The sequence below is a fragment of the Kribbella sp. NPDC020701 genome, from assembly GCF_055562215.1.
Genome location: NZ_JBVHFT010000018.1, coordinates 57,154 through 111,337, shown reverse-complemented (window position 1 = coordinate 111,337; position 54,184 = coordinate 57,154). Strand labels below are relative to the sequence as shown.

58 protein-coding genes and 1 pseudogene (2 of these 59 running past the window's edge) are annotated in these 54,184 nt (G+C 68.8%); 28 read left to right on the top strand and 31 right to left on the bottom strand.

What is annotated here, in order from left to right:
* The 5 genes from ACZ3HV_RS35310 to ACZ3HV_RS35290 all read left to right on the top strand — a co-directional run.
* Window positions 1-435: the 3' portion of an alpha/beta fold hydrolase gene (locus ACZ3HV_RS35310; RefSeq protein WP_465690883.1), read on the top strand. The gene continues 348 nt to the left of window position 1, outside the view; 435 of the gene's 783 nt are visible here — the last part of the coding sequence; its start codon lies beyond the left edge, outside the window; it ends in the stop codon at window positions 433-435.
* Window positions 436-1,251: 816 nt separating this feature from the next.
* A complete protein-coding gene (locus ACZ3HV_RS35305; RefSeq protein ID WP_465690881.1) occupies window positions 1,252-1,815 on the top strand; it encodes a hypothetical protein in 564 nt (187 codons plus the stop codon).
* Between the two features lie 110 nt (window positions 1,816-1,925).
* Window positions 1,926-2,732 (top strand): NPP1 family protein, encoded by an 807-nt coding sequence (locus ACZ3HV_RS35300; protein ID WP_465690879.1) that lies wholly within the window; start codon window positions 1,926-1,928, stop codon window positions 2,730-2,732.
* Window positions 2,733-2,993: 261 nt separating this feature from the next.
* On the top strand, window positions 2,994-3,656 hold the full coding sequence (locus ACZ3HV_RS35295) for a fasciclin domain-containing protein (protein ID WP_465690877.1): 663 nt from the start codon (window positions 2,994-2,996) through the stop codon (window positions 3,654-3,656).
* A gap of 103 nt (window positions 3,657-3,759) precedes the next feature.
* A complete protein-coding gene (locus tag ACZ3HV_RS35290; protein WP_465690875.1) occupies window positions 3,760-5,340 on the top strand; it encodes a molybdopterin-dependent oxidoreductase in 1,581 nt (526 codons plus the stop codon).
* A gap of 14 nt (window positions 5,341-5,354) precedes the next feature.
* Here ACZ3HV_RS35290 and ACZ3HV_RS35285 read toward each other — a convergent pair whose 3' ends face one another.
* Window positions 5,355-6,128, bottom strand: a complete 774-nt coding sequence (locus ACZ3HV_RS35285; protein ID WP_360371310.1) for an SDR family oxidoreductase — start codon at window positions 6,126-6,128, stop codon at window positions 5,355-5,357.
* 34 nt (window positions 6,129-6,162) lie between these two features.
* Window positions 6,163-6,855: a TetR/AcrR family transcriptional regulator gene (locus tag ACZ3HV_RS35280; protein WP_465690873.1), complete on the bottom strand. Its 693-nt coding sequence runs from the start codon at window positions 6,853-6,855 to the stop codon at window positions 6,163-6,165.
* A gap of 132 nt (window positions 6,856-6,987) precedes the next feature.
* Here ACZ3HV_RS35280 and ACZ3HV_RS35275 point away from each other — a divergent pair, with 132 nt between their 5' ends.
* The gene (locus ACZ3HV_RS35275; RefSeq protein WP_465690871.1) at window positions 6,988-7,368 is read left to right on the top strand and encodes a YrdB family protein; all 381 of its coding nucleotides are present in this window, start codon (window positions 6,988-6,990) and stop codon (window positions 7,366-7,368) included.
* Here ACZ3HV_RS35275 and ACZ3HV_RS35270 read toward each other — a convergent pair.
* From ACZ3HV_RS35270 to ACZ3HV_RS35255, 4 genes and pseudogenes are all read right to left on the bottom strand, one after another.
* A pseudogene (locus tag ACZ3HV_RS35270) lies at window positions 7,358-7,980 on the bottom strand (3-oxoacid CoA-transferase subunit B). The gene ACZ3HV_RS35275 and the pseudogene ACZ3HV_RS35270 sit on opposite strands and share 11 nt — an antisense overlap.
* Before the next feature lie 23 nt (window positions 7,981-8,003).
* Entirely contained in the window at window positions 8,004-8,777 is a 774-nt protein-coding gene (locus tag ACZ3HV_RS35265) for a CoA transferase subunit A (protein WP_465690870.1), read from the bottom strand.
* Entirely contained in the window at window positions 8,774-9,544 is a 771-nt protein-coding gene (gene pcaD, locus ACZ3HV_RS35260) for a 3-oxoadipate enol-lactonase (protein ID WP_465690868.1), read from the bottom strand. Before pcaD ends, ACZ3HV_RS35265 begins: the two co-directional genes overlap by 4 nt.
* Window positions 9,541-10,746, bottom strand: a complete 1,206-nt coding sequence (locus ACZ3HV_RS35255; protein ID WP_465690866.1) for an acetyl-CoA C-acetyltransferase — start codon at window positions 10,744-10,746, stop codon at window positions 9,541-9,543. Before ACZ3HV_RS35255 ends, pcaD begins: the two co-directional genes overlap by 4 nt.
* A 78-nt stretch (window positions 10,747-10,824) precedes the next feature.
* On the opposite strand from ACZ3HV_RS35255, the gene ACZ3HV_RS35250 reads away from it, so the two are divergent.
* Window positions 10,825-11,703: a LysR substrate-binding domain-containing protein gene (locus ACZ3HV_RS35250; RefSeq protein ID WP_465690865.1), complete on the top strand. Its 879-nt coding sequence runs from the start codon at window positions 10,825-10,827 to the stop codon at window positions 11,701-11,703.
* Here the strand turns inward: ACZ3HV_RS35250 and ACZ3HV_RS35245 are convergent.
* Window positions 11,700-12,515: an IclR family transcriptional regulator domain-containing protein gene (locus ACZ3HV_RS35245; protein WP_465690864.1), complete on the bottom strand. Its 816-nt coding sequence runs from the start codon at window positions 12,513-12,515 to the stop codon at window positions 11,700-11,702. The two genes, ACZ3HV_RS35250 and ACZ3HV_RS35245, sit on opposite strands and share 4 nt — an antisense overlap.
* Before the next feature lie 140 nt (window positions 12,516-12,655).
* On the opposite strand from ACZ3HV_RS35245, the gene ACZ3HV_RS35240 reads away from it, so the two are divergent.
* The 6 genes from ACZ3HV_RS35240 (at window position 12,656) to catC (ending at window position 17,251) form a co-directional block, all read left to right on the top strand.
* Window positions 12,656-13,030, top strand: a complete 375-nt coding sequence (locus tag ACZ3HV_RS35240; RefSeq protein WP_465690863.1) for a flavin reductase family protein — start codon at window positions 12,656-12,658, stop codon at window positions 13,028-13,030.
* Complete coding sequence (locus ACZ3HV_RS35235) at window positions 13,027-13,287, top strand: hypothetical protein (RefSeq protein ID WP_465690861.1); 261 nt, start codon at window positions 13,027-13,029, stop codon at window positions 13,285-13,287. The genes ACZ3HV_RS35240 and ACZ3HV_RS35235 overlap by 4 nt, the downstream gene beginning before the upstream one ends.
* A gap of 115 nt (window positions 13,288-13,402) precedes the next feature.
* The gene (locus tag ACZ3HV_RS35230; protein WP_465690860.1) at window positions 13,403-14,971 is read left to right on the top strand and encodes a 4-hydroxyphenylacetate 3-hydroxylase family protein; all 1,569 of its coding nucleotides are present in this window, start codon (window positions 13,403-13,405) and stop codon (window positions 14,969-14,971) included.
* A 23-nt stretch (window positions 14,972-14,994) separates the two neighbouring features.
* A complete protein-coding gene (catA, locus tag ACZ3HV_RS35225) occupies window positions 14,995-15,840 on the top strand; it encodes a catechol 1,2-dioxygenase (RefSeq protein WP_465690859.1) in 846 nt (281 codons plus the stop codon).
* A complete protein-coding gene (locus ACZ3HV_RS35220; RefSeq protein ID WP_465690857.1) occupies window positions 15,840-16,976 on the top strand; it encodes a muconate/chloromuconate family cycloisomerase in 1,137 nt (378 codons plus the stop codon). Before catA ends, ACZ3HV_RS35220 begins: the two co-directional genes overlap by 1 nt.
* A complete protein-coding gene (gene catC / locus ACZ3HV_RS35215) occupies window positions 16,976-17,251 on the top strand; it encodes a muconolactone Delta-isomerase (protein ID WP_465690856.1) in 276 nt (91 codons plus the stop codon). The genes ACZ3HV_RS35220 and catC overlap by 1 nt, the downstream gene beginning before the upstream one ends.
* Here the strand turns inward: catC and ACZ3HV_RS35210 are convergent.
* The 4 genes from ACZ3HV_RS35210 to ACZ3HV_RS35195 all read right to left on the bottom strand — a co-directional run bounded on the left by ACZ3HV_RS35210 (window position 17,229) and on the right by ACZ3HV_RS35195 (window position 20,958).
* Window positions 17,229-18,545: a sensor histidine kinase gene (locus tag ACZ3HV_RS35210; protein ID WP_465690855.1), complete on the bottom strand. Its 1,317-nt coding sequence runs from the start codon at window positions 18,543-18,545 to the stop codon at window positions 17,229-17,231. The two genes, catC and ACZ3HV_RS35210, sit on opposite strands and share 23 nt — an antisense overlap.
* Before the next feature lie 2 nt (window positions 18,546-18,547).
* A complete protein-coding gene (locus ACZ3HV_RS35205) occupies window positions 18,548-19,237 on the bottom strand; it encodes a response regulator transcription factor (protein WP_465690853.1) in 690 nt (229 codons plus the stop codon).
* A 95-nt stretch (window positions 19,238-19,332) separates the two neighbouring features.
* Window positions 19,333-19,938, bottom strand: a complete 606-nt coding sequence (locus ACZ3HV_RS35200; protein WP_465690851.1) for a hypothetical protein — start codon at window positions 19,936-19,938, stop codon at window positions 19,333-19,335.
* 198 nt (window positions 19,939-20,136) lie between these two features.
* On the bottom strand, window positions 20,137-20,958 hold the full coding sequence (locus ACZ3HV_RS35195; RefSeq protein ID WP_465690849.1) for a tryptophan 2,3-dioxygenase: 822 nt from the start codon (window positions 20,956-20,958) through the stop codon (window positions 20,137-20,139).
* 77 nt (window positions 20,959-21,035) lie between these two features.
* Here ACZ3HV_RS35195 and ACZ3HV_RS35190 point away from each other — a divergent pair, with 77 nt between their 5' ends.
* The 3 genes from ACZ3HV_RS35190 to ACZ3HV_RS35180 all read left to right on the top strand — a co-directional run bounded on the left by ACZ3HV_RS35190 (window position 21,036) and on the right by ACZ3HV_RS35180 (window position 24,460).
* Entirely contained in the window at window positions 21,036-21,488 is a 453-nt protein-coding gene (locus ACZ3HV_RS35190; RefSeq protein WP_465690847.1) for a hypothetical protein, read from the top strand.
* Window positions 21,489-21,556: 68 nt separating this feature from the next.
* A complete protein-coding gene (locus ACZ3HV_RS35185) occupies window positions 21,557-23,014 on the top strand; it encodes a glycoside hydrolase family 76 protein (protein WP_465690846.1) in 1,458 nt (485 codons plus the stop codon).
* Window positions 23,015-23,032: 18 nt separating this feature from the next.
* Window positions 23,033-24,460, top strand: a complete 1,428-nt coding sequence (locus ACZ3HV_RS35180) for a hypothetical protein (protein WP_465690844.1) — start codon at window positions 23,033-23,035, stop codon at window positions 24,458-24,460.
* On the opposite strand, the gene ACZ3HV_RS35175 is transcribed toward ACZ3HV_RS35180, so the two are convergent.
* A complete protein-coding gene (locus ACZ3HV_RS35175) occupies window positions 24,447-26,267 on the bottom strand; it encodes a heparinase (RefSeq protein ID WP_465690842.1) in 1,821 nt (606 codons plus the stop codon). The genes ACZ3HV_RS35180 and ACZ3HV_RS35175 overlap by 14 nt on opposite strands.
* Before the next feature lie 105 nt (window positions 26,268-26,372).
* Between ACZ3HV_RS35175 and ACZ3HV_RS35170 the strand changes: the two genes are divergently transcribed.
* Entirely contained in the window at window positions 26,373-26,861 is a 489-nt protein-coding gene (locus tag ACZ3HV_RS35170) for a DUF2505 domain-containing protein (RefSeq protein ID WP_465690840.1), read from the top strand.
* Window positions 26,862-26,933: 72 nt separating this feature from the next.
* Window positions 26,934-27,125, top strand: a complete 192-nt coding sequence (locus ACZ3HV_RS35165) for a hypothetical protein (RefSeq protein ID WP_465690838.1) — start codon at window positions 26,934-26,936, stop codon at window positions 27,123-27,125.
* A gap of 1 nt (window position 27,126) precedes the next feature.
* Here the strand turns inward: ACZ3HV_RS35165 and ACZ3HV_RS35160 are convergent, their stop codons facing one another.
* The gene (locus tag ACZ3HV_RS35160) at window positions 27,127-27,993 is read right to left on the bottom strand and encodes an esterase/lipase family protein (protein ID WP_465690836.1); all 867 of its coding nucleotides are present in this window, start codon (window positions 27,991-27,993) and stop codon (window positions 27,127-27,129) included.
* 139 nt (window positions 27,994-28,132) lie between these two features.
* Between ACZ3HV_RS35160 and ACZ3HV_RS35155 the strand changes: the two genes are divergently transcribed.
* Complete coding sequence (locus ACZ3HV_RS35155; protein WP_465690834.1) at window positions 28,133-28,765, top strand: TetR/AcrR family transcriptional regulator; 633 nt, start codon at window positions 28,133-28,135, stop codon at window positions 28,763-28,765.
* On the opposite strand, the gene ACZ3HV_RS35150 is transcribed toward ACZ3HV_RS35155, so the two are convergent.
* The 6 genes from ACZ3HV_RS35150 to ACZ3HV_RS35125 form a co-directional block, all read right to left on the bottom strand.
* Complete coding sequence (locus ACZ3HV_RS35150; RefSeq protein ID WP_465690832.1) at window positions 28,762-29,823, bottom strand: hypothetical protein; 1,062 nt, start codon at window positions 29,821-29,823, stop codon at window positions 28,762-28,764. The genes ACZ3HV_RS35155 and ACZ3HV_RS35150 overlap by 4 nt on opposite strands.
* Window positions 29,824-29,901: 78 nt before the next feature.
* The gene (pruA, locus tag ACZ3HV_RS35145; RefSeq protein WP_465690830.1) at window positions 29,902-31,530 is read right to left on the bottom strand and encodes an L-glutamate gamma-semialdehyde dehydrogenase; all 1,629 of its coding nucleotides are present in this window, start codon (window positions 31,528-31,530) and stop codon (window positions 29,902-29,904) included.
* A gap of 166 nt (window positions 31,531-31,696) precedes the next feature.
* Window positions 31,697-32,161: a VOC family protein gene (locus tag ACZ3HV_RS35140; protein WP_360371391.1), complete on the bottom strand. Its 465-nt coding sequence runs from the start codon at window positions 32,159-32,161 to the stop codon at window positions 31,697-31,699.
* The gene (ku, locus tag ACZ3HV_RS35135) at window positions 32,158-33,090 is read right to left on the bottom strand and encodes a non-homologous end joining protein Ku (protein WP_465690828.1); all 933 of its coding nucleotides are present in this window, start codon (window positions 33,088-33,090) and stop codon (window positions 32,158-32,160) included. The genes ACZ3HV_RS35140 and ku overlap by 4 nt, the downstream gene beginning before the upstream one ends.
* 10 nt (window positions 33,091-33,100) lie before the next feature.
* Window positions 33,101-33,628, bottom strand: coding sequence for a DUF6912 family protein (locus tag ACZ3HV_RS35130; RefSeq protein ID WP_465690826.1), 528 nt, complete (start codon window positions 33,626-33,628; stop codon window positions 33,101-33,103).
* A complete protein-coding gene (locus tag ACZ3HV_RS35125) occupies window positions 33,625-35,091 on the bottom strand; it encodes a WS/DGAT/MGAT family O-acyltransferase (protein ID WP_360371400.1) in 1,467 nt (488 codons plus the stop codon). The genes ACZ3HV_RS35130 and ACZ3HV_RS35125 overlap by 4 nt, the downstream gene beginning before the upstream one ends.
* Before the next feature lie 182 nt (window positions 35,092-35,273).
* Here ACZ3HV_RS35125 and ACZ3HV_RS35120 point away from each other — a divergent pair, with 182 nt between their 5' ends.
* The 3 genes from ACZ3HV_RS35120 to ACZ3HV_RS35110 are packed head-to-tail and all read left to right on the top strand — an operon-like array spanning window position 35,274 to window position 37,827.
* The gene (locus tag ACZ3HV_RS35120; protein ID WP_465690824.1) at window positions 35,274-35,759 is read left to right on the top strand and encodes a cupredoxin domain-containing protein; all 486 of its coding nucleotides are present in this window, start codon (window positions 35,274-35,276) and stop codon (window positions 35,757-35,759) included.
* Complete coding sequence (locus tag ACZ3HV_RS35115) at window positions 35,756-37,084, top strand: hypothetical protein (RefSeq protein ID WP_465690823.1); 1,329 nt, start codon at window positions 35,756-35,758, stop codon at window positions 37,082-37,084. The genes ACZ3HV_RS35120 and ACZ3HV_RS35115 overlap by 4 nt, the downstream gene beginning before the upstream one ends.
* Window positions 37,084-37,827 carry a nucleotidyltransferase domain-containing protein gene (locus tag ACZ3HV_RS35110; RefSeq protein WP_465691046.1) on the top strand — a complete coding sequence of 248 codons (744 nt, stop codon included), beginning with the start codon at window positions 37,084-37,086 and terminating at the stop codon, window positions 37,825-37,827. Before ACZ3HV_RS35115 ends, ACZ3HV_RS35110 begins: the two co-directional genes overlap by 1 nt.
* On the opposite strand, the gene ACZ3HV_RS35105 is transcribed toward ACZ3HV_RS35110, so the two are convergent.
* The 5 genes from ACZ3HV_RS35105 to ACZ3HV_RS35085 all read right to left on the bottom strand — a co-directional run bounded on the left by ACZ3HV_RS35105 (window position 37,784) and on the right by ACZ3HV_RS35085 (window position 42,716).
* Entirely contained in the window at window positions 37,784-39,022 is a 1,239-nt protein-coding gene (locus ACZ3HV_RS35105; protein WP_465690821.1) for a glycosyltransferase 87 family protein, read from the bottom strand. The two genes, ACZ3HV_RS35110 and ACZ3HV_RS35105, sit on opposite strands and share 44 nt — an antisense overlap.
* A complete protein-coding gene (locus ACZ3HV_RS35100) occupies window positions 39,019-39,690 on the bottom strand; it encodes an HAD family hydrolase (RefSeq protein ID WP_465690819.1) in 672 nt (223 codons plus the stop codon). The genes ACZ3HV_RS35105 and ACZ3HV_RS35100 overlap by 4 nt, the downstream gene beginning before the upstream one ends.
* A gap of 149 nt (window positions 39,691-39,839) precedes the next feature.
* Window positions 39,840-40,628 (bottom strand): DUF4097 family beta strand repeat-containing protein, encoded by a 789-nt coding sequence (locus ACZ3HV_RS35095; protein ID WP_465690817.1) that lies wholly within the window; start codon window positions 40,626-40,628, stop codon window positions 39,840-39,842.
* A gap of 163 nt (window positions 40,629-40,791) precedes the next feature.
* A complete protein-coding gene (locus ACZ3HV_RS35090) occupies window positions 40,792-42,057 on the bottom strand; it encodes an AAA family ATPase (RefSeq protein WP_465690815.1) in 1,266 nt (421 codons plus the stop codon).
* Window positions 42,057-42,716 (bottom strand): SAF domain-containing protein, encoded by a 660-nt coding sequence (locus ACZ3HV_RS35085; protein ID WP_465690814.1) that lies wholly within the window; start codon window positions 42,714-42,716, stop codon window positions 42,057-42,059. Before ACZ3HV_RS35085 ends, ACZ3HV_RS35090 begins: the two co-directional genes overlap by 1 nt.
* Before the next feature lie 179 nt (window positions 42,717-42,895).
* On the opposite strand from ACZ3HV_RS35085, the gene ACZ3HV_RS35080 reads away from it, so the two are divergent.
* Window positions 42,896-43,144, top strand: coding sequence for a helix-turn-helix domain-containing protein (locus ACZ3HV_RS35080; RefSeq protein ID WP_360363633.1), 249 nt, complete (start codon window positions 42,896-42,898; stop codon window positions 43,142-43,144).
* A gap of 290 nt (window positions 43,145-43,434) precedes the next feature.
* Here the strand turns inward: ACZ3HV_RS35080 and ACZ3HV_RS35075 are convergent, their stop codons facing one another.
* Complete coding sequence (locus ACZ3HV_RS35075) at window positions 43,435-43,983, bottom strand: hypothetical protein (protein ID WP_360363635.1); 549 nt, start codon at window positions 43,981-43,983, stop codon at window positions 43,435-43,437.
* Between the two features lie 194 nt (window positions 43,984-44,177).
* On the opposite strand from ACZ3HV_RS35075, the gene ACZ3HV_RS35070 reads away from it, so the two are divergent.
* The 3 genes from ACZ3HV_RS35070 (at window position 44,178) to ACZ3HV_RS35060 (ending at window position 47,941) form a co-directional block, all read left to right on the top strand.
* Window positions 44,178-45,401 carry a LysM peptidoglycan-binding domain-containing protein gene (locus ACZ3HV_RS35070; protein WP_465690811.1) on the top strand — a complete coding sequence of 408 codons (1,224 nt, stop codon included), beginning with the start codon at window positions 44,178-44,180 and terminating at the stop codon, window positions 45,399-45,401.
* Window position 45,402: 1 nt separating this feature from the next.
* Entirely contained in the window at window positions 45,403-46,686 is a 1,284-nt protein-coding gene (locus ACZ3HV_RS35065) for an Rv3235 family protein (protein ID WP_465690809.1), read from the top strand.
* Between the two features lie 271 nt (window positions 46,687-46,957).
* Window positions 46,958-47,941, top strand: coding sequence for a VanW family protein (locus tag ACZ3HV_RS35060; protein WP_465690807.1), 984 nt, complete (start codon window positions 46,958-46,960; stop codon window positions 47,939-47,941).
* Window positions 47,942-47,978: 37 nt separating this feature from the next.
* Here ACZ3HV_RS35060 and ACZ3HV_RS35055 read toward each other — a convergent pair whose 3' ends face one another.
* Window positions 47,979-48,386, bottom strand: coding sequence for a cupin domain-containing protein (locus tag ACZ3HV_RS35055; protein WP_465690805.1), 408 nt, complete (start codon window positions 48,384-48,386; stop codon window positions 47,979-47,981).
* A gap of 117 nt (window positions 48,387-48,503) precedes the next feature.
* On the opposite strand from ACZ3HV_RS35055, the gene ACZ3HV_RS35050 reads away from it, so the two are divergent.
* Both ACZ3HV_RS35050 and ACZ3HV_RS35045 read left to right on the top strand, forming a co-directional pair.
* Entirely contained in the window at window positions 48,504-49,205 is a 702-nt protein-coding gene (locus tag ACZ3HV_RS35050; protein WP_465690803.1) for a helix-turn-helix domain-containing protein, read from the top strand.
* 29 nt (window positions 49,206-49,234) lie between these two features.
* The gene (locus ACZ3HV_RS35045; RefSeq protein WP_465690801.1) at window positions 49,235-50,263 is read left to right on the top strand and encodes an aminoglycoside phosphotransferase family protein; all 1,029 of its coding nucleotides are present in this window, start codon (window positions 49,235-49,237) and stop codon (window positions 50,261-50,263) included.
* Here the strand turns inward: ACZ3HV_RS35045 and ACZ3HV_RS35040 are convergent.
* From ACZ3HV_RS35040 to ACZ3HV_RS35020, 5 genes are all read right to left on the bottom strand, one after another.
* The gene (locus ACZ3HV_RS35040; protein WP_465690799.1) at window positions 50,244-51,344 is read right to left on the bottom strand and encodes a hypothetical protein; all 1,101 of its coding nucleotides are present in this window, start codon (window positions 51,342-51,344) and stop codon (window positions 50,244-50,246) included. The two genes, ACZ3HV_RS35045 and ACZ3HV_RS35040, sit on opposite strands and share 20 nt — an antisense overlap.
* A gap of 264 nt (window positions 51,345-51,608) precedes the next feature.
* Complete coding sequence (locus tag ACZ3HV_RS35035; protein WP_465690797.1) at window positions 51,609-52,154, bottom strand: hypothetical protein; 546 nt, start codon at window positions 52,152-52,154, stop codon at window positions 51,609-51,611.
* Window positions 52,151-53,209 carry a glycoside hydrolase family 130 protein gene (locus ACZ3HV_RS35030; RefSeq protein ID WP_360363650.1) on the bottom strand — a complete coding sequence of 353 codons (1,059 nt, stop codon included), beginning with the start codon at window positions 53,207-53,209 and terminating at the stop codon, window positions 52,151-52,153. Before ACZ3HV_RS35030 ends, ACZ3HV_RS35035 begins: the two co-directional genes overlap by 4 nt.
* A gap of 19 nt (window positions 53,210-53,228) precedes the next feature.
* Window positions 53,229-54,044 carry a carbohydrate ABC transporter permease gene (locus ACZ3HV_RS35025; protein ID WP_465690795.1) on the bottom strand — a complete coding sequence of 272 codons (816 nt, stop codon included), beginning with the start codon at window positions 54,042-54,044 and terminating at the stop codon, window positions 53,229-53,231.
* Window positions 54,044-54,184 carry the end of a carbohydrate ABC transporter permease gene (locus ACZ3HV_RS35020; RefSeq protein WP_360363654.1) on the bottom strand. 753 nt of this gene lie beyond the right edge of the window, so 141 of the gene's 894 nt are visible here — the last part of the coding sequence; its start codon lies beyond the right edge, outside the window; it ends in the stop codon at window positions 54,044-54,046. Before ACZ3HV_RS35020 ends, ACZ3HV_RS35025 begins: the two co-directional genes overlap by 1 nt.

The window sequence follows — 54,184 nt, the reverse complement described above, 5'->3', positions numbered from 1 at the left end:
CCGACTGGAGAGCCGCCGGCCGACCAACAGGACGAACCGGTGTCCGAACCGCCTTGGCTCGCGGACCTCCGAGCACTCGATCTGCCGTCGCGGATTGCACGCGGCCGATCCGAGGACCCCAGCTGGCCCGATGACGAGCTCGAGCCCTGGGCCGTTTCGAAGGCGCAAGTCAACCCGCATCTGTTCGATCAGCCGTTTCAGAACTCGGCCCCGCTGACCGACCTGCTGGCCGCGACAACGTGCCCAGTACTACTGATCCACGGAGACACCGCACGCGGCTCGCTGATCTCCACCCAGTACGCAGAGCGCTGCGCCCGAGCAGCGGCCGGCGAGTTCCAGGCGGTACACATCCCCAACGCCGGCCATTCGGTACGCCGCGACAACCGCCCGCAATACCTAACGGCACTCATCCCATTCCTCGACCGGCACCGCTGAGCGCCGGCGCATCGGGTCTCTACACACCTCGATCAGCCCGAAAGTTCCGCCAACAATGACAACGTCTGAGCATGCCACGACCGCTGAATCCATTACATACAAGAGATTCCGGTGAGTCCCGACCGCTGACCATCCTCGTCCACAGGTTTGCCATCAGCAAAACACCAGGTCCCTCGCGCGTTGACCACGGTTGGTGATGTCGGTCGACTGGGAGGTCGCTGGGTGGCGTTTGCGAAGGGATTTGTGGACGACGGCTGTCAAGCAGGCTGTTCGGACGGTCGTGCGGGAGCGGAACGAGAGGCGGGGGGCCGGGCAAGCGCTGGAGCGTGATCCGAGTGGGAAGGAGCATCCTCAGGCCTTCGAGTCGAAGGTTAGGGCGAGTCGGTAGGCCGCCGCGATGGAGACGGATGCGGCTCGTGGGGACTACGTCGATCCGAAGGCCGGCATGGTTCGGTTCGAGGTTGTCATGGGCAGCTGGCTGAGGTCGCGGGTTGTGGATCCGACGACATTGATCCGGTACGAGACCGCCTTCGGCTACATGTGCAACCACAGTTCGGGAAGCGACAGGTCAAGAGCATCAAGCCGTCGGAGATCGCGAAGTGGCTTGCGGACCTGGATGAGCGGATTGGGGCCGCGACGGCACGAACGGCGCGTTCGTCGTGTTGCACGGCAGCCTGGAACTTGCGGTCGAGGACGGCACGATCAAGCGCAACCCCGCCAAAGCACGGGTGGTGACGGTGCCTTCGCCGAAGGGTCAGAAGGTCGTTGCCTGGGCTGACGAGATCGTCGAGCGGATCGTCGCGTGCCATTCGGACGGTGAACGCCGGGGCGTCCACGACGTACAGCGTGTCGGTCGCTCCCACCAACGGCTTCGCCGCAGATGTGGCGCTGACCGCCACCGGACTCCCGGCGACCGTGGGCTCAGCCGCGATGAGCCCGACAGTCATCCACGGCAGCGGTACGGCGCAGCTCGCCGTCACCACATCGGCGACAGCACCCGCTGGGACCTACCCCATCACCGTGTCAGGCGTGAGCGGCCCCCTCAGTCACTCGGTCGTGGTGAGTCTGGTCGTCAACCAGCCGGACTTCGCGCTAGCGATAAGCCCGTCCTCGGTCACGATCACGCGATTCCAGACCGCGACCTACTCCATCGGGGTGACCTCGACAGGAGGCTTCACGGGCTCGGTGGCACTCAAGGTGTCAGGCCTACCGCCGAACACATCCGCGAGCTGGATCGGCACACCGGTAGTCCCGCCAGGAACCGCGACCCTGAAGGTGAAGGCCACGGTAAGCACACCCCGGGGCACCTTCACCCTGAAGGTCACCGCCACCAGCGGATCCCTGACCCACCAGACAACAGCAACCTTGCTGGTGCGCTGAGCCCGGAGTTCACTCAGCGTCAATCTGTAGACACGTGACGTATATGCCGTAGAGCGGTCTGGATGTCATGGTCGTGATCGTTCGTTCCCGCCCCCTTGAAAGAGCGACACATGAGCGATCTCGCTTCCGCCCCATCCCCCAGACCCCGACGTACGCGCCGCCGGCTCGGCGTGCTGCTCGGCACTGCCCTGCTGACGGTCACCTCCGCGGCAGCGGCGTACGCGGCTCCGCCGCCATCCCTGCCCCAGAACGCCGGTGGCTACGAGCAGTCGTTCTCGCCGGCCTACGACTACGACGGCGACGGGTGCTACGCCACCCCCGCCATCGGAGCGGACGGCACCCTCAACCCTGGGCTCAACCCGACCGGCGCCGTCAATGGCAACTGCCGGGACCAGTCCGACCTCGACAACAGCCAGACCTACGCCCGCTCCAAGTGCAACAACGGCTGGTGTGCGGTCGTCTACGCCAGCTACTTCGAGAAGGACCAGGCCGTGGCCGGCAGCGGCCTCGGCGGGCACCGCCACGACTTCGAGCACGTCATCTCCTGGATCAACCAGGCGTCCAACCAGGTCGAGTACGTGACCACGACGCAGCACAGCAGCCAGGTGACCTACGCGAGGTCGCAGGTGCGCTTCGACGGGTCACACCCGAAGGTCGTCTACCACAAGGACGGCGCGAGTACGCACTTCTTCCGGCTGGCCAACAGCAATGACGAACCGCCGGAGAACCACTACCACAACTGGCGCTACCCGCCGATCGTCGATTGGACCGGCTGGCCCAGCACTGGGCTCCGGGACATCCTGATGAATGCCGACTTCGGCTCCGCCACGATCAAGATCACCGACAAGGACGACCGGTTCCGCAACCTCCTGAACGCCTCCAGGCCCAGCGGCATCCCCTTCGACCCCTGGGCCTGACGCAGCAGGACCAGCCGGCGGCCTATCCGGGCCGCCGGCTGGTCCGAAGCTCTGGAGTGGTGCCAGGCGTGCTGACAGCCCGGCGGCACCAGTGCGGCGGCGGCGTCTTTGGTCAGGAGACGCAGCCGCCGCAGCTGCATCGGTTGCTCGCAGCAAATATTTGTTTCCCGATCCGACCCATCCGCCGGTACGACGACCCCGAATCCCTGGTTGTCAGCCGTGAGCGATGCCGCTCACGCCCTCACCAGGAAAGAGATCGTCATGTCACGAAAGATCGTCCGCGCCGGCCTCGCCGCGTCTGCTCTGGCCCTCGTCCTCGCGTCGGCGGCGTGTGGCAGCAGCGATGACAACAGCTCATCCAGCTCCAGTTCGTCCTCGACGACCACGAGCAGCACGCCCTCGGCGTCCGCGTCGATGGACGATGCGGCCGCCGGCCTCGTCGGGCCCGGCTGCGCCGACTACGCCAAGGCGAACCCCAACGGCGCCGGCTCCATCGACGGCATGGCCGCCGCCCCGGTGGCCACCGCCGCCTCCGGCAACCCGCTGCTGACCACCCTGGTCGCCGCGGTCTCCGGCAAGCTGAACCCGAAGGTCGACCTGGTGTCGACGCTGAACGGCGGCGAGTTCACCGTCTTCGCCCCGGTCGACACGGCGTTCGCGAAGATCCCGGCCGCCACGATCAACACACTGAAGACGAACGACGCGCTGCTCTCGAAGATCCTCACCTACCACGTGGTCGCCGGTCAGCTCGACCCGATGGCCGTGGTCGGCAAGCACGCGACCGTGGAGAAGCAGGAGGTCACCGTGACCGGCTCCGGCGACAGCCTCAAGGTGAACGGCGCGAACGTCATCTGCGGCGGCGTCAAGACCGCCAACGCGACCGTCTACCTGATCGACTCCGTCCTGATGCCGCCGGCCGCCTGACCAGCAGCACCGGACGACCGCAGTCCCGGGCCGGTGTCATCGACCGACAGTTGCCGATGGCACCGACCCGTCTCCAGGTCCTCGACGATGCAGGAGCAGGGTCATGTCACTGATGTCGCACCGGCGGATCCGCGCCATGGGAGGACGCCGGCGGATCCGGGCCGCCGCGGGTGGGCTTGCCGCCGCCGTCGCCGGACTGGGTCTGGGCGAGCTGACCGCGGCGCTGGCCGGTGGCACGTCACCGGTGGTCGGGGTCGGGACGCAACTGATCGACCTCGCGCCCGGGCCGGCCAAGGACTGGGCGGTGAAGAACCTCGGCACCGCCGACAAACCCATTCTCGTCGGCGGTGTCCTGTTCGCCGTGGTGGTGTTCGCGCTGGTGGCCGGTACCGTCGGCGCATCACGGCCACGCGTCGCCGTGGGCCTCACGGTCGGCTTCGGTGCGCTGGCAATCCTCGCGGCCGCCACGGGACGTACGCTGGCGGCCGATCCGTTCACCCGGCTGCTGCCCGGCGTGGTGACTCTGATCGTCGCCACGGGCGGCATGATCCTCATCCTCAAGGCCCTTGGCCCGAACGATCCCGAGATGAGCACGACAGGGCCGGCGTCCGCCGTACCAGGCTTCGATCGGCGGCGGTTCCTGACGACGGCGATGGCGCTCGGCGTCGCGGGCGCGGCCGGAGTGGTGAGTTCGCGGCTCGTGCCGGGTGGCGTCGACGAGGCGACCCGCAGGGCGGTCAGGATTCCGGCGCCGGGCAGTCCTGCTCGCGCGCTCCCGAGCGGAGTGTCCGCGGATGTGGCCGGGGTGAGCCGGTTCATGACGCCGAACAAGTCGTTCTACCGGGTCGACACGCTGCTCACGGTCCCGAAGGTCGACCCGCGGAACTGGGAGTTGCGTATCCACGGCATGGTCGACCGTGGGCTGCGGCTGAGCCTGGCGGACCTGCTCGACCGGCGCCTGGTCGAGCGCGACATCACGCTCACCTGTGTCTCCAACGAGGTCGGCGGTCCGTACGTCGGGAACGCTCGCTGGATCGGCGTACCGATCGCGGAGATCCTCCGCGAAGCCGGCGTCCGCACGGGTGCGGACGCGGTGAAGTCGACGAGTGTCGACGGTCTCACCATCGGTACGCCGCTGGCGGCCCTGACCGACGGGCGGGACGCGATGTTCGCGGTCGCGATGAACGGTGAGCCGTTGCCGTTCGAGCACGGCTTCCCGGTGCGGATGGTGGTGCCGGGGCTGTACGGGTACGTCTCGGCGACCAAGTGGATCGTCGACTTCGAGGTCACCCGGTTCGCCGACTTCAGCGCGTACTGGACCGACCGCGGCTGGGCCGTCGAGGCGCCGATCAAGACCGCGTCGCGGATCGACGTGCCGAAAGGGTTCGCCACGATCAAGGCCGGGCCGGCGGTCGCGGCCGGCGTGGCCTGGGCCCAGCACCGCGGCATCGCGAAGGTCGAGGTCCAGGTCGACAACGGCCCCTGGCAGCCGGCGACGCTCGCGGACGAGGCCTCGATCGACACCTGGCGGCAGTGGACGTTCCGCTGGACCGCGACGCCGGGCAATCACAAACTCACCGTCCGGGCGACCGACGGCGAGGGGAAACTGCAGACCGCCGATCGCGCGGCGCCGCGTCCGAACGGATCCAGCGGCCTGCACAACACCGTGGTGATGGTCGAGTAGCCCCGGGGGTTGGGTCAGATAGTGGGGGTCAGGCCGCCGTCGATGACAATGTCGGCGCCGACGAGGTTGCCGGCCCGGTCGCTGGCCAGGAACACCACCAGGTCGGCGACCTCCTCAGGACGGGTGAAGCGGCCCGAGGGAGATGCCGCGGCGGCCTGGGCTGCGACATCGCCCGGTTGGGCACCGACAGCTCCACCGACCGTTTCCGCGACACCGCCGGCCCCCAGCCACAGATCGGTCGCCACCGGCCCAGGGCTGACCGTGTTCACCCGGACACCGCGGGGCGCCAGTTCCTTGGACAGCGACTTGAAGAAGCTGAGGCACGCGGCTTTGGCAGCGCTGTAGTCCACCACCAGCGGATCCGGCAACGTCGCGTTCACCGAGCACACCGTGACGATCGCGCCCGCCCGCTCGAGCAGAACCGGCAGCGCAGCTCGAGTCGTCCGCACGGCCGACAACAGGTCGAGATTCAGCGTCTCGAGCCAGTCCTCGTCGGTGACCGAGGCGACTCCAGCCGGCCGTGGGCGTACGGCGCCGACGTTGTTCACCAGGATGTCGAAACCACCGGCCCGCGCGACCGCCTCGTCCACGAGCCGGGCCGGCCCCTCCGCCGTACCGAGGTCGATGGCCACGGCCTCGACCGGCAACGAGCCGAGCTCTCCGCCGACCGTCCGGGATCCGGTGATGACCTTGACGCCCTCGGCCAGGAGCGACCGCGTCGTCGCCAGCCCGATTCCCTTGCTGGCACCAGTGACGAGTGCCGTCTTACCGCTCAGGTGAAGATCCATGACCCCACCATGCGGCATGTCAACCGCTGCTCGGTCACCCGGGGTCGGGGAGACCGAGTACTGCGCCGAGCCGGGCCAACTGGTGGTCGAGGTGGGCGGGGAACTGGGTGACTGTGTTGGTGAACTGGCCGAACTGTTCGAGGCTGACCAGACCACACAGGGAGGAGAACGCGAGGAGGCCGCGGGCGAGCACCTCGGGGGCAAGGTCGCCGGGTAGGGCTGGGCGCAGTCGGTCCAGCTCGCGGTGGAGGGCTGTCGTCATCGGCGGATCGTCCGGGGTCGGCCTGAGCTGCGCGTCGGCGAGGAGGCTGAGTAGCAGGAGGGGCACGCGGCTGCCGGCGGCAGTGGTCCGCTCTGGGGGCGCGTGATAGCCGGGGACCGGGCTGCCGTAGAGCAGGGTCCACTCGGCTGGGTTCGCGACCGCCCAGCGGCGTACGGAACGTCCGATGGCCAGCCAGCGACGGCCGAAGTCGTCGCGGCGGCAGCGGGACTCCGCAGCCTCCACTGCGTCACCGAAGGCGTTGTAGGACTCCTCGATCAGCAGCGTGAGCAGCTCGTCCCGGCTCGGCACGTAGCGATACATCGCCGACGAGACCAGCCCGAGCTCGCGCGCGACCGCCCGCAGGGACAGGCCGGCCGCGCCTTCGCTGGCCAGCCGCTCGTGCGCGATCCGGAGGATATCGGCCATCGTCTCCCGATGCCGGCGCTGCCGCGAGGTCTCCGTCATCGGCTCATTGTGGCGCGCGGCCCCGATCGGTGGCAAATTCAGAGAGCACTGCTCTTGCTTTTGTCGACGGAATCACCCACACTGGAAGCAAGAGAGAGCAGTGCTCTCGAAAAATGTGAGGGGTGTAGGACGATGAACGAGCTCTGGCGCTGGAGCAACCTCGGCGTGGCCTTCGGCATGGAGATCGCCGGGCTCGGCATCTTCGCCTGGTGGGGCTGGCGCACTGGCGACAACCTCGGACTGCGGGTGCTGCTGGCGATCGGCCTGCCGCTGATCGCCGCGGTCACCTGGGGCCTGTTCGCCGCACCGACCGCCGACTACGGCAGCCCGGTGGTGACGACCGTCGTCAAGGTCGCGTTCTTCGGCCTGGCCGGTCTGGCCCTGTGGAGCCTCGACCACCGAGTCGTGGCCGCCACCTTCGTCCTCACGGTCGCCGTGAACCTCATCATCATCCGGGCCGGCAACCTCAACCCCGACAGCCCGGCGGCGACCTCCAGCACGATCAGCCGCTGACCACGCGGACCGTCACGGGAGCGGCGGTCGCCTGTACGACGTCGTCGGCGGTAACGCCGGGGGCGAGTTCGACCAGGTCGAAGGCGTCGGAGGCGACGTCCAGTACGGCGAGGTCGGTGATGACTCGGTGGACGACGCGGCGGCCGGTGAGGGGAAGGGTGCAGGTGTCGACGAGTTTGGCGGCGCCGGCTCGGGTGCGGTGATCCATCAGGACGATCACGCGGCGCGCGCCGCTGACCAGGTCCATGGCGCCGCCCATGCCCTTGACCATGGCGCCGGGGACCATCCAGTTCGCGAGGTCGCCGTGCCGCGAGACCTGCAGCCGCCGAGGATCGCGACGTCGACATGGCCGCCACGGATCATCGCGAAGCTGGTCGCGGAATCGAAGTACGACGCTCCCGGGACGACCGTGACCGTCTGCTTCCCGGCGTCGATCAGGTCCGGGTCGACGTCCTCGTCGTACGGAAAGGGCCCGACGCCGAGGATGCCGTTCTCTGCCTGCAGGGTGACGGCCGAGCCGATCGGCAGGTGGCCGGGGACGAGCGTCGGCATGCCGATGCCGAGGTTGACGTATTCGCCGTCGGAGAGTTCGGCGGCCGCGCGGGCCGCCATCTCGTCGCGGGACCAGGGCATGGTCAGATCTCCGATCGCGGCCGGGTGGTGCGCTTCTCGATGCTCTTGCGCACGGCCTGCTCAGGGGTGAGAGGTACGACGCGCTGGACGAAAACGCCGGGCAGGTGGATCCCGTCCGGCTTCAGCACGCCGACATCGACGACCGCTTCGGCCTCGACGATCGTCAGCCGGCCGGCCATCGCGGCGACCGGGTTGAAGTTCCGAGCGGCTGCATGGAAGACGCAGTTGCCGGCCCGATCGGCGACCGCGGCCCGGACCAGCGCGACGTCGGTGACGATCGCTTCCTCGAGGACCATCTCGCGGCCCTGGATCGTTCGGACCTCCTTGGCCGGCGAGGCCACCGCCACTGTTCCGTCGGGGCCGTAGCGCCACGGCAGACCGCCCTCGGCGACCATAGTGCCGACGCCGGTCGGGGTGAAGAACGCGCCGATGCCCGCACCGCCGGCGCGCAGCCGCTCGGCCAGCGTGCCCTGCGGTGTCAGCTCGACATGCAGTTCCCCGGCCAGGTACTGACGGGCGAACTCCTTGTTCTCCCCGACGTAGGACGCGATCACGCGGCTGATCCTGCCTTGCTCGAGCAGCAACCCGAGCCCGGCGCCGTCGACGCCACAGTTGTTCGACACCACGGTCAGGTCGCGGGCGCCTTGCTCGAGCAGCGCCTCGATCAGGAACCACGGAATGCCGGCCAGCCCGAACCCCCCGACCGCAAGGCTGGTCCCGTCAGGCAGGTCCGCGACCGCCTCGGCGGGCGTCGCGACGACCTTGTCCACACTCATGCGTCAGCCTCCTGGAGATGGGCGATGACAGCCGGCGTCACCAGATCGGGTCGTTGCGCCGAGGCCAGGTGTGCGGCATCAGGTACGACGAGAAGTTTGCCGTTGGCAACTGAGGTGGCGATGCGCTCCAGCTGCCAGGGCGGCGTGGCCGGGTCGTCGGCACCGGCGATCGCGAGGGTCGGCGCGGTGATCGCCGGCAGGTCGTAGATGAGATCCATCGTCGCGATCACCTCGCAGCAGGCCGCGTACCCCTCGGCCGGCTGCGACGCGACCATCCGCTCGGACTCCGCGCGTACCTGCGGATGCTCGGCCAGCCAGGCAGGCGTGAACCATCGCTGTACGACGGACTCCGCGACAGCCGCCGTACCTTTCGCGCGGACGAGCTCGGCGCGATCGGTCCACAGCGAGGGTGGATCGAGCCGGGCGCCGGTGCAGAGCACCACGAGCCGATCGACTCGGTCGGGATTGCGCGCCGCCAGTCGCAGGCCGGTCATGCCGCCGAGCGACAGTCCGACGAGGTGCGCTCGCTCGACGCCGAGGTCGTCGAGCAGCCCGATGACGTCGTCGGCGAGGTCGTCGATGGTGTAGGGACCGGGCGGTTCCGGGGAACGTCCGTGGCCGCGGGTGTCGAAACGGACGACGCGGAACTGCTGCTCCCACTCGGCGAGGTTGGCGTCCCACATCCCCCAGGTGGAGCCGAGCGAGTTCGCCAACAGCACAGTCGGCGCATCGCGCCGACCGCTGACAAGGTGAGCGACCGTACTCACCGAACAGCCTCGAAGACGGCTGCGATGCCCTGGCCGCCGCCGATGCAGATGGTTTCCAGCGCGTAGCGGCCGTCGCGGCGGTGGAGCTCGTGAGCGAGTGTGGCGAGGATCCGCGCGCCGGTCGCACCGAGCGGGTGGCCGAGCGAGATACCGGAGCCGTTGGGATTCAGGCGCTGGTCGAGAGGGTCGATCTTCCACTCGCGCAGGCAGGCGAGGACCTGCGCGGCGAAGGCCTCGTTCAGCTCGATCAGGTCGAGGTCGTCGAGGGTGAGATCGGCGCGCGCGAGGGCCGCGGCGGTGGCGGGGACCGGACCGATGCCCATCACCTCAGGCCCCACACCGGCGACCGCCCAGGAGCGCAAGGCGACGAGTGGACGGAGACCGCGGCGTTCAGCCTCGTCCCGGGTGGTGACGATGCAGAGCGCGGCGCCGTCGTTCTGGCCGCTCGCGTTACCGGCGGTCACCGTGGCGTCAGGGTCGGTCTTGAGCATGACCGGGCGCAGAGCGGCCAGGCCTTCGAGAGTGGTGTCAGGTCGCGGATGCTCGTCGGCCGTCACCACAGTGGTACCGCGCCGGCCTGGCACCTCCAGCGGGACGAGTTCGTCGGCGAAACGACCCTCGGCCTGGGCGGCCACCGCGCGTTGATGTGACCGGAGCGCGAACTCATCCTGCTCCTCGCGCGAGATCCCGTACTCGCGCCGTACGTTCTCGGCCGTCTCGACCATGCCGCCCGGGATCGGGTGGTGCTTGCCCCCGGCCGTCTCGCGGGCGCGGATCAGACGGTCGTGCAGCTCGACGCCGCCGCAGACGCCGGTCCGCAGGCCGAGGGCGTAGTGCTCGACCTGCGACATGGATTCGGCGCCTCCGGCAACAACCAGCCCGGCCGCCCCGGTGGCGACCATGCCGGCGGCGTACATCACAGCCTGCAGCCCTGAGCCACAACGGCGGTCGACCTGAAGGCCGGGCACCGACGTACCGAGCCCTGCGTCGAGAGCGGCGATCCGGCCGATCGCGGGTGCTTCACCGTTGGGATAACACTGGCCGAGGACGACGTCGTCGACATCACCTTCGCGCAGGCCGGTCCGGCGTACCAGCTCGGTGAGCGCGGCGGTGCCCAGGTCGGCCGCGGACAGCGCGGACAGCGCACCGCCGAAGCGTCCCACCGGAGTGCGGATCGGCTCGCAGATCACCACGTCACTCATGCCCTCGACGGTAGGCCGCGGAGACCGATATGGAGAAATACTCATTTATGCTCGATCGAGACTCTGCAAGTATGAATCATGGAACTGCGCCATCTGCGGTACTTCGTCGCCGTCGCCGAGGAGCGCCACTTCGGCCGCGCCGCGGCGCGGCTGCACATGGCCCAGCCACCGCTGTCCCAGCAGATCCGCCAGCTGGAGACCGAGCTCGGCCTCCAGCTGCTCCGGCGTACGACGCGACGCGTCGAGCTCACCGCCGCCGGTGAGGCCTACCTCGTGCGGGCCCGCCAGATCATCGCCGCGGTCTCGTCGGCCGCCGACGAGGCGCAACGGGTCGCGGCCGGGCTGCAAGGGCGACTGGTGATCGGATGCGTCGGCTCGGCGACGTACAGCCTGCTGCCGCAGCTCGTCCGGACGTTGCGCGACGAACTGCCGGACGTCGAAGTCTCGGTCCAGGGCGAGATGCTCGCTCCCGACCAAGTCGGCGCGCTGCTGGCCGGGCGGATCGACCTCGGCCTGCTCCGCCCGCCGGTCGACGACGATGCGCTGCGGCTCGAGGTGCTGCGGGCCGATCGGCTCATCGTCGCGGTCCCCGACGGGCATCACCTCGCCGGTCGGGAACGCCTGCGACTGAAGGAGCTGGCCGGCGAGGACTTCGTCATCCACGCCGGTGGCGGACGGTCGGTGATGCACGACACCGTGCTCGCGCGCTGCCGGGAGGCGGGCTTCGAGCCGCGGATCCGGCACGAGGTCGCCGAGACGTCGACGCTGGTCACCTTCGTCGCGGCCGGACTGGGAATCGCCGTGGTGCCCGCGCCGGTCGCCGAGCTCAACGTGCCGGGGGTGACCTATCGGCCGCTGACCGGCAAGGCCACCGTCGAGCTGGCCGCGGCGACTCGCGCCGACGACGATGCGCCGGCCCTCCACCGAGCACTCGCGGTCGTGACCGCGCTGGCTTAGAAGAATCCGTCGCGCGGAGCGGCTTCGACCCGACGCGTGTTGCCAAGCAGACGCAGATCTTCGGCGACGGCCGCGGCGGTGTCCCGCATGAGCGGGATGACCTTCTCGACGATCTGCTCCGCGCTCATCCGCCCCACGGTCGTGGAGTAGGCGAGCGCCGCGAGTACGCCGCCATCCGGTGCGCGGACCGGGACCGCGGCCGACAGCAGCCCGTCCTCGAGTTCCGACTCGACCACGGCGTACCCGTCCTTCCGAACCTGGTGGAGCGCGTCCCGGTAAGCCGTCGGATCGGTGATCGTGCGTTGCGCCAGCCGCCGCAGTCCGGCCGCGATGACCGCGTCGACGACCGACGCGTCCGCCCACGCGGTCAGCACCCGCCCCATCGACGTCGCATGCGCCGGCACCCGGCTGCCCACGTCGACGGAGACACTCATGATCCGGCGCACCTGGACGCGAGCGACGTACACGACATCGGTTCCGTCGAGCTGGGCGAGGGACGCGGACTCCTGGGTCGCCTCGGCCAGCCGGAGCAGATGCGGTTGCGCGGTCTCGACGAAGCTGTGCGTGGCCGCGTAGTGCTGGCCGATCGTCAGCACCCGTGGCGTCAGGGTCCACCGGCTCCCCGTCGCCGCGACGTACCCGAGCCGCTGCAGCGTCAGCAGGATCCGGCGGACGGCGGGACGCGACAACCCGGTCGCCGTGGCGACCTCGGCCAGCGTCGGATTCGGCCGCTCGGCGTCGAACGCGAGCAGTACGGCGAACCCGCGCTCGATCGACTGCACGTAATCGCGCTCGCTGCCCTCCCCGGTCATGCGGGCCATCCTTTCAAAGAGCTGAGCCTTCCACGAAAAGTTGTTGAGCCCTTGACAGTCGCCCGCCAGGACTCCATGGTCTTGTCGTACGCCAAGCGTACGTACTGTACGCAGAGCGTACACCCTGGAGGTGACCGCAGATGGACCCGCGAGAGCTCCGCAACGCGTTCGGCCAGTTCGCCACCGGCGTGACCGTGGTGACCTGCACGAGCGACGAAGGCCGCCCGCACAGCGCCACCGTCAACGCCTTCACCGCCGTCTCGCTCGAGCCGGCGCTGGCCCAGGTCACGCTGAACCGGACCGCGAAGGCGTGCCAGTACCTGGCCGGCAAGCCGTTCGCGATCAACGTGCTCGCCGACGACCAGCTCGATGTCGCCTGGCACTTCGCCGGGCGCCCCTCCGACCCCGCTCCCGGCTGGGTCGACGGCCCACTCGCTCCGCTGCTCAAGGCACCGCCACGACGATCTCGTGCCGGCCGTGGCGGACGTACGACGGCGGCGACCATCTCATCGTGATCGGTGAGGTGACCGCGGTCGACATCACCGCCCGGGACCCGCTGCTGTTCCACGGCGGCCGGTTCCGCTACCTCGGCCCGGTCGAGACCCATTGGTCGGGCTCGATCGACTGCCCGGACCGCGGCTGGTTCGACGCTGTGCTTTTGGCCGGGCCTTCGGCGCCGGCAGGGTCATGGGGCCTTGGCTCCCGGCCTTCCCTCGTCGCTCCAGTCGCTTCGCTCCCTCCACTCCTCAGTCCAGGCCGGGAGGCCCCATGACCGTGCTGATGCCACGCCTCCGGCGCGGCGGGTCATGGGGCTGTAACTCCCGGCCTTCCCTCGTCGCTCCAGTCGCTTCGCTCCCTCCACTCCTCAGTCCAGGCCGGGAGGCCCCATGACCACGACGCAGAACACCCCAGTCCAGCAAGCCACCACCACCACGACGCGCCCGATGACCGGCGCCGAGTATCTCGACTCGATCCGTGACGACCGCGAGATCTGGATCTACGGCGAACGGGTCAAGGACGTCACCGAGCACCCCGCGTTCCGCAACCCGACCCGGATGACGGCACGTTTGTACGACGCCCTGCACGACCCGGCGACCAAGGACGAGATCACCGTCCCGACCGACACCGGCAACGGCGGCTACACGCACCCGTTCTTCCGGACCCCGCACAGCTCGGCGGACCTGCAGAAGGACCGGGTCGCGATCGAGCACTGGGCTCGCCAGACCTGGGGCTGGATGGGCCGCAGCCCGGACTACAAGGCCAGCTTCCTCGGCACGCTCGGTGGCAACACCGACTTCTACGCGCCGTACGAGGAGAACGCGAAGCGCTGGTACAAGGAGTCGCAGGAGAAGGTCCTGTACTGGAACCACGCGATCATCAACCCGCCGGTCGACCGCAACCTGCCGCCCGACGAGGCCGGCGACATCTTCATGCGGGTCGAGAAGGAGACCGACGCCGGCGTGATCGTGTCCGGCGCGAAGGTGGTGGCGACCGGCTCGGCGATCACCAACTACAACTTCATCGCGCACTACGGGCTGCCGATCAAGAAGAAGGAGTACGCCCTGATCTGTACGGTGCCGATGAGCGCTCCTGGTGTGAAGCTCATCTGCCGGCCGTCGTACACGATGCAGGCCGACGTGATGGGCAGCCCGTTCGACTACCCGCTGTCCAGCCGGCTGGACGAGAACGACACCATCTTCGTCTTCGACAAGGTGCTGGTGCCGTGGGAGAACATCTTCCTGTACGGCGACGTCGACAAGATCAACGGGTTCTTCCCGCAGTCCGGGTTCATCCCGCGGTTCACCTTCCACGGCTGCATCCGGCTGTCGGTGAAACTCGACTTCATCGCCGGACTGTTGCTCAAGGCCCTCGAATGCACGGGCAGCAAGGACTTCCGCGGCGTGCAGACCCGCGTCGGTGAGGTGATCGGCTGGCGCAACCTGTTCCGGTGCATGGCCGATGCGATGGCGCTCAACCCCGACCCGGGCCCGAACGGGTCCGTGCTGCCGAAGCTCGACTACGGCCTGATCTACCGCCAGTTCATGATCACCGGCTACCCGCGGGTGAAGGAGATCATCCAGCAGGACGTGGCGTCCGGCCTGATCTACCTGAACTCCAACGCGGTCGACTTCAAGACCCCCGAGGTGCGTCCGTACCTGGACCGCTTCGTGCGCGGATCGAACGGGTACGACGCGGTCGAGCGCACCAAGCTGATGAAGGCCCTGTGGGACGCGGTCGGTACCGAGTTCGGCGGCCGCCACGAACTGTACGAGCGCAACTACTCGGGCAACCACGAGAACGTGAAGGCCGAGATCCTGTTCGCCGCCGAGGCCCAGGGCGAGACCGCGGCGATGAAGGGCTTCGCCGAGACCATGCTCGCCGAGTACGACCTGGACGGCTGGACCGTTCCGGACCTGATCAACCCGACCGACGTCAGCCGGATCCTGAACCGCTGATCTCGCAAGACATGGAGCGCATCATGACAACTGTGCAAGATTCCCCGACCGCCGCGGGCTCGGGCGCGAACGCGAGCCAGAACTTCAAGGCCAGGACGCTGTCCGATGCCGGGTCATCGCCGGAGCGCGTCAGTGCGGTAGTTACTGCCGTGCTCCAGGGCGTGCACACCGCGATCCGCGAGAACAACGTGACGTATCCCGAGTTCCAGGCGGCCAAGGCCTGGCTGATGGAAGTCGGTGAGGTGGGCGAGTGGCCGCTCTTCATGGACGTGTTCGTCGAGCACGTCGTCGAGGAAGTCGCGGCGTCGTCGCAGCGCGGCACGAAGGGAACGATCGAAGGGCCTTACTACCTTGGGGGCCAGACGCGGTTGTCTTCCTCGTGTGAGTTGCCGCATCGGCCGGACGAGAAGGGCACGCCGCTGGTGTTCTCGGGTCAGGTCCGCGAGCTGGACGGGTCTCCGCTGGCCGGAGCCGAGGTGGACATCTGGCACGCCGATGCCGACGGCTACTACTCCGGGTTCGCGCCGCACCTTCCGGACGGCAACCTCCGTGGCATCGTGGTGACGGATGCCGAGGGCAACTTCTCGATCCGGACCGTGCAGCCGGCGCCGTACCAGATCCCGACCGACGGGCCGACCGGCAAGCTCATCGAGGCGGCCGGATGGCACCCGTGGCGGCCGGCCCACCTGCACCTGATGGTGCGCGCCGACGGACATCGCACCATCACCACCCAGCTGTATTTCGCCGGTGGCGAGTGGCTCGACTCCGATGTCGCCGAGGCCACCAAGCCCGAGCTGATCCTCGACCCGGTCGACGACGGCACCGGCGTACGGCGGGTGTCGTACGACTTCGAGCTCGAGCCGGCCTGATGGATCTCACCATCGACCGGCTGGAGACGGTCATCATCGACGTACCGCTGAGGCGGCCGCACCGGTTCGCCCGCGTCACGATGACCGCCCAGCCGGTGCTGCTGGCCTTCGTCCACACCCGCGACGGCGTCGTGGGTGTGGGTGAGGGCGTGGTTCCGGGCGGTCCGTGGTGGGGCGGCGAATCGGTCGAGTCGATGAAGGTCACCCTCGACACGTACGTCGCTCCGCTGCTGCCGGGACGCCGGGTGGATCGCCTTGCGGAGATCTGGGATGACATCTGCGATCACGTCAACGCCAACCTGTATGCGAAGGCGGCGGTCGAGGTCGCCTTGCATGATGCGTGGGCGCGGTCGCTGGGCGTGCCGGTGCACGTGCTCCTCGGCGGTCTCGCGCGTACTTCGGTCGACGTGACCTGGGCGCTCGGGGCCGATCCGGAGGAGGTCGTCGTCGAGGAGGCGTTGACCAAACTCCGGTCCGGTGCGCACAAGACCTTCAAGTTGAAGATGGGTGCACTCGATCCGGAGGAGGACACGCGCCGGATCTGTGCGATCGCCGAGAAGCTGGTCGGGTCGGCCGGGGTCCGCGTGGATCTCAACGCCCGTTGGGACTTCCTCACGGCCAAGACCTATCTGCCTCGGCTCGCTGCCGCCGGGGTCGAGCTGGTCGAACAGCCGGTCCCGGGCGAACAGGTCGAGGCGCTGGCCGAGCTCAACCGTCTGCTGCCGATACCGATGATGGCGGACGAGAGCCTGCGGACGCCTGTTGACGCTCTCCGACTGGCCGGATTGCGCGCCGCCGACATCTGGTCCATGAAGACCACCAAGGTCGGCGGGCTCCGGCGGGCCCGGGACATCGTCGCGATCGCTGCCGCCGCCGGCATCCCGTGCCACGGCGGCACCTCGATCGAAACCGGGATCGGTACGGCTGCTTCGTTGCAGTTGGCCTGCGCGGCCCCTGGCGTCACGTGGGGCAGCGAGCTCTTCGGCCCGCTGTTGTTCGCCGAAGAAGTCCTCCGCACGCCACTGGTCTATGCCGACGGCGCCCTCCAGTTGCCCAGCGGTCCGGGTCTGGGTGTCGAACTCGACCCCGACGCCGTCGCCGCCCTGCGCCGCCCGTTCTTGACCAAGGAGTCGTGATGCTGTTCCACGTCCGGATGGATGTCCACCTGCCGCCTGACATGGATCCCACCGTCCGCGCTGACCTGGTCGCTCGCGAACGGTCTCGGGCCATCGAGCTGCAGGAGAAGGGCGTTTGGCCGCAGCTGTGGCGGATCGCCGGTGAGTACGCGAACTTCAGCGTCTTCGACGTGTCGTCCAACGACGAGCTCCACGACGTGCTGTCGAGCCTGCCGCTGTTCCCGTACCTGACGATCCACGTGACGCCGCTGGCTACGCACCCGTCGAAGATCTGAGGGTCAGCACGACCTCGTTGCGATGGATGGTGAGTTCGCCGCCGGCGGCTTCGGCGCAGCGGCGGGCGATGTCGAGCCCGAGGCCGGTCGAGCCGCGGTCGCTGCGGCCGCGCTCACCGGCACCCAGCGGGATGCCGGGGCCTTCGTCGGCGACCACGATGCGTACGCCGTTCTGCTCGCGGGTCAGCGTGATCCGGGCCGGGGTGCCGTCGGGCGTGTGGGCGACGACGTTCTCGACCAGGGCATCCAGTGCGGCGGCGAGGTCCTCTGCTGACGAGCGGACCATCGCCGGCGGGGTCGGGAGGTCGAGGGCGAGCTCTCGACCCTGGTCCTCGAAGAGCGGTTCCCAGAACGCGGCCCGCTTGCGGGTCACCTCGACGGCGTCGCAGTGCGGGACCCGCCCCTCACGCTGCGGTCGGCGGGCCGCGCTGATCACCGCGGTCAGGGTTCGTTCCAGGTTGGTGACCTGGGTGTTGAGCTCCTCGGCGCTCTCGCGGTCCGGCAGGGCCTCGACCTGGAGCCGGAGCGCGGTCAACGGCGTACGGAGTCGATGCGACAGGTCGGCGACCGCCTCGCGCTCGACCGCGATCACCTCGTCGATCCGGTCGGCAAGACCATTGAGCGCGGAACCGACCTTGGCCACTTCGGCCGGGCCGGTCGTCGGTGCGCGCGCGTCCATATCCCCTTGCGCCAGGCGTTCCGCCGTACCGGCTGTCTCTTCCAGCGGGCGGGCGAGGCGGCGGGAGACGAGTTCGGCGCCGAGGATGCTGAGCAGGAGGACGAGCAGGCTGCCGCCGATCAGGATGAGGACGCGCGGGACGAGGCCGGCGTACAGCTCGTCGGCGGTCAGGTACAGGCAGACCGACGCCGGGCCGTTCGGGGTGTCGACGCTGACGTCGACCGCCATCCCGCCGCCGACGTTGCGGTAGTCGGCGTCGCCGACCTTCGGCGGGCCTTTCTTGTTGTCGTCATCGTCGTCGTCGAAGTCCGCGGGCACCGGCTTCGGCGTCGGGACCCCGCCCGGCGGTGGATTGCCGAGCGTCGACCCGTCGGGCATCCGGACCGAGACGGTCCCCGACCAGTCCTTGCTGACGTCCTGGATGTACGCCGTGATGTCGTCAGCCGTGTGGTTCTTGTCGCCGACGTAGTACGCGACGGTCTCGGCCCGGTACCGCGCCTGGTCCTTGGCGTCGTTTGCCGTCGTACTGCGCAGCAGAATGATCAGCGGTATGGCGAACGCCAGCACGACGAGCGTGGTCATGCCGACCGAGAGCAACAGGATCCGGCGGCGCATCGTCAGCCACCCTCGGGTGCGGCGAGCTTGATCCCGACACCGCGGACGCTGTGCAGGAAGCGGGGCTCGGCTGCCGTCTCGCCGAGCTTCCGGCGCAACCAGGACAGGTGGACGTCGACTGTCCGGTCTCCGCCGCCCCACGGCAGACCCCAGACCTCGGCCAGCAGTTCGCGCTTGGTGACCACGGCACCCGGGCGACGGGACAGCGCGAGCAGCAGGTCGAACTCCTTGCGGGTCAGCTCGACCGGGTTGCCGTCGACGGTGACCTCGCGGCTGCGCGGGTCGATCCGGAGCGCGCCGAGGTCGACCAGCGACTCGCCCTGCTGGTCCTGGCCGAGGCGGCGCAGGACCGCGCGGATCCGGGCGTCGATCTGGGCCGAGCTGAACGGTTTGATCACGTAGTCGTCGGCGCCGGCATCGAGCAGCTTGACCACGCTGGCGTCGTCGTCGCGCGCCGTCGCCACGATCACCGGCACGTCGCTGACCGAGCGAACCATGGCCAGCACGTCCCGCCCGTCCAGGTCGGGCAGGCCGAGGTCGAGCAGCAGCACCTCCGGCCGCTCCCGGGCAACCATCGCCACCCCTTCGGCCCCGGCGGCGACGGCCGTGACGACATGCCCGGCCGCCGTCAGGGACTTCCCCAACGACGTCCGAATCGCGTCATCATCCTCGACCAGCAACACCCGCGCCATGGTGTTGAGAGTAGCTTCAGCGCCCTCAAGCGAGCCTCAAGCCGCGGTTAAGTGCCGGCCGCCGGTCTCAGGCCGGTGGTCTCAGGCCGGTGGTCTCAGGCCGGTGGTCTCAGGCCGGTGGTGCGGAGTTCGAGGCTCGCGAGTTCGGCGATGATCGCGGTGTCGCCGTCGCGCCAGGCGGCGACGGGGTCGTCGGAGATCTTGGCGAGTTTGTGCATGGGCTGGTTGGCCATGGCCCGGAGGGCGAACAGGTCCAGATCGGCGGCGTTGTCGATGAACCTCTGGGCTGCCGTGGCCCGCCGGGAGAACCTGATCCGGCGCGGCAACCAGATGAGCAGCGCGAACAGGATCGGCAGACCGATGGTCACCCCGGCCAGCACGTACGCCAGCTGCTCGACCGCGTGTGCCTGGTCCCGCCCGGCCTGCGCCAGCCTTCCCGCGGCGCCGGCAGCCCCGTCGACGGGCGACCGCAACTGGTCGCCCACCACGGGAACCTTCCCGATCGGCTCCGACATCCGACGCAGATCCCCGGCCAGCCCGTCACCCGCCTCGGCCGCCTTCCGCCCCGGCGTACCCAAAGCATTCGTGATCCGAAAAACCAGGAGCCCGAGCTCGACACACACCCAGACCCAGCCCACCAGCAACAGGTCCCCCACAACCTGCCCGAACCGCTGCGTCCCCACATTGGAGTAGAGCTTCACACCACGTCCCTTCGCCGGACCACCCAGTGCCCGCGACCCTGCGTCGTGACACTAACGCCCAGCGTGGCGGCTCACACTCTTTGCGGAAAGAAACTGCCGCCAGATGCAGATTTCTCACCGCAAACCGCCCGGTACCGCGGTAGCGCGCGGACCAGGCGCGACGAAGGAGTGACTGGGTAGCACGCGTGGGTGAACCACCTAGAGGGTGGTGCGGAGGTTCCAGAGGAGGGGGTAGTAGCGGAGGTCCAGGCGGCTGCGGAGGTAGCCGGCGCCGGAGGAGCCGCCGGTGCCGGGTTTGGTGCCGATCATGCGCTCGACCATGACGACGTGGCGGGCGCGCCAGGCGGCGGCGAGCTCGTCGTGCTGGACCAAGGCCTCGGCCAGCTCCCAGATCGCGGCGTAGTGGCCGCGGTCGCCCGCGACCTTGCGGAGTGCGTCCCGGATCGAGTCCTCGGAGTCGGTGTCGAAGCCGGCCTCCTGCAACACACCGAGGAAGGCGTCCCAGAGCGTCGGCTCCTCCAGCCGCCGGCCGAGGCGTTCCTTCTCGACCTCGGTCAGCCCGCGGAAGCGGCGTACGAAGGACGGATCCTTGGCACCGGAGAGGAACTCGATCTCGCGGAACTGCACGGACTGGAACCCGCTCGCCGGCGACAGCCGATGCCGGAACTCCCCGAAGTCCTGCGGGGTCATCGTCTCGAGGATGTCGACCTGCTGGATCAGCGTGCGCTCGATGGTGTGCACGCGGCGGAGCAGGTGCTGGGCCCGCCACAGCTCACCGGACAGCATCGCGTCGCGGGACGCGCTCATCTCGTGCAGGACCTGCTTGAACCACAGCTCGTACACCTGGTGGATGGTGATGAACAGCAGCTCGTCGTGCGCGGGCGGATCCGACTCCAGCCGCTGCTGGTCGAGCAGCTCGCCCAGCCGCAGATAACTGCCGTACGTGAGCCGCCCGCCCTCCTCGCCGAAGTGCACGTCGACCCCGTCCCACCGCCCCGCAACCCCGTCCTCAGTGCTCATGAGGCCGAGACTAACGCGTTCGTGACCGGTCAGGGATTCGGTCGTTGGACCTTGGGTACGCCGAAACAAGGAGTTGCATGTCCGCCACGGTCGAGGTCGTTCCCGGACCCATCCAGGGGCCCACGCGTGAAGAGCCGCTGATCGAGACGCTGCTGCTCGACGACTATCCGTCCCTGGTCCACCTCGCCTACCTGATCCTCCCGCCTTCGATCAGCCGGGCCCGGCGGGTGGCCGCGGCCCACGCCGTCGTCCAGCGGGCGCTCCCGCCAGGCCTGCCACTGCCCGCCCATCCGCGGGAGTTCATGCGGCACCGCGTCGTACAGGAAGCGACGCGGCAGGCGTCACAGCAGACGGCCCGCGCACGCCTGGCCGCCGTCCTCGCCCGTGCTGACTCGAGGAGCTTCGAGCCATGCGCCACCACCGTCGACCGCACCGCGATCCGGCACCGCAACGAGTGCGGCCGGCGGGTCGCGATCGCCTTCACCGTGCTGTTCACCCTCGGGATCCTGCTGGCTTTGCTGACGTCTTGACGTCGCAGTGACGGTCCACCTACCTTCGGTGACACCGCTCTCTTCCTACCGCCCCAGGGAGATCTGTGATGTACGTTGGAATCGTTTCCAGCCTCAGTCTGCTCGTCGCCCCTCTTGGCGCGACGCCACCTGCGCCCTCCACCCCGGCGGTCACCATGTCCCCTCAGGCAACGATCTGCAACAAGTACTGCGACGCCCGCGACCCCGCCCTGTCCCCCGGCGACCGCGTCCCGGTGTCGGCGACTCTGTTCGGCCGGACCATCAAGCTGCATTTCGATGACGCCGACGCGATGGGCTGGGCCTCGATCGAGAACGGCAGCCCGGGCGACGAGGTCTGGCTGGACCGTTCGATGGACGGCGGCCGTACCTGGTCCGGCGGCAGCCGCCTCGGCAACACCGCGATCCCCACCGGGCACGGCGGTTGGCGCACCCAGATGTACAACGTCGACGACTGGAACAACCTCGGCGTCGGTGCCCTGCGCGCCTGCGGCAAGGCCGGCGATCGCGCCGACATCGCCTGTACGCCGTGGGCCCGGACCACGTGGAACGCGTGGGATCGCCGTACGGCGGCCGCCACCGCGCAGATGCAGTACTACAACCTGTCCACCGGACTCTTCGACACGACCGGCTGGTGGAACTCCGCCAACGCACTGAACGCGGTGATCGACAACATCCGGGTCAGCGGGATGGACAGTTACAAGTACGCGATCGCGCGGACCTATGACCTGAACCTCAACGACGCGGAAGGCCAGTTCCGCAACGACTACATCGACGACACCGGATGGTGGGGCCTGGTGTGGGTCGCGGCGTACGACCTGACCGGTGAAGCGCTCTACCTGCAGACTGCTCGGGCCGACGCCGACCACATGGCGGCGTACTGGGACAGCACCTGTGGCGGCGGGGTGTGGTGGAGCGAGGCGAAGACGTACAAGAATGCCATCTCCAACTCGCTCTACATCCAGCTCAGCGCGGCCCTGCACAGCCGGATCCCCGGTGACACGACGTACCTGCAGCGGGCGCAGGCCGGGTGGACCTGGTTCCAGCAGACGGGCATGATCAACGGCTCGCGGCTGGTGAACGACGGGATCGACCTGTCCACGTGCAAGAACAACGGCGACACCGCGTGGACCTACAACCAGGGTGTGCTGGTCGGCGCGCTCACCGAGTTGTCCAAGGCAACGAACAACTCGGCGTACCTGACCACCGCCCGGCAGCTCGCCGATGCGGCGACCACGGCGCCGGCACTGCACACCGCCGACGGCATCCTGCGCGAGCCGTGCGAATCGGGCGACTGCGGTGGTGACGGCCCGTCGTTCAAGGGCGCCCATGTCCGCGGTCTCGGCAAGCTCAACGCGGCGCTGTCCGACCATCCGTACACGTCGTACCTGCAGCGTCAGGCCGACCGCGCGCACGCCGCCGACCGGACGGCGATGGATCAGTACGGACTGCGCTGGTACGGCCCGGTCGACCAACTCGACGCGGCCCGGCAACAGTCCGCGCTCGATCTGCTCAACGCCGCCCCCTGACCCCGGTACGTTGCGGGCGTGACTCTCCTCCACAGAGACGACTGCACGCTGAGCCTGACCGTCGGCGACCGGATCGAATACGTGCTCGACGCCGGTGGTCAGCGGATCGTCGTCAGTACGGCGCTCGCCGGCATCGACGCACTCACGAGCTTCCTCGAACAGACCGACGTAGACGGTGCCGACGAGCCGCGGCTGGTGGCGGCGAGCCGGGCTGCGGTGGAGCGGGACGGGCTGGCCCGCTACTACCCGGCGAGCATCCGGGCCGAGCTGCGTCGCTGGTGTCACCAGGCGGGCTTGTCGTCCGACTGGGACGTCGACGGCAAGCGCACGCATCGCGAGCACATCGTTGCCGCGGTCACCCAGCCCGGGACCGGGCGCGCGGTCACGATCAGCTGGGGTTTCTGGACACCTGGCGAGGGCGACGAGTTCTCGTTCGACGAGGAGTACCGCGGGCCGGACGAGATCCTCGGTTACAGCTACGGCGTACGCCTCCCGTACGACGTCTTGCCGCAGCTGGCCTGGTACGCCGAGAAGCTCGCCGGCACGCCATCCTCCGGAGAGCCCGAGGACCGGTTGATCGCTGCCTGCGAGGTGCTGCTGGACCCACTGGCCGGTCAGGGCGCGCTGCGGGACCAGGTGGAGAGCTGGTGCGCCGCCCTGGATCTGCGACCGACTCGACGCGGCACCGATCGACGGGAGACGCTGGTAAAGGCTCCGACTCGGCCGGACCAGATCGCACAGGTGTCGTTCTCGATCGGCTCGTTCGCCAAGCGGCTCGGCCTTCAAGAGGGCTACGGTACGGCGGAGGACGTCTGGCGGGACGCGCTGTACCAGCTGCAATTCGACTATGCCGAACTCGCGAAACTCCTGCCCTGGTTGAAGAATCGTGTCGGACCGGTGGACGATCGGCTCGGTCCGGACGACACGCTCATCGCGTACTGGCGCGCGCTCGCGGAGCGTGGTGAGCTGACGCCGCGGCGACCGATGGAGGTTCGGGATCGCGTCGCCGACTGGCTGACCGAGGCCGGTGTGGAGTTCGAGCGGTACGGGACAGCGTGGCGCGAGACGTTGCTCAAGGTCCATCGGACGGGCAACGATTGCATCTTCACGCTGTCGCTCACCTTCGATCCCAAGGAGGGCGACAAAGGCATCACGTTCACCGAGTTCTACGACTACCTGCCGATCGGTGACGATCCCGGCCGGGAGTACGGCTACAGCGTCCATGCGCCGTACGACGCGTTGGACACCTTGGCGAACGCCTACGCTCCGGGCGTCGACGGCCCGGCACAGGATCGACTGGCCGGCGCCTTCAGAACCCTTGTCACACAAGGGGTTCTGGCTGACGGCATGGCCTTGGAGGCGAACCAGGAGCTGGTGCTACACGGCTTCGAGGCGGCCGGCGTGGAGGCGACCACGAGCGTCTGGTCCTGGATCAACTCGGACTGAGCTCGCTCATTCTCAGTTCGAAGGAGGTGCCGTCCATGGGGATGACCAGCCGATGCACGCGCGGGCCCCAGACACCTTCCAGCAGGTCGTCATCCACGGCTTGTTCCTCCAGGCGGCCCACACCACCTGTCCAGGTGAGGTCGACTTGTCCGCCGGCCAGGGTTTCTATGCGGAGTCGGCCCGCCTCGTGGGCGACCGGCGTACCCGCGATGACAAAGTGCTGCTCGGCGGTGCCGTCCCACTCGTCCGCGATCGTGATCGCGCCGGACTCCAAACTCGCCACGCGCCGGTAGCGCGAGGCATCAGGGTAGGCGTGGGCCAGGTCCAGGCTCAGCGAGTCGTCCGTCGCCGCGACCTCCGTTGCGCGGTACTGCGTTCCGGGCGACTGATCCTGCCCGTTGAGCACCGGGACGTTGTGCCAGTCGCTTCGGACGACCCAGTGCTCGTAGCGACGGCCGGAGAAGGAGAGCGCGGTGTACGTCGGCTGACCGAGGTCGATGAGCACCGGCGTGCCGTCGAGGGCAGCGATGAACGAGCCGACGTCGTTGTGGTTGTGGTTCTCGTTGTTGTGGCCGCCTTTGATCGCGAGCGTCAGACCCTGCGAACTGCCCGCCGTTTCGCGAACAACCAGCACCTGGAGGTCAGCGAGGTAGGTCGATCGTGGGAGCGGCAGGTCCGCCTTCGGTGCGGCCCACCAGGCGTCGTCGGTGAAACCGAGCAGCGCACGGCCGAGGCCGGCGACCGGGGCGATGGGGAGATCGCGATGCGCGGCGGCCTGTGCCAACACCTCGGGGTCGTCGTGGTGGCGGCTCCAGCGGTGCAGGATGTGCCAAGGCTGGTTCGGATTCGGGCGGGCGGAGCCGTCGGCCACGTTGACGTACCAGCCGTTGCCCAGAGCCATCCGTTGTGGATACCGGGCCAGCTCGGCGAGCGGCGTACAGGTCCATGGGGCGAAGGCGCCGTTGGTGATGCGGTCGAGCAGGTCGAGGGCCTGAGCCAGGCGGGCCGGACCGTTCCACCAGTACGCGTAGCCCTCATCGCAACCGCCGTCGGCTGGGAGCGAGGCGAGATACCGGTCGATGCCGTCGATGACGAGGTCGGCGACGTCGAGCTGGACCTCGGGATCGTCTTCGAGGAAGAGCGCGGCGGCGAGGACGTGGCCGTGGATCCACGGGTTCCAGTTGCTCAGGTGGCCGGTCAGGCCGAGCCAGTGCCACCGCCTGTCGAACCGGAACGGCTCGATAATGCGCCGGCGGACCTCCCGGCGAAGGCGCCGCCGCAACCCCGGTACGCGATCGTCGAGTGCGGGACCCAGTACGACGTCGGCCCAGGCCAGGATCTCCGCGGTCTCGGCCGCACCGAGGTCCAGGTAGGGCTGGTCGGGATCGCCCAGCACCTCATGCCGCTCGGTCGCGAAGGACTCGTGTGCGGCCCAGGACCAGGTGGTCTGCTCACACAGCAACAACAGTCCGTCCGCGGCCTGGTCGACGTACGCCTGGTCGGCGGTCAACGCGGCGGCCACGACCGCTGTCGCCGTACGGCGGCGTAGCTCACCGGCCGGGGTCTCGTACGGCGTGCGGGCGCCGTCACGCCAGAAGCGGGCGTAGTCGGAGAGCAAGGTGTGCGGCCAGGGCTCGGCGCGGTCCGCATCCGCCTCGGCCAGGATCGCCTTCACTGCGGCGGGGTCGCGGCTCCCCCACACCTCTCGGTCGGTCAGATCCGGTACGCCGGCTCGCTGCCGAGCCGATGCCACTGCCTCGGCGCGGTCCACCGCGCCGACCGCCATCCACCGTTCGGCGAGCCCCATCCGTCCTCACTCCGTCTGGCAATCGCTTGCCCAGGCACCGTAGCAGGCGGTTCCGCGCGGCGCGGAGGCGTTGGGTGACCGATCGGTAATGCCATGATGTGCGGCATGGAGCTGAAGCTGTCGGCGTCGTACGACGCCACCCCCGAGGAAGTGTTCGCGATCGTCACGGACGCCACCTTCCGCGAGCAGGCCTGCGAGAAGACCAAGGCGCTGTCGTACGACGTGCAGGTGAGCGAGTCCGGCGGTGACACGATCGTCCGGGTCAGCCGGGAGATGCCGTCGGACGACGTACCGGACATCGCCCGGAAGTTCGTCGGCCAGACACTGACCGTGGTCCAGACCGAGACCTGGCACCCGGCCGCGGCCGACGGCTCGCGGCACGCCGACGTGGCCGGTGAGATCAGCAACACCCCCGTCACCCTCAAGGGCACCGCGAGCATCTCCGCCGGCGGCGGTCAGACCGTCCAGGCGATCAACCTCGACGTCAAGGTCGCCGTCCCCCTGATCGGCAAGAAGATCGAACCCTTCGTCGTCGACGCCATCCGCTCCGGGCTGCAGAAGGAGCACGAGCTCGGGCGCGACTGGACCAACTGAGTGTCGCTGCGCTGACGGGCTCGCCTGCGGTGGCAACCTGAACGGAAGAGTTGCTTCGGAGGTGAGCTCGTCATGCGGAAGAAGCGTTCTGAGCCGGTCGGCGAGGATGCGCAGTACTGCGTGTTCTGTGCCACGGAGATGCCGTTCGAGCGGATCGAGGCGGCGGATCACCTGGTCGACGAGCCGGACGAGTGGATCTGCGTGAAGTGCGGATCCGCGCTGCTCGTCGACCCTCCCCTCCAGGAGCTCAACCGCACCGCCTGACTTACAGGGGTGGTCCGAAGGCGCACACCACGCGCTTCGCGTGCGCGGGGTCGAGCGCGTTCGCGACCAACTGGGCGACCGTCGGGTCGAACGCGAGACCGACGTGACCGACCGGGTCGAGTGGGCAGGTGTCCTGGACGTACTGGTTCGCCACACCGGGCTCGCGGATGAACGACGTCTCGTGCGGTGTGACGAGGGCGTCGAAGCGGGATGCGATCACCGTGTACTTCACGCCGGGCTGTGCGATCGGGCCGGCCGTCACTTGCTGTACGGCGGATCCGCCGACGATCAGCTCGTCACAGGCCGGGCAGCCGAACTGCTGGAGGACCTGGCCGACGAGCGGGCCGAGACCGAGGTAGTCACCCACGCTGACCAGGCCGCCGAACGTCGTACCGTGCGTCGGTGGCGCGAGCGCGATCACCTTGCCCACTTGACCGGCGTATCCGCGGACCTTGGGGCCGTAGATGCTCTGGAAGGCGCCCTCGGAGTGCCCGACGAAGTCGACCTTGGCGGCACCGGTGGCTTGGCGGACGCGCTGGACGAAGGCCTGGATCTCCGCCGACGACTGGACGATCGAGACCGTGCCGCCGACCGGGATCGCCGGGCCGGCCTGGCCGTAGGTGAGCGTGAAGGCGCAACAGCCCTTCGCGGCGAGGAACGGACCGAGATACGAGTAGTTGCCGGGGCCGTTGCCGCCCAGCCCGTGCAGCAGGACCAGCGGCTCCGGATGCGCGGTCGACGGCTTACACGCCCAGTCGTCGAACCCCGACGACGGCGCGGCACTCGCAGCGGTCGCGGTGGCGGCCGAGGCCATCAGCAGGACGGCGGCGATCAGGCCCGCGGCGGCCCCGCGAAGGCGGATTGTCATAGCAGCTCCCCGTGCAGGTATCGTTCGGTGACGACTGGATCACGGACAGTTGAGCATGAGTCCTGGTTATAAACAAGCTGTCGTGTTCGAAACAAGATCCCTCGGTTACGAACTCTGCACGCGGGGTAACGTCCAGCGCATGGGCAGAACCATACGGGGACTCGACGCCGGGCAACGCCGGGCCGAGCGACGCGAGCAACTGCTGGACGCGGCGCTCAAACTCTTCGCCGCCAACGGCTATCTCGGCACGTCGATCGAGCAGATCTGCAGTACGGCGTACATCGGGACGAAGAGCTTCTACGAGCTGTTCTCCAGCCGCGAGGAGTGCTACCTCGCGCTGCTGCAGCGGACGTCGGAACGCCTGGAGGAACGCGTGGCCGGCGCCGCGGCACAGGCGACCGGCAACGAACGGCAGGAGGCACCGCTGCTGCTCGCGACCTTCGTGCACGCGCTCGTCGACGACCCGCGGATCACCAAGGTCACGTTCGGCATGGCGTCCGGCATCTCGGAGGCGGTCGAGCGGCAGCGCCGGACCAACCGCCGCTGGGCCGCCGGCTTCCTCGCCCAGCTCTGGGACCGGTACGACGGCCCGCCGGCCGACGAGCAGCGAGCCGTCCGGCACAGCGTGGCCATCGGCCTGGTCGGCGGCATGTTCGACCTGATCTCGGACTGGCTCCTCGACGCAGACCTCACCAACAAGAAGCAGATCGAGGCCCTGATCGACGACCTGACCACCTTCTACATCACCGTCCGCCGCGGCCTCGCGATCTAGTCGAAGACGAGGGTGCGGAGGGCTACGTGGCCTTCCTCGTCGATGACGTAGTGGGCGTGGCCCTCGTGGTCGACGGCGACACCCTCCACCCGGCGGACGTCGCCGAAGTGGTGGACGACCTTGCTGCCAACCACACCTCCGGCGTCTGACGGGAGTTCGAAGTGCACGTGCTCCGACGCCGCCACGGCCCCTTCCGGGTGGTCCGCGAGTACCGTGGCCGACTTGCCGGACGCGTCGAGATCACCGATGACGGCGTCGAACCGATCGCCGCCGTGGGTGTCGAGACCGCGGAACCCGGCCGGCGCTTCGACACTGCCGGCGTCACCGATGATCCAGACGTTGCCACAGCGCGGTACGGCGTTCGGGTCGTCGAACAGCTCATCCACGTTCTCGAGCTCGACCAGCAGCGGATGCCCGTCGGCGGAGACCGGGTAGCGCAGGCCCAGGAGGAGATTGCCGTTCGCGCGGAACTCGGCCGCCTCGACGTTGATCGGATGGTCCGTCGGACGGATGCTCCCGCTCCAGCTCTTCGCTTTGAGCTGACCACGCGCGATGGTCTCCTCGACGTACGCCTGCCGACCGAGCGGTCCGACTGGCAACAACTCGACCGCCGCCAGCGCATCGTTGATCGCCCGGTGCAGCGCGAACTTGAACCGGACGATCTCCAGCTCAGCGCGCCCGCCGGCGAGGCTCTCCTCGATCGACTGCTCGCTGACCCGGGCGATCCAGGAGCGCTTCGCCGAGAGCGGGCCGGCCTTCTTACCGAACTGCGAGCCGACCAGGTACACGTAACCGTCCCGGGACGCGCACGCCTCGGCATCCTCGGTCTTCCCAGCGTTCAGCCCCGCGTCGGTGAGGATCCGCTGCGCCGCCCAGCCCTCGTCGAGCGGCGCCCCGGCGGCGTGCACGAGCAGCGCCAGCGCATCCTCGGCCGTCGCCTCGTCCAGGACGGTGACGAAGGCCCGGTCCCAGCCGTGCCGAGCGAGCACGTCCGGTGTGAAGACGCGGCACAGGTCGGAGGCTTCGTTGGGCTCGAGGTGCAGATCGGTCTCATGCATACCGGGGAAACGACGCGGCAGGCGCTGACTACTCCCGCCGAACGCCGATTCCCGGGACATCCCCGAGCCTTTCCAGGGTCAGCCCTGGTGCGGGTAGCGGTAGTCCGTCGGCGGCGCGAAGGTCTCCTTCATCGACCGCGGCGAAGCCCAACGAATGAGGTTCCACATCGACCCGGCCTTGTCGTTGGTCCCAGACGCCCGCGCCCCACCGAACGGCTGCTGCCCGACAACCGCGCCGGTCGGCTTGTCGTTGACATAGAAGTTCCCCGCCGCGAACCGCAGGTAGTCCGCAGCCTCCGCCACCGCGCGCCGGTCCTGCGCGATGACCGCACCGGTCAGCCCGTACGGCGCCGAGTGCTCCATCTGCCGCATCACGGTGTCGTAGTCGGCGTCGTCGTACACGTGCACACCAAGGATCGGCCCGAAGTACTCGGTGGTGAAGATCTCGTCCGTCGGGTCGTCGGACACCAGCAGCGTCGGGCGAACGAAGTACCCCTCATTGTCGTCATAGGTGCCACCGGCAACAACCTCGACCGCGTCGCTCTTCCGCGCCCGGTCGAGCGCCGCCTTGTGCTTGGCGAACGCGCGGTCGTCGATCACCGCTCCGATGAAGTTCGACAGGTCGGTGACGTCACCCATGGTCAGCGACTCGGTCTCGGCGACCAGGTCGTCGCGGATCCGGTCCCACACCGACCGAGCGACGTACGCACGGGACGCGGCCGAGCACTTCTGCCCCTGGTACTCGAACGCGCCGCGCACCATCGCGGTCTTCAGGACCGCCGGATCCGCCGACGGGTGCGCCAGGATGAAGTCCTTGCCGCCGGTCTCGCCGACCAGCCGCGGGTAGGTCTTGTACGCCGCGATGTTCGTGCCGACCGTGCCCCACAGCGACTGGAAGGTCCGGGTCGAGCCGGTGAAGTGGATGCCGGCCAGGTCCGGGTGAGTCAGAGCGGCCTTGCTCACGTCGATGCCGTCGCCGGTGACCAGGTTGATCACGCCGGCCGGCAGGCCCGCGGCCTCGAACAGCCGCATCGTCCAGTGCGCCGCGAACTGCTGCGTCGGGGACGGCTTCCAGACCACTGTGTTACCCATCAGCGCCGGCGCGGTCGGCAGGTTGCCGGCGATGGCGGTGAAGTTGAACGGCGTGATCGCGTAGACGAAGCCCTCGAGCGGCCGGTAGTCGACCCGGTTCCACACGCCCGGGGACGAGATCGGCTGGTCGCTGACGATCTGCCGGGCGAACGCCACGTTGAACCGCAGGAAGTCGATCAGCTCACACGCGGCGTCGATCTCGGCCTGCTGGATCGTCTTCGACTGACCCAGCATGGTGGCCGCGTTCAGGGTGTCGCGCCACGGACCCGCGAGCAGGTCCGCCGCCTTCAAGAAGATCGCGGCACGATCGTCGAACGACAGCGAACGCCAGGACGGCGCCGCCGCCAGCGCCGCCACCACAGCCTCACGCCCGTCGGACTCGGTCGCGGTGCCGAGAGTGCCGAGCACGTGCGCGTGCTTGTGCGGCTGGACCACGTTGACCGGCGCGCCGCCACCCAGTTTCTGCTCGCCGCCGATCGTGCAGGTCAGGTCGATCGCACCCGCCGCGGTGAACTCCTTGAGCTTCGCCTCGAGGCTCGTGCGCTCGGCCGAACCGGGCGCATACCCCTTCACTGTCTCGTTGGCAGGCGTCGGAACGACGGTGACGGCATCCATGCTGCGGGGCTCCTCGATCGTGTGGTGGACCGTAGTGGGACACGCCGGGTGCGGGTGGCCAGGCGTGCGCCTTCATGGTGCCACGACAGGCCCGTCGACCACGAACGCGACTGGTCTACCTATTCGTAGCACATACTACAGAGCAACGCACTCCCTGTCGGAAATCCTACTGCCGCCACGGCATGTGCTGGAGGGCCCACGTGTTGCCGTCGGGGTCCTGGAACCAGGCGTAGAAGACGCCGCCGAGGTCTTCGGTCTCGCTGACCTCGACGCCGCGCTGGATCAGTTCCTCGCGGGCTGCCTCGATGTCCTTCACCACGAGGTGCAGGCCGCGAAGGGTGCCGGGTGGCATGTCGAGCTGCGGCAGGCCGGTGGCCAGGGTGATCGAGCAGTAGGAGCCCGGCGGCGTGAGCTGGACGATGCGTACGCCGTCGGCCGGCGAGACGTCGACATCGACGTGGAAGCCGGCCTGCTCGGAGTAGAACCGTTTGGCCCGGTCGACATCGGTCACCGGCACCGGGACGAGCTCGAGCAGGTACGCACCCGGTGTCACCACCGCGGCGGTCGGATCGACCGGGATCTCCGACGCGTCCTGGGGAACCTCGGTCGTGGTCGGCGGCTGCTCGCTCATGCGGACTTCTTCGCGGTCTTCTTGGCGGTCTTCTTCGCCGGGGCCTTCTTCGCGGCCGCGGCCTTCTTGGCCGGAGCCTTCTTGGCAGCCGCCTTCTTCGCCGGCGCCTTCTTGGCCGGCTCGGCGTCCGCGGACCCACCGGCGCGGCGTGCCTTGGCGGCCTCGACCGAGGCCCGGAGCGCGGCGACCAGGTCGACGACCTCGGCGCCCTCGGACTCCTCCTCCTCGGCCTCCGGCAGCGGGACACCCGCCGCCTTCGCCTCGACCACCTTCTCGAGCGCCTGCCGGTACTCGTCGTGGTACTGCTCCGGGTCGAACTCGCCGCGCAGCGTGTCGATGTACGACGACGCCATCGCCTTCTCCTGGGAACGGATCTCTACGTCCTCGGGTGGCGCGGCGAAGGACGCGTCCCGGACCTCGTCCGGCCACAGCATGACCTGCAGCACGAGGATGTCGTCGACTGTCCGCAGCAGGCCGAGGCTCTCCCGCGACCGCAGCGCCACCTTGACCAGCGCGTACAGCTCGGAGCCGTCGAGCGCGTCCCGCAGCAGCACGTACGGCTTGGCGCCCGGCCCGCCGTCGGCCTGCAGGTAGTAGGACTTGCCCAGGTACAGCGGGTCGACCTGGTCCGACGGCACGAACTCCAGCACGTCGATGACCTTCTTGCTGGACAGCGGCAGGTCGGCGAAGTCGTCCGGCTCCAGCACCACCATCCGGCCGTCCGCCATCTCGTAGCCCTTGCCGATGTCGGAGTACGGCACTTCCTCGCCGTCGATCGAGCAGATTCGCTTGTAGCGGATCCGGCCGCCGTCGGCGACGTGCACCTGGCGGAACGAGATGTCCTTCTCCTCGGTCGCCGAGAACACCTTGATCGGGATCGTCACCATCCCGAACGAGATCGCACCCTTCCAGATCGCCTGCATCGCCATCAGCCCCCTGTCAGTTCACGCCGTTGAGCCCGCGGGGTCCCTCCGCGGCCAACAGGTCCGGGATCTCTTGTGTCGCATACCACAGCAGGTCTTCACCCTCGCACGAATCGAGGGCGAAAACCGCGTCGTCGTCACCATTCTGGGCCGCTTCCCACAGGTCAGCCGCCTTCCCGACCAGCGCTGCGGCACCGGCCGCGTCCAGATGGACGGCCGCGACCTTCGTCCACGGGATGACCACTTGCAGCTCCAGCCGGGCGTCCCCCAGCTCGACCGACCCGTCGGCAGGCGGTACGGCGCTCACCTCGACCGCGATCACCACGCGCCTCCGCGCCGTGTCCGGATCGGCCGCGAGCAGGCCCACCGAAGCACGGGCCGCCTGCGCCATCGCGGCGTACTCGAGCTCTTCGTCGTCACCCTCCGCGTACCACTCCCGCAGCGCGGGCGTCACGGCGTACGCGGTCAGCGGGGCCGGGCCGAACTCGCCGGCGTGGCACGCGACGTCGAGCAGCCGCAGCGTGGATGGAATGTAGACCCTCATGAGTCCGCCTTCTTGGTTGTCGCGCGGGGTTTCTTCCGGCCCCGGGAAGCCCGGTTCCGGCTACCCCTGGTGGTGTCGAGCAACTCGTCCAGCGCATCCGTCACACATTGGGCGAAAACAGCCAGGTCCGGCATCGCGGTGCGGTCCGCGTTGAGCCCGTAGAACACCTTCCCGTCGTACGACGTGACGCCGACGGACAGCCCTTGTCCGGGCATCAGCGGAACCACCGGGTACGACGCCAGCATCGGGGCACCCTGCGCGTACAGCGGGAACTGCGGTCCGGGCACGTTGGTGATCACCACGTCGTCGATCGGCCGGACGGTCGTGGTCGCGACCCGGGCGGCCAGCGCGTGCAGCGTGGTCGGGGCGAACCCGGCGATCCCGACCAGCGACCGGGCGCTGACCGCGCGGCCGGTGTCCTTGTGCACCTTGGTCTGGTACGAGATCTGGTGCATGCGCATGACCGGAGAGTTCTCCCCGACCGGGAGGTTCACCGTGGAGGCGATCACCGAGGAGCCGAGCGAGGTCGGTTCCTCGTCCTCGTCGTCACGGATGCTGACCGGGACCACCGCCCGCACGCTGCGGGTCGGCCCGACGCCCTCACCGCGGGTCATCATCCAGGCCCGGAACGCACCGGCGACAACCGCGAGGACCACGTCGTTCACCGTGCCGCCGTGGGCAGCCCGGACGGTCCGGTAGTCCTCGAGGTCGGTCTGCACGGTGGTGAACCGGCGCTGACCGGACGTCTTCACGTGCAGCGAGCTCTCCTGCACATGGCGCTGCGCGACCAGCGAGCCGACCACGTCCCCGAGCACCTCGCGGACCGACGTCGACCCGGTCAGGCTGGCGATCTCGGCCCGGGCCAGCTCCAGTACCGCGGTGGGGTGGCGGGTGGCGTCGGTGAACACGCCGGCGAGCAGCTCCAGCGCGGACGGTGGGTGTTTGGGCTCCCAGGTGTCGGTCGGGGTGTCCCGGGGGTGTGCGGTCGCGTCCAGCACCACCTGGCCGATGTCGACCGTGCTGTTGCCGTCGACAAGGGCCTGGTGGGACTTGGCGATGATCGCGAACCGGTCACCTTGCAGGCCCTCGACCAGGTACATCTCCCACAGCGGCCGGGCCCGGTCCAGCCGGCGGGACATGATCCGGGCGACCAGCTCGAGCAGCTGCGCGTGCGTCCCCGGCCGGGGCAGGGCAGAGCGCCGTACGTGGAAGGTGATGTCGAACTCTTCGTCGTCCACCCAGACCGGGCCGGCGAACCGGCCGGGCACCTGCTGGACCCGCTGCCGGTACCGCGGCACGAAGGTGATCCGGTCCCGGATCAGCGCGACCAGGCGCTCGTAGTCGAACCCGTCGCCAGAGTGCACCGGCGGCTCGAAGATGTCGACCGTCCCGACGTGCATCGGGGTGGCCGGGGATTCGGCTTTCAGGAAGGTGAGATCCAGCGACGTCAGCCGATCGGGCATCCGGTCACCTTCCTCTCTGCTCGAAGCTCTGTCTCGTCACCCTAACGGGCCGCACGGACAGTGGGCTGCGACACTGGCCTAGACGCCCTCTCAGGGAACACTGAGCTATCGGTGTTCGTCAGGCAAGAGGGTGTGTCCCGCACCCTGAGAACTTCACAGACCCCTTGAAAGGCCCCTCGACCATGCGTTCGACGCTCGCTCGCGGTACCGCCGCGGCTCTTCTGCCTACCCTCGGCATGCTGGTCCTGGCCGGCTGTGGTGGAGGCGAATCCGACAGCGGCTCGAGCACCCCGTCGCCGAGCGCCCCCGCGAGTACGCAGGCCAGCGTGCCGACGATGACCCCGACGCCGGGCAAGCCGAACGCCAGCTCCCCGTCGAACACCGCGGATCCGTCCGGTGAGCAGGCCGACGTGACCATCAACGTCACCGTTGCCAACGGCAAGGTCAACCCGAGCGGCGCGACCATCAAGGTGAAGGCCGGCCAGACCGTGCTGGTCACCGCGGTCAGCGACGCGGCGGACGAGGTGCACATCCACGGCTACGACAAGGAACTGCCGCTCACCCCGGGCAAGCCGGCCTCGGTCAAGTTCACCGCGAACATGAAGGGCACCTTCGAGGTCGAGACCCACGAGAGCGACAAACTGGCCGCCAAACTCGTCGTCTCATGACCGGCCTGCTTCTGCCGCTCCACGGAATCGGTGGGCGGCAGGACCTGCCGGTTCCGTTCGGCCTCGCGGTCGGTGGCGCCGCGGTCGCGGTCACCGTCTCGTTCGTCGTGCTCGGGCTGGCCTGGCGGAGTCCGAGGTACCGGGGTAACGCGTCCGGGAAGCCGTTGCCTGCCGCAATCACCCGGACGGTCGACGCGAGCTGGTTCCGCTGGATCGTCCGCCTCGTCGGCCTGGCGATCTTCTTCTACGCCATGGTGTCGCTGATGTTCGGCGTGGACCGGCTGACCAACCCGATCTTCGGGTTCATCTACATCCTGCTCTGGGTCGGGCTGGTGCCGATCTCGCTCGTGTTCGGCCCGATCTGGCGGACGCTGAACCCGCTCCGGACCCTTCACCTGCTGCTCTCCAAAGCGCTGCGGCAGTCGCCGTCGAAGGGCATCCTCCAGCTCCCCGCCTGGGCCGGTCTCTGGCCGGCCGCGCTGGGCATCTTCGCGTTCACCTGGCTGGAACTGGTCGCGCCGGACCGCGCCACCATCCCCGTCCTGCAGGCGTGGCTCGCGCTGTACTTCGTGATCACACTGTTCGGCGCAATCCTGTTCGGCGACCGGTGGTTCTCGACCGGCGACCCGTTCGAGGTCTACGCCACGCTGATGTCCCGGTTGTCACCGTGGGGCCGTCGTACCGACGGTGCCCTGGTGGTCCGCCGCCCGCTGGAGAACCTGGACGGCCTCAAGCCACAGCCCGGCCTCGTCGGCATGGTCGCAGCGCTCCTCGGCTCCACGGCGTACGACGGCTTCTCGAACTCGTCGGCGTGGATCGGCTGGGCACAGAACCAGGACATCTCGATGACCTGGCTCGGCACCGCCGCGCTGATCGTGTTCATCCTGTTCGTGCTGGTCACGTACTCCGGCGCCACCCTGCTCGCCGGCCGGCTGTCGGACAGCTCCCGTACGGCGCTCCCCGGTCTGTTCGCGCACTCCCTCGTCCCGATCGTGCTCGGGTACGTCGTCGCGCACTACCTGACCCTGTTCATCCTGGAGGGGCAGCGGACGCTCATCTACCTGAGCGATCCGCTCAGCGACGGCGCCAACATCTTCGGCACCGGCCTGCTCGCGGTGAACACCGGCATCACCAACCACAGCACCACGATCGCGCTCATGCAGGTCCTGGCCGTGGTCTGTGGGCACCTACTCGGTGTCATCTCGGCGCACGACCGTGCTGTCGCCCTGTTCCCCCGTAACAAGGCCCTGATCGGTCAGCTCCCGCTGCTGATCGTCATGGTCGGCTACACCTGCGGCGGGCTGCTCCTACTGTTCTCTTCGTGATGTACACGGTCGCCGAACGCACCCACCTCCGAGAAGTGCTGGTGGAGGCCGCCCGGTCCGACGGACGGATCACCGGTGCGGCGCTGACCGGGTCGGCCGCAATCGGGGCTGAGGACGAGTGGTCCGACGTCGATCTGGCGCTCGGACTCGCGGTTGACGCCGACCAAGACGCCGTACTGGCCGACTGGACTTCGCTTCTCTACGAACTCGGCGCCGTGCATCACACTGACGTGTGGTCCCGCGGGACCGTGTACCGGGTGTTCCTGCTGTCGTCGACGCTGCAGGTGGACATCGCCTTTGCACCGGCCGGTGAGTTCGGTGCGCTCGGGCCGACGTTCCAACTGCTCTTCGGGGAGGCAGTGGAGCAGCCGGCCTGGACTACACCTTCACCTGTGAACCTGGTGGGCATGGGGTGGCTGTATGCGTTGCATGCACGCTCCAGCATCGCGCGGGGAAAGGTGTGGCAGGCGGAGTACATGATCAGCGGGGTCCGCGACCACGTGCTCGTGCTGATGTGTCTCCGGCACGGTCTGCCGCATTCACAGGGCCGTGGATTGCATCTGTTGCCTGCGGCTACCACTGCAGCAGTGGAGCCGACGCTGGTGCGGTCACTCGACCCTGCTGAGCTGGTACGAGCGTTCCGCGCCAGTGTCGACGTACTGCTGGCTGAGGTGCTTGTGGTCGACGGCGACCTCGCGGTCAGGCTTGCTCCGCCGCTGCGGGCGTTGACGACGACGGTTTAGGCAGACTCCGGCTGGTGACCGCCAGCAGGATGAAGGCGATCATCCCGACGATCAGATGCGAGTTGCCGGGGATGGACTGCCAGAAGCTCCAGCCGAGTTCGCGGTCGTCGCGGTACGGCACCCACCAGATCGAACGCAGTACGAAGAGGCCGTAGAAGAGCACTCCGGTCACTACTGCGGGGTTGAGACCCCAGACGCGATTGACCGCGCGGATCAAGCTCACGCCGAGCGGGATGATCCAGACCCAGTGGTGACTCCACGAGATCGGCGACGCGTACAGCACGGCCAGAGCCATCACCGAGATCGCGGTGACGCGCTCGTCCGCGAGCCAGTAGCGCCGGGCCAGCCAGAGCACGAGCAGACCGAACACCACCGAGAGCACGAACCACGTCGGCTGCACCCAGCTCGCCTCGTTACCGATCCGGTGCAGGAAGCCGTTGAAGGACTGGTTGCCGGTATAGGCGATCCCGCCGACGCGGTTGGCGTCGAGGATGACGTCGGTCCAGTAGCGCCACGACTGGTGCGGCACGATCGCGAACCCGATCGCCATCGTGGCCAGCAGACCGAGTACGGCATTGCGCAGCGCACGCCACTGTTTAGTGACGATGAGCAGCGCCAGGAACGGCAGCGGGGTCAGCTTGACGCCGATCGCGACACCGAGCCAGAACCCGCGCAGCCGCGCGTTGTCGGGCCGGACCAGGTCCAGCAGGATCATTGCTGTCAGCAACAGGTTGATCTGGCCGAACTGGATCGTCTGCCAGACCGGTTCGAGCAGCAGCGAGAGTGCGGTCAGCGCGACCAGGACGGCCGTCCGCTTGCGCTGGGTGATGAACGACCAGAAGGTCTTCGTCAGGCTGGTCCGCCAGAGCGCGGTGATACTCAGCACCGAGATCGTGGTCCACGCCACCAGCGCGACGCCCCACGGGACGGCGGCCAGCGGCACCATCGCGATCGCGGCGAACGGCGGGTAGGTGAACGGCAACCCGGAGCCCGGCAGCTCGGCGTCGTACAGCGCGTTGCCGTGCAGCAGCACCGAGCCGCCCATCCGGTACACGCGCAGGTCGATCATGCCGGCGAACAGGCTGCCCACCCAGGCGCCCAGGGCGACGAGCAGCGCGCAGCCGACGATCGCGATCAGTACGCGGCGCCGGCCGGCCGGGCGGGGTGGGGAGGAGGGCGTGGTGGTCACGGTCACGTCAGGTCGGCTCCGAACAGGGTTTCCAGCGCTTGCCGGGTCTCGTCGTACTCGGTGTGAAGGATCGCGGTCATGCCGACCGCGCGGGCGCCGTCGACATTGAGCTCGAGGTCGTCGATGAACACGCACTCCTCGGGCTTCAGCTCCAGCCGGCGGGCAGCGAGCAGGAAAATCTCCGCCTCGGGCTTGCGCATCCCGACCTCGCCGGAGATCACGATGTCGTCGAACATGCCGTCCCAGGTGTCGCGCGGGTAGGTGTTGCCCCAGGAGTTCGACAGCAGTGCGGTGCGGATCCCGTGCGAGCGGGCCCGGCGGACCAGGGCGGACATCGCCGGCTGGTGCTCGAAGTGCGCGAACATGCGCTCGATCAGGCCCTCGGCCGGCACCGGCGTACCGTCGCGCCGGACCAGGATCGAGGCGAGCTTGCGCTCGAAGTCGGGAATGGCGATCTGGCCGCGCTCGAGGGCGTGGACCGGATTCAGCTCGGCTTCCGCGGTCGCGTTCTCCGGAGATTCGGCGGGCAGCCAGGCGAGGACCGCCTGCAGGTAGGAGTCGAAGTCGAAACCGTCGAGCTCGGCCCAGCGCCGCAGCGCCTCCTCCAGGCCGGAGGTGAGCACGCCGCCCCAATCCACCAAGAGCCCACGCGGCACCACCTCAACCTCAGACATGCCGGCCAGCCTACTCAGAACATGACCCCGCTTACGCCGGCGGTCCTGCCGATCACTCGCCGTACACAGATCGTCAGTGGTTTGACTCGATGGTTACGTCGCCTGTCCACCACTCCCCGCCCGTGTCTGCTTCCCCTGCAAACAACGGGTCAGTGGTTGTATTCGATGGTTACGTCGCCTGAGGAGGTTTTGGCTTTGAGCGTGCGGGTGGCGTTCGGGTCGATCTTCACGTTCGCCGACTCGTCCCCGGACGAGGTGTCGGTGTCCACCTTGTACGCCTCGGCGCCGGACGGGATCCGGATCGACACGTCCCCCGAGCTCGCCTTCGAGTCCACCGACTGCGGCGCCACCGCGAAGTCGAGGTCGACGCTCCCGGAACTGCTCTCGGTCGTCACCGTGGTCGCGATCAGACCCTGCGCTTCGAGATCACCCGAGCTGGACTCCAGCCGCAGCGACCCACCGACGTCGTGCACCTCGATGCTGCCCGAACTCGACGTCAGGTCCGCACCACCGGAAAGCCCCGACACCGTGATGTCGCCGCTGCTGCTCCTCAGCGTCAGCTTCACGTCCTTCGGCACGGTCAGGATGTAGCTGGTCTTGCATCCGAACGACAGGAACCCGCAGCCGGTGTCGCGCAGCTCCAGCTTCCCGTTGTCGTACTTCTCCTTCGGGTCCGACCCGAACACGTTCCGCTCGAACTGCCGCTCGACCTGGACGTCCGGTCCGTCCCCAGCCCGGACCTCGACCTCCGCGGAGGTGGTGTCGACCCGCAGCTCGTCGCCCTGGACCGGGTAGCTGTCCTGGCTGGTCTTGGTGCCCTCCGTCAGTCCGGTCAGCGCCCAGTACACACCGCCGAGGATGAGCGCGACCGAGATCGCGATCCCATACCGCCGCTCGGTGCTCATCGTGCTCGCCGGCCGGCCCTGGACCTCGGACATGCTTCCCCCTGGGGTGCGGTCAATTACCCCCAACCCTGACACATCCCCGACCCCCTGTCGGTGGGGTTTTCCCCCGTATCCCCACCGAGCCAACCCTGAGTCCCCGCCCATCCCCTCACCCGCCGCCGCCTCGACTCATCCGCTTGCTCCGACCCGACGTGGATCAGGTGCCGAGGTCTTGGGCCACGGCGGCGGCGAGTTGCTGCAGAGCCTTCCGGAGCTTGCTGGACTTGGCCGACTCGGCGAGGCTGCGGCCGTGCGACATGGCGGTGTCCACAGCACTCAGGTCGTACGGAAGCAGGGCTGCCGGCTCGACTCCGGCGTACTGCGTGAGCGCATCAGTGACAGCGTCGGCCGGAGAGCTGCCGAGTGAGCCGGGGCGGATCCGGTTGACGACGACTCTGAGATTGACCGACGGCACGACGGCGCTCAGCTCGTGGACCGCTCGGATCAAACGGGTGAGGCCAACCGGGTCCGCCGTACCGACGACGATCACCTCGTCGGCCTCCTCCAGCGTCGACATGGTCGCCCCGTTGCGGCGCGGTGCCAGCGAATCGAACGAGATCTCCTCATCCGCCTCGATACAGAAGCCGACATCGACCACGGTGCACGGCGCGAGCGTCCGCGCGGTCGCCCAGATCGACTCGATCGCGGCCGGCCGCAACTCCGTCCACCGGTCGGCGCGGCTGAGCCCGGTCAGCACCAGCAGATGCGGCTCGACCTGACGCGCGTGCTTCGCGAGCATGACCATGTCGAGCGAACCACTCGACGCCGACCGTGCCGCGGCCGCCAGTCCGGAGGTCTCGTCGAGCATCCCGAGCATCTGCGCGACAGTCCCGCCGTACACATCGGCGTCGGCGAGCAGGGTCGGCACGCCTTTGATCGCGAGCTCGCAGGCGAGTCCGACAGCGATCGTCGTACGCCCGGGTGCGCCCGTCGGACCCCAGACCGCGATCAGCCGGCCGCTGCCTTGGGTATACGCGGGCTGCGGGTTGCCGGCCGTCTCCCGCGTCAACGGTACGAATCCGCCGGCGAAGTGCGAGACCGACACCGGCGGGCCGGACTCCACCGCATCGGTCACCGCACGGCCGAGGTCCTCCGGGCTGACGTCGGCCGGGAGGATACGCTCGATGCCCATCCGGCTCAGGCGATCCTCGGCGCCGAAGGGCGCACCGTTCTCGGTCGGGTCGACGAGGGCGAGTACGGCGATGCCGCGCGCGTGCAATGCGGACACCGCGTCGGACGAGAGCCGGGGCAAGTCGTCAGCGAGCAGGACCGCGCGGGCCTGCCCACTCGCGGCCGCCGCCATCACGTCGGCGATGTCGACACAGCGCCGTACGACTCGGATCCCGGGCGCGTGCTCGGTCCGCCGTACGACGTCTGCCTCCCAAGGGGCGCCGGTCACGGCCAGGAGGACTGGTACCGACATCAGCTGGCCCGCCGGACGAGAGTGGGCTCGCCGACACTCATTGCGGTGAGCGCAGCGGGGAGTCGCTGCACATCGTTCGGTGCGAGGCCGATCAGGACCTGTCGACGGGCCGAACCGCCCGCGACGCCCTTCACCGAGTCGATCTGGAGGACGCGGACATTGGTCCACCACAACTTGGCCGACTGCCCCTCTGCCTTGGGGACGACCCAGAGGTCCACCAGGTCGCCGGCTGCGGTGTCCGACGGCAAGCGTCCGCTGGCGACGGACAGCGGCAGCTCGGTGCGATCGTTCTCCGATTCGGAGACAGCGGCCTCGCGCGGCACGAACTCACCCGCGTCCACCGCGCGGGTGAGGACGAGACCCTTGAGATCGGCGTCGGCGGCGACGTACTTGTTGGCGTCGTCGCTGCTGGTGAAGCGCACCCGCACAGTGGCGAGGTCGTCGCCGGTGAGCTCGGTGCCGGTCGGGAGGTCGTGCTTGGCCGCCCAGATCGTGGTGGTGTCGTCGGCCGACGACAGCAGCTTGGCGCCGACCAGCGCGGTGATGGCGACGAGCAGCACGCCGAGGACGAGCCGGCCGTCCTTCCACCGGGCGCGCTTGTTGCGCTGAGCCGGGACCGACGGCGCCCCGAACCCACTCCGCACTGCTGTGTCGACCACGTCTGCTCCCCAGTCAATCGATCGCTGTCCGCCGACATTCTGCCGTGTCCCCGGACCGCGCCGTGAACGGTTGTCCACAGGCTGTGACAGCCTGACACAGCCTGGGGACAACTGCGGTCGTCCGGTCGCCAACCGTGGCAAACTGAAGGAACCAGCCACTATGTGAAGGAGTAGGACGGATGCCGGGTCCCCGATTCCTCCAGCTCGCCGACGTCGCCGAAGTCCTGAACATCTCCGCCAACCAGGTCTACGCCCTGGTCCGCCGCGGCGACATCCCCGCCGTCAAGATCGGCGGCCGCGGCCAGTGGCGCGTCGAGGCCAGCGAACTCGAGAAGTACATCGAACGCCTCTACACCGAGACCCGCGACTTCATCGACACCCACCCCTTCGGCGAAGAAGCAGACCAACCCGAACAAGCCCACCAGTAATCCCGTCCGGACCGGCGAGCTGGCGCCGCTCCGACACTCACAACGCGTGCCGCAGGCCCAACCCGGCGCCTGCTCGGCGGAGTCAACGGCCGGGGCCGAGCCGAGTCATCAACGGCTGGGGCGGAGCCGAGTCGTGGATCTGGGTCGCCCGACTCGGCGTGTCGCCCACCGATACCCACGACTCAGCGACAACCTGCCCCGCCCAACGCCACGACTCGGCGCAGATCTCCTCCGTCCGAACCACGACTCGGCGCTGATCGCCCTGCCCAACTCCCACGACTGGCGTGGGGTTAGCGGCGGCGGAGGGCTCTGAGGGCTTGGGTGGGGACCAGGCGGACGTTGTAGACCTCGGTTCGGCGGCGGGGGGCGTCGAGAGGGTGCTCGGCCAGCTCGAGGAAGTCGGCACCTACTCGGTCGATCGTGCCGGTGACGGGGGAACCTCCGGCGCAGAAGAGGGTGACCGGGGAGCGATCGCGCGCGATTCCGCGCAGCAGATGGGCCAGGCCGAGCTTGCCTTCGATCGCTCCGATGGCCGGCTCCGCCCACGGCCCCAGGCGGTGTACGGCGACCAGGGCGGCGACTGGGATCAGCCATTCCTCGTACCGCTCCGTCTCGATCAGCACGCAGTCTTTCCCGACCCGCGTCAGCATCCCGTGCACGGGATCCGCGTCGATCAATTCGACCCGTACGACGGTGTCGACAGCACCCCGCAGCCGGTCGAGCACGGTGATCTTCCCGACCTCGGCCCGGATCCGATCCGCGACCTCGCCGTACAGATCCCCTTCCTGGAGCGCCTCGAACTGAGACTCCAGATCCGCGAACAACGCATCCCACCGCATACCCGCGAACCTACCGGCCGACCGCGTCATCCCAGCCCACCACCCGCGCGCATTCACGGAGGCCGGGCGGTCACCTTGAGTCAGGGAAGTTGACGCTTTGTGGGTTAAGGACTTGCAAAGCGGCCGTAGACCCGGTCTATAGTGATCAAGCCAAAGCAAACTAAAGCAAACTCATAGGTCGGGAGCGAAGCGGGATGAACGCGATGATCCGAGGGGCGAAGGGGATGCTCGCGGTTGCGGCACTCGTCGCGGTCGGCCTGGGGTTGCGCTGGATGACCGACGGCGCGATCACCGGGATGCGGACCTACGACCTCGAGTCGATGACGGTCCTCGTGGTCGGGACCGTCGCGTGGATGGCCTACGGGTGGTTCGTGCTGGCGGTCCTCATGACCGTCCTCGAGCAGATCCCGGGGGCGATCGGCACGCTGGCGGGTGTCGTCGTCGGGCGAATCACCTCGAAGACCGCCCGCACGCTCCTCCGCTCCGGCCTCGGCGTAGCCGCCGTCACGCCACTCACAGTCGGCGTAGCCCACGCAACCCCCGGCGACGGCGGCACCAGCCAGGCATGGACACAGGTAGAGCCCCGCTCGACTGTCCAACTCACCGACACCACCACCTGGCGCACCACCGAGCCCGCCTCAACAATCCGCCTCGCCGCACCCGGCACCCACCCGGACGCTGCTTCCTCGGGTGCCGCAGACCAGCGCGCCACGGAGCCCGCGTCGCAGGTTCAGCTTGGCGCGACCGCGGGCGGCACCCATCCGGGGGTTGCTCCTGCGGGTACGACGGACTGGCGCGTTAGCGAGCCGCCGTCGACGGTCCGCCTGACCGAGGAGGCGCCGGGCACAGGTCCGGCGCAGTCCGTTGGCCGGACTGATGCACCCAACCCGCACACGACTACACCGACCCCGGAGCGACCGGCCGCGACCAACGCCGCCCAGCCGGACAACAGCGTGGCGACTCCGGCGCCGACCGCAAGCGTTGGGCAGCGGGACGGCGTCCCGACTACCCAGCCCACCGCGGGCGCTCGTCGGCGTGACGGCGTACTGACCTCCGAGCCGACGGCCGGCGGTCGCGGGCATGACGCGGTGCCGGGGGCGGGGCGGGTTCGGGTGGGGGTGCCTGATCGGCCGGCTGTGGGGGCGGGGACTCGGTATACGGATCTGCGGTCTGGGGTTCCCGTGCGAGTGCCTGGGTCGGTCGTGGTGACGGCCGGGGATTCGTTGTGGAGTCTTGCGGCGGCGGAGCTCGGGGCGGGTGCGAGTGCTGAGGCGGTCGCGGCTCGGTGGCCGGAGTGGTACGCCGCCAATCGTCAGGCGATCGGGTCCGATCCCGACCTCATTCTTCCCGGTCAGGTGCTGCGCATCCCTGCAGCCGGTACTGGCCATCATGTGCCGCCCACCCAACAGGAGAAGTGACATGAGCCAGCCACAGAACCTCCGTGCGGACGAACTCCAGCACCCGACTCCCCTCTCCACCCTCGCGGCTGTTCCGCAGACCGCCGCCTCGGACGACGTCGTTGGGATGGTCAGCGTGGCGACGCCCCGACTGCGGGCCGTCGGCGGTCGGTCGGCGGGGACCGGAGCTGAGCGCGGTGCCGGGTCCGTTGCCGGGCCAGGTGTCGGCTCTGTTGCCGAGCGCCGTGCCGGGTCTGCTGCCGGGCCTGGTGTCGGCTCTGTTGCCGAGCGCCGTGCCGGGTCTGCTGCCGGGCCTGGTGTCGGGCCTGCTGCCGAGCACAGTTTCGGTCCTGGTGGCGGGTCTGGTGTTGAGCACTGGGTGCCGGCGACGGTGCGGTATGCGGAGAGCATGACGGAGGGGGCGTTGGCCTTGCGGTTGCAGGCGATCACTCGTCTTGGGGTGGTGTCTGCGCCTACCACTCTCACCAGCCTGGCGGCGTTCACATCTGCGCCGGCTCAGGCACCTGCGGTGGTCGGCCGGGCGGATGAGGAGGTCGCCGTTCGGGGTGTTGTGAACGCTCAAGGCGAGGCTGCACCGGCCGCGGCTGCGGCTGCGTCGGTGGCTGAGGCGCGCAAGCTTGCAGCGGTGCCGGCTGGTGACGCGGTGGCGGACGGGGCTGGGGCGGCGACGTCGGGGTCGGCGGAGAGTGGTGGGTCGGCGGTGGAGCGGATGCTGGTCGCGGTGCCGGAGCGTGGGCCGTCTGCCGGAGGTGCTATCGGGCGGGCTTCGGCGGGTGCGGGCTCGGCGGGTGCAGGCTCGGCGGGTGCAGGCTCGGCGGGTGCAGGCTCGGCGGGCGAGGGTTCGGCGAGCGCGGACTCGGCGGGCGCCAGCTCGGCGGGCGCGGGCGCGGTGGGTGCGGGCTCGGCGGGCGAGGGCTCGGCTGGGCGGGCCGCAGGAGTTGGGCCTGGGGTGCCGGAGGCGGGGGCTTGGGCTTCTCGGTTGGTGCAGGCGGTTTCGGAGGTGCTGGCGGGAGATCGGCCGATTTCGCAGCTGGTGCGGTTTACGGATGATGCTGTGTTCACGGAGTTGAATCGGCGGGTTCGGATGCTGGGGCTGACGACGACTGCCACCACTCGTGGGGCGAAGGAGCGGAGTGCGGTGCGGTCGGTGCGGGTTTGTGCGCCGACTGAGCATGTGGCTGAGGTTGCTGCGCACGTGCGGCATGGGGATCGGTCTCGGGCGATTGCCTTGCGGATGGAGATTCGCCGCAACCGGTGGGTCTGCACGGCACTCGAGCTCGGCTGATCGAACGGGACGCTGGTCGGACGAGCAACTGGTCGGATGTACAGCTGATCGAACGGGCAGCGGGTTGAGCGGGCAGCTGACCACACGGGCAGTCGGTGGACGGGGCAGCTGACCACATGGGCAGCGGGTTGAGGGGCTGAACTTTGGGGTGGGGGTGGAGCGTCTAAGGAGCGCAATCGGATCGTGCGGTTGTTGTCATGTGGCTGCGGCGGGCGCGGCGTACCGTAACCGGGTCGGTCGATGGATCGGTCCTCGTCGTTCGGGGGAACGAATGTCAGACAGCACGTTCACCAGGACGCTGGGGTCCAGCGGACCGGCAGGCGGCGTACGAGCGGAGTTCACTGGGGTGACGCCGGGTGTGCCGTGGCAGGTCGCGTTGGACGACTTGACCGACGCGGAGCGAGCGCGGGTGCTGCCCGCAGTACGGCGACGTCGGTGGACCGAGCGGATGCCGCTGCTCTATCCACTGGCCGTACGGTTCCACCGGGTGCGCAAGCGCCTCGAGTGGATGACGTCCAGTACGCCGTACGCACGGAGTCGGGAGCTGGATCGTCTGCCGGTGCGGGTGAAGCGGCACAAGTCGTTGTTGTTGCGGCAACTCGGTGAGACCGAGATGTGGATGCAGCACAACAAGGTGACCAACCTGAAGCTCGCGTGTGCGCAGGTCGACGGGCTGCTGATCCGACCTGGCGAGACGTTCTCGTTCAACAAACTGGTCGGGAACGCGACACGTCGCAAGGGTTACCGGAAAGGTATGCGGCTGTCGAACGGGCAGGCACGGCCCGGCATCGGCGGCGGGATCTGCCAGCTCGCCAATCTGCTGCACTGGATGGTGCTGCATTCGCCGATGACGGTGACGCAGCGGTCCACGCACAGCTTCGACCCGTTCCCGGACAACGGGCGGGTGCTGCCGTGGGGCGTGGGCTGCAGCATCGTCTACAACTACGTGGATCTGCAGTTCCGCAACGACACCGATCAGACGTTCCAGCTGCGGCTCGACGTGGGTGAGCGCTACCTCGAGGGCGAGATCCTCGCCGACACCCAGACCGAGTCGTCGTACCGGGTGTTCTCGCAGGACGAGCGGTTCCTCCGGGTCGGCGCGGACTACTTCCGTCGGAACGAGATCTGGCGGACCGTGATCGACCGCCGCACCGGTACGCCGACCCGCGACGAACTGATTCGCGAGAACGTTGCCTTGGTCAAATATGTCCCCACCGGCGTCGAAGTGCTGGACGTCGTGCCGTCGGCGGCGTGACCCGAGTCCTGGAAGTAACTGCCCGCCGGCACCGCCGCTAATCGAGCAACGAGCAGCCGTACTTCTCGAAGAGCGCGGCCGCGTCTCCGGAGAATCCGCCGTGCAACTCGCCGAGCATGGCGTGAGTCTTCGCCGACATCACCAGCACGTACCTGGCCGGCTCCTCGCCCGGGTTGCCGAACGTATGCGGCACCCCGCGCGGTCCGACGATCCCCGAGCCGGCCGGAACGTCGTAGTCCTCGCCGTCGATCCGCAGCCGCAGCGTCCCGGCGAGGACGTACCACGCCTCGTCGTCCTCGTGATGCACGTGCAGCGGCGCCTGCCACGCCACCTGGTCCGACGTCCGTCCCGCCGCTTCCCACTCCGCCAGCACCAGCCCCGATCCCGCCGGCGCGACTGTCCGTCCGAGCAGCGGTACCGCCGACACATCCTCGCGACGCGACATCAACATCTCCTTACGGCGTAGACCGTATGGCCCCAGGACCAGACATTCTTGTTCGTGAGAGCCACCACCGCAACGCCGCCGGAGGAATCTGTCGGTGGTGCGTTGCAGACTGAGGGCGTGACTCTGGTTGTCGAGCCGTACCGGGAGCGACCTGCCCTGGTGCCCGGTGCCGCGGTGTGGACGCGGACCGCGGAGAGCGGGGACTACCGGGTCCTGCCCGACGGGTGCATGGATCTGATCTGGATGGACGACGACCTGATCGTGGCCGGGCCGGACAGCCGGGCCTGGACCGGCACCGCGGAAGCAGGCACGAGGTACGCCGGGATCCGGTTCGCACCAGGCGCGGCGCCAAACTTTCTCGGCGTCCCGGCACGCGAACTGCTGAACGGGCGAGTGCCGCTGAGTGAACTGTGGTCGCCTGCCCGGAGTAGACGGCTACTGGATCGAGTGCGGTCGGCGCAGGACCCGGCTGTCGCGCTGGACGAAGCGGTCGTGAGGTTGGTTGAGGTGCCACCGGATCGGCTGATCTCCCACGTGCTGCGCAGCATCCGGTCCGGCGTGCTGCGCAAAGGTGTGGTGAGTCTCGCGGGCAGCGTCGGGCTGAGCGAGCGCCAGCTGCATCGGCGCTGCCTGAACGCGTTCGGCTACGGCCCGAAGATGCTCGACCGCGTCCTCCGGATGAACGTCGCCCTCGACCGCGCCCGCACGGGCGTCGCGCTCGCCGACGTCGCCGTACTCACCGGGTACGCCGACCAGGCCCACTTCACGCGGGACGTCAAAGCGCTCACCGGTCTCCCCCCTCGGATACTCCTGGGCTAGCCGCCCGTCGCATGTCAGCATTGCTGTTCATGACTGCCGAGATCAGTACGGCGACTCTGCGGCACAACCCCTTGAACGCGGTGACGGCGACCGTGGAGCGGATCACGTACGCCGACGGCCGCACCGCGGTGCGCAAGCAACTGCGGAAGCCGGTGGACTCGACCGGCCCATGGGCGGCCTCGACGGACCCGCGGCACTGGAACTACTGGCGCCGTGAGCTCGACGTCTACCAGGACGAGGAGCTCCGCAAGCACCTGGCCGACGCCGGTCTCGTGCTCCCCGCAGCGGAGGTCGAGGAGCACGCGGACGGCGCCGTACTGCTGATGGAAGACATCACCGGCACGTCCGGGACCGAATTCAGTCTGGCCGAGCACGCGGCACTCGCCCGGGCCTGTGGGCGATGGCAGGCGCGGCCCGCGCCAGAGCGGGCGTGGACGTCGACCGGGTTCCTGCGCGACTACTCCACGACCCGTGAGGTCCCGTGGCACCTGATGAACGACGATGCGGCCTGGCAGCAGCCGCTCGTCGCGGAGACCTGGCCGCCCAAACTGAGAGCGGCCTGGACGTACCTGCTGGCCCACCGCGACGAACTGCTCGACCTGGTCGCCGGTCTCCCCCGTGCCCGCTGCCATCTCGACTTCTGGGTCTCGAACGTGGTCCAGCGACCCACCGGCGAACTAGCCCTGTTCGACTGGGCGTTCACCGGCGACGGCGCCCTGGGTGAGGACCTCGGCAACCACATCCCGGACGCCGTCTTCGACCTGTTCTGGCCGGCCGAGCGCCTGCCGGAGCTCGCGGAGACCTGCATCGCCAACTATCTCGACGGTCTCCGCGAGGCCGGCTGGCGCGGCGACCCCGACCAGGTCCGCCTGGCCGTGATGGCGTCCGGCGTCAAGTACGCCTGGCTCCTTCCCGGCCTCCTCGGCCGCGCCTCCGACACCTCACACAACGCCTACCACCAGCAGACCGACAGCCGTCACCTCTTCCAGCAACGCGGCCTGGCGCTCGCCTTCGTCGCCGACTGGTGCGCGGCGGCGCTCAGCCGAGTACGACGGTGAAGCCGCCGGGCTGGACGACCGCACGAGCGGGGTTGCCGCGGGAGTGCAGTTCGCCGGAGGACGTGTAGGAGTACGCAACCCGTCCCGGGACGCTGACGGTGCGCGGGTGGGTGTCCACGCTGGTCAGCAAGGTCGCAGCACCCAAGCGAAGGGTGCTGATGGTGGGGATCAGGAGCAGCGCGTCCAACTGGACCGGGCCGCTCGCCGCCACCACCAGGTTCGTCGCGTACGCCGGAAGCGACGTGCGCAAGGTGATCGGCTGCAAGGCGCCAGGTGCGGCGGAGATGCCTTGCGGACCGGTCACGTGGTTGATCGCGCCCAGCACCCGCGAGCCCGTGGTCCAGGTCGTGCGAGCGGGGTTGGGTGTGTCGACCAGATTGACGACCGGGAGGACGAGTCGGGCTTGGGATGATGCCGGAAGGGTCCACGTGGCAGAGCCACCGGCGTCGAGGGACAGGTAGGCCCCGTTGCTCCATTGGGACTCGCCGGTCCAGGCCGACGGTGGGGTGACCACCTGACCGCCGACAGCGGACTCGGCTTCGACGATCTGCAGGCCGTCGTACGTCGGACGCCCAGCCAGCCGGGCCACGTCCGGGTTGGCGTCGAGAGCGAGCATCGAAAGCTGACCGTGGATGTTGGACTCGGCGCCGGAGTTGCGGTTGATGACGCCGTCGCCGGAGACGCCGTCGTAGGTACGACCGGTGGCCGGGTCATAGGTGGCCTCACCGGCCCGGTTCGCGCCGAAGTACCAGGCTGCGACGAAGGCGGCGACCTGCTTGAGGCCGGGGAGTCCGACCGCCAACAGGCCCTGCAGGCGAGCGTCGACGCCGTACGCGATCTGGGTGCGGTCGATCGGGACCGGGAGCCAGCCGTTGTCGGGACCGCCGGCGGTCATGAGGAGCGGTGTGAAGCCGGCCGTGTCGCCGATCGCTGGGGTCAAGAGCTTGCGCGAACCCAACGCTGACGAAGCGGCAGCGAGTGCCGACGGCATCTGTGCGCCCCACGCATGCCAGTCCGAGATCGACTCGCCCCACGGCAGCAGCGCACGGAACGGCCAGTCCCGGCTCGATCCGGCACTCATGGCCGCGATGCCTTCCGCGAACTGTGACAGCGCCCGCCGAGCCCGCGCTGAGCCGCCGGCCCGGACGTACGCCGACAGACCGAGGACGGCCTCGGACGTCGCATCGGCGCCGTTGACGATGAGCCACGCGGGCAGACGGCGCCCGTCGACGACGTTCCATGTGCCATAGCGGATCAGAACCTGCCGCTCGAGCGCAGCGATCGCCAGCTCGAGTCGAGCCCGGAGGAAGTCGGCGAAGGCACGGTCCTGGGAACGGAAGGCGGCCTACCCCTCCCCCAGCGCCCACACGCTCCGGGCGAGCCAGTACGACGGTCCGGAGTCGGACGGGTCGGGGAGCTCGACCGGATCGGCACTGGGATTCAACGTGCCGTCCGGCTGCATCCAGAGCACCACGTTGCCGTTGGGCGACTGCAGATAGGTCAACCCGCGCAGGAGGTCACGGGCGGCGACCATCGAGGTGCGCTCGCCGAACTGCCGCCAGTGGCGCAGGTAGACCACGGCAGCCCGGGCGATGTCGTCGGTGTTGAAGGCACCCTGACCATAGGTGTTGCTCACAGGGTCATAGGCACCGCCGCCAATGCGCTTGTACGAACCGTCGGGCTGCCGGTCCGCATAGGTCCACAGCACGCCCAGCGGTCCCGATCCGAACGTGCTGTGGCCCGCGGCCGGCGGTGGAGTGACCGAGGCGCGGAGGAAGTCGAGATGGGCGAGGTTGGACAGACGTCCGGAGGCGGACGCCGGGAGTGTTACCGCTGATGCGGCGGCCAGGGCCACAGCACCGCCGAGGACGGTTCGGCGGGTGGGTTTCATGTCAGCCGGTCCAATCTGGCGACACCGATGGCGGCGTCGGCCATGCCGTAGAAGACGTAGCGGACTCCGTCGACCTCTTCGATCGCGGTCGGGAAGACCACATTGCCGACGGTTCCGACCTTCTCCTCCTCGGTCTCGGGCACCAGGATCGGCTCCGACGTACGAGCGATCACCCGGGTCACGTCTTCCGGGTCGAGCAGCAGCGCACCGGCTGCGTAGCAAACCTTCTGCGTGGTCGGGTCGAACCCTTCGGGCTGCTCACCGGTGACACCGTGGTGGATCACCAGCCAGCCCTCCGGCACCCGCAGCGGCGCCGGACCGGCCCCGATCTTCAACTCTTCGAACGGGTACTCCGACATCGCCACCAGCCGGTGATTCCGCAGGTGCACGAGATTCCGCACATCACGCTCGACATCAGCCACCGGTACGAACGACACCCAGATCCCCGGCCGGTCATCGGTGACCCCGGCCGGCAAGTGGACGCCCTCGCCCTCACGGAACCACCCGAGGTCCCACATCGGCCGGTGAAGCATGGCGTACGACGGTTCGCCGTCCGGCCCGGGCACCGGCTCGGGGAAGAACACCGTGTCCTTGTTGGGGAACAGGTTCAGGTCCGTGTCCAGGTCGGGCTGGTACTCGAAGTGCAGCGGCCCCAACCGCCGCCACTCCCGCAGATCCGACGACACCGCGAGCGCCGGCTTCGGCCCGAGCGGACCGTAGGCGACGTACGTCATCACATGCAGTCCGAGCGACGGTACGAACGTCACCCGCGGGTCCTCCACGCCGGCGTTGTTCTTCCCGCGCTCCCAGCCTTCGTCGGGCGCGAGGACGACGCCTTCGCGCCGGACGCCGACCGGTACGCCGTCGGCCAGCTCCACAGCAGCCAGGCCGACCCGGGAAATGTTGCCGGACGCAACCAGTCGGGGCAGCAGGTAGAGCTGCCCGTCCGGCGTGTGCCCGGTGGCCGGGTTCAGCACGCCCTCGGCCTCGAGTTCGTTGCCCGGCTCGGGCGTCATCAGGACGCCGACACGGGTCAGGGTGTAAGGAACAGTCACCACGAAATGCCTTTCGAAATCAGCCCTTCACCCCGGACGAGATGTTCGAGGAGATGAAGCGGCGTTGGAAGATGATGAACAGTGCGACCGCGGGTGCGGCGAGCACGCACGCCCCGGCGAGGACGGCGCCGAACGGGTTGGCTGCTCGGGCCGACACGGTGGTCAGGTAGTTGGACAGCGACACCGCGAGCGGTTGCAGGGTCTGCTGCTTGGTGATCAGGAACGGCCAGAGGAACTCGTTCCACGGCCCGATGAACGTCAGCAGCACACCGGTCAGCAGCGCCGGTTTCACCAGCGGTACGGCGACCCGCCACAGGATGCTGAGCTCGGACGCGCCGTCGATCCGGGCGGCGTCGAACAACTCGGCCGGCAACTGCAGGAAGTACTGGCGGAACACGAAGACCGCTGTCGAGTTGATCGCGAACGGCAGGATCATGCCGAGGTACGAGTCGGCCAGGCCGTAGCTGCGCACGATCATCACGTACAGCGGGATCGTCAGCAGCTGGAAGGGCACGACCTGGATCAGCAGCATCAGATTGAACACCACCGCGCGGCCGCGGAACTGCAACCGGGCCAGGGCGTAGCCCGCGAGCACACCGAAGATCAGCGTCCCGAGGATCACCCCACCGGTGAAGATGCCGGAGTTGATCAACGATTTCCCGAGGTTGATCGCCTTGTTGATCTCGCTGTAGTTGTGCAGCGTCACGTTCCCGGTCGGGATCGACCCGGAGACGGACGGATCGGGCTCGGCCTGCAGGCTGCCGATCAGCATGTAGTAGAAGGGGAACAGGAACACGAAGGCGCCGATCAGCAGCGCGACGAACCGCAGCCGCATCAGTCTTCCCGCCCGACGAAGCGCCGTTCGAGCAGCGCGAGGATCAGCACGCCGATCACCAGCAGCACGCCGATCGCGGAGCCGACGTCCGGATTGCCTTGTTCGATGCCCTTCTGGTACATGATCAGCACCGGCGACGC

Coding starts and splice junctions, on each gene's coding strand:
- ACZ3HV_RS35300 (WP_465690879.1), top strand. CDS start 1,926: ATGAGCGATCTCGCTTCCGCCCCATCCCCCAGACCCCGACGTACGCGC.
- ACZ3HV_RS35295 (WP_465690877.1), top strand. CDS start 2,994: ATGTCACGAAAGATCGTCCGCGCCGGCCTCGCCGCGTCTGCTCTGGCC.
- ACZ3HV_RS35290 (WP_465690875.1), top strand. CDS start 3,760: ATGTCACTGATGTCGCACCGGCGGATCCGCGCCATGGGAGGACGCCGG.
- ACZ3HV_RS35285 (WP_360371310.1), bottom strand. CDS start 6,128: ATGGATCTTCACCTGAGCGGTAAGACGGCACTCGTCACTGGTGCCAGC.
- ACZ3HV_RS35280 (WP_465690873.1), bottom strand. CDS start 6,855: ATGACGGAGACCTCGCGGCAGCGCCGGCATCGGGAGACGATGGCCGAT.
- ACZ3HV_RS35275 (WP_465690871.1), top strand. CDS start 6,988: ATGAACGAGCTCTGGCGCTGGAGCAACCTCGGCGTGGCCTTCGGCATG.
- ACZ3HV_RS35265 (WP_465690870.1), bottom strand. CDS start 8,777: ATGAGTGTGGACAAGGTCGTCGCGACGCCCGCCGAGGCGGTCGCGGAC.
- ACZ3HV_RS35255 (WP_465690866.1), bottom strand. CDS start 10,746: ATGAGTGACGTGGTGATCTGCGAGCCGATCCGCACTCCGGTGGGACGC.
- ACZ3HV_RS35250 (WP_465690865.1), top strand. CDS start 10,825: ATGGAACTGCGCCATCTGCGGTACTTCGTCGCCGTCGCCGAGGAGCGC.
- ACZ3HV_RS35245 (WP_465690864.1), bottom strand. CDS start 12,515: ATGACCGGGGAGGGCAGCGAGCGCGATTACGTGCAGTCGATCGAGCGC.
- ACZ3HV_RS35240 (WP_465690863.1), top strand. CDS start 12,656: ATGGACCCGCGAGAGCTCCGCAACGCGTTCGGCCAGTTCGCCACCGGC.
- ACZ3HV_RS35230 (WP_465690860.1), top strand. CDS start 13,403: ATGACCACGACGCAGAACACCCCAGTCCAGCAAGCCACCACCACCACG.
- catA (WP_465690859.1), top strand. CDS start 14,995: ATGACAACTGTGCAAGATTCCCCGACCGCCGCGGGCTCGGGCGCGAAC.
- ACZ3HV_RS35220 (WP_465690857.1), top strand. CDS start 15,840: ATGGATCTCACCATCGACCGGCTGGAGACGGTCATCATCGACGTACCG.
- catC (WP_465690856.1), top strand. CDS start 16,976: ATGCTGTTCCACGTCCGGATGGATGTCCACCTGCCGCCTGACATGGAT.
- ACZ3HV_RS35210 (WP_465690855.1), bottom strand. CDS start 18,545: ATGCGCCGCCGGATCCTGTTGCTCTCGGTCGGCATGACCACGCTCGTC.
- ACZ3HV_RS35205 (WP_465690853.1), bottom strand. CDS start 19,237: ATGGCGCGGGTGTTGCTGGTCGAGGATGATGACGCGATTCGGACGTCG.
- ACZ3HV_RS35195 (WP_465690849.1), bottom strand. CDS start 20,958: ATGAGCACTGAGGACGGGGTTGCGGGGCGGTGGGACGGGGTCGACGTG.
- ACZ3HV_RS35190 (WP_465690847.1), top strand. CDS start 21,036: ATGTCCGCCACGGTCGAGGTCGTTCCCGGACCCATCCAGGGGCCCACG.
- ACZ3HV_RS35185 (WP_465690846.1), top strand. CDS start 21,557: ATGTACGTTGGAATCGTTTCCAGCCTCAGTCTGCTCGTCGCCCCTCTT.
- ACZ3HV_RS35175 (WP_465690842.1), bottom strand. CDS start 26,267: ATGGGGCTCGCCGAACGGTGGATGGCGGTCGGCGCGGTGGACCGCGCC.
- ACZ3HV_RS35170 (WP_465690840.1), top strand. CDS start 26,373: ATGGAGCTGAAGCTGTCGGCGTCGTACGACGCCACCCCCGAGGAAGTG.
- ACZ3HV_RS35165 (WP_465690838.1), top strand. CDS start 26,934: ATGCGGAAGAAGCGTTCTGAGCCGGTCGGCGAGGATGCGCAGTACTGC.
- ACZ3HV_RS35160 (WP_465690836.1), bottom strand. CDS start 27,993: ATGACAATCCGCCTTCGCGGGGCCGCCGCGGGCCTGATCGCCGCCGTC.
- ACZ3HV_RS35155 (WP_465690834.1), top strand. CDS start 28,133: ATGGGCAGAACCATACGGGGACTCGACGCCGGGCAACGCCGGGCCGAG.
- ACZ3HV_RS35150 (WP_465690832.1), bottom strand. CDS start 29,823: ATGCATGAGACCGATCTGCACCTCGAGCCCAACGAAGCCTCCGACCTG.
- pruA (WP_465690830.1), bottom strand. CDS start 31,530: ATGGATGCCGTCACCGTCGTTCCGACGCCTGCCAACGAGACAGTGAAG.
- ACZ3HV_RS35140 (WP_360371391.1), bottom strand. CDS start 32,161: ATGAGCGAGCAGCCGCCGACCACGACCGAGGTTCCCCAGGACGCGTCG.
- ku (WP_465690828.1), bottom strand. CDS start 33,090: ATGGCGATGCAGGCGATCTGGAAGGGTGCGATCTCGTTCGGGATGGTG.
- ACZ3HV_RS35130 (WP_465690826.1), bottom strand. CDS start 33,628: ATGAGGGTCTACATTCCATCCACGCTGCGGCTGCTCGACGTCGCGTGC.
- ACZ3HV_RS35125 (WP_360371400.1), bottom strand. CDS start 35,091: ATGCCCGATCGGCTGACGTCGCTGGATCTCACCTTCCTGAAAGCCGAA.
- ACZ3HV_RS35120 (WP_465690824.1), top strand. CDS start 35,274: ATGCGTTCGACGCTCGCTCGCGGTACCGCCGCGGCTCTTCTGCCTACC.
- ACZ3HV_RS35115 (WP_465690823.1), top strand. CDS start 35,756: ATGACCGGCCTGCTTCTGCCGCTCCACGGAATCGGTGGGCGGCAGGAC.
- ACZ3HV_RS35110 (WP_465691046.1), top strand. CDS start 37,084: ATGTACACGGTCGCCGAACGCACCCACCTCCGAGAAGTGCTGGTGGAG.
- ACZ3HV_RS35100 (WP_465690819.1), bottom strand. CDS start 39,690: ATGTCTGAGGTTGAGGTGGTGCCGCGTGGGCTCTTGGTGGATTGGGGC.
- ACZ3HV_RS35095 (WP_465690817.1), bottom strand. CDS start 40,628: ATGTCCGAGGTCCAGGGCCGGCCGGCGAGCACGATGAGCACCGAGCGG.
- ACZ3HV_RS35090 (WP_465690815.1), bottom strand. CDS start 42,057: ATGTCGGTACCAGTCCTCCTGGCCGTGACCGGCGCCCCTTGGGAGGCA.
- ACZ3HV_RS35080 (WP_360363633.1), top strand. CDS start 42,896: ATGCCGGGTCCCCGATTCCTCCAGCTCGCCGACGTCGCCGAAGTCCTG.
- ACZ3HV_RS35075 (WP_360363635.1), bottom strand. CDS start 43,983: ATGCGGTGGGATGCGTTGTTCGCGGATCTGGAGTCTCAGTTCGAGGCG.
- ACZ3HV_RS35070 (WP_465690811.1), top strand. CDS start 44,178: ATGAACGCGATGATCCGAGGGGCGAAGGGGATGCTCGCGGTTGCGGCA.
- ACZ3HV_RS35065 (WP_465690809.1), top strand. CDS start 45,403: ATGAGCCAGCCACAGAACCTCCGTGCGGACGAACTCCAGCACCCGACT.
- ACZ3HV_RS35060 (WP_465690807.1), top strand. CDS start 46,958: ATGTCAGACAGCACGTTCACCAGGACGCTGGGGTCCAGCGGACCGGCA.
- ACZ3HV_RS35055 (WP_465690805.1), bottom strand. CDS start 48,386: ATGTCGCGTCGCGAGGATGTGTCGGCGGTACCGCTGCTCGGACGGACA.
- ACZ3HV_RS35045 (WP_465690801.1), top strand. CDS start 49,235: ATGACTGCCGAGATCAGTACGGCGACTCTGCGGCACAACCCCTTGAAC.
- ACZ3HV_RS35040 (WP_465690799.1), bottom strand. CDS start 51,344: ATGAGTGCCGGATCGAGCCGGGACTGGCCGTTCCGTGCGCTGCTGCCG.
- ACZ3HV_RS35035 (WP_465690797.1), bottom strand. CDS start 52,154: ATGAAACCCACCCGCCGAACCGTCCTCGGCGGTGCTGTGGCCCTGGCC.
- ACZ3HV_RS35025 (WP_465690795.1), bottom strand. CDS start 54,044: ATGCGGCTGCGGTTCGTCGCGCTGCTGATCGGCGCCTTCGTGTTCCTG.